The organism is Bradyrhizobium sp. CCBAU 45389 (assembly GCF_028128625.1).
Classification (GTDB): domain Bacteria; phylum Pseudomonadota; class Alphaproteobacteria; order Rhizobiales; family Xanthobacteraceae; genus Bradyrhizobium; species Bradyrhizobium liaoningense_B.
Map to the genome: position 1 here is coordinate 56213 of NZ_LBIY01000087.1, position 56098 is coordinate 112310.

The following is a 56098-nucleotide window of genomic DNA, read 5'->3' on the forward strand; positions in this document are numbered from 1 at the left end:
CCTGCGTCGGAGTGCGGACCGAGCAAGGCGACGCCGGCAGAGGCCCCCGCCGTCACGTTCTGGTCGCGGAAGACGAAGGACAATTCGTCGATCGCCTGCTCGAAGGTCGCGGCCTTCGCCTTGGCATCGGTCTCGTTGAGATTCCACAACAGCAGCGCGAACTCGTCGCCACCGAGCCGGCCGACCACGTCGGAGGCGCGGACCTGCCGCGTCAGCGTCGCGACAATCGCCTTGAGCACCTCGTCGCCGGCGGCGTGGCCGAAGGAATCGTTGATCGGCTTCAACCGATCGACATCAAGCACGATCAGCGCGCCGCTGGCGTGATACCGCTTCATGTAGGCAATGGCGCGCGTGAGCTCGCGCTCGAAGCCACGCCGGTTCGGAATCTCGAGCAGGAAGTCGGTGTCGGCGGCCGCCTCGAGTTCCGACACCCGCAGCAGGGCCGCCTTAAGCTTGCCCCTGAGGTCGCGGATGGTCGCCTTGCTGTCGGCGGCAGCCGGCGCTCTGCGCGAGGCCAGCCTGGCCGGGCGATTCGAGAGGGCTTTGGATCGGCCGGCGCTGGTCTTCCGGCCCTTTTTGGCCTTCGCAGCGCTCGCCCTTTTTGGTTTCTTCATGGGCATCCTGCTCAATGAAGGCTTGCGGGGATTCACCAAGACAGGATAGTGCATTCCCTTCTCCTTGCCACCGCCTTGCGAGCCGCCGGCCGGAACCGTTAATCTGGCCTATGTTTCTGTTTTCCCGAGCACAATTGACGTCATGACCGCGCCGATCGCCATCATCATGGGAAGCCAGTCGGATTGGGACACGATGCGGCATGCCGCCGAGACGCTCGATGCGCTCGGCGTCGCCGCCGAGACCCGCATCGTTTCGGCCCACCGTACCCCCGACCGGCTGTTTGCCTTCGCCAAGGGCGCCAAGGCGGCGGGTTACAAGGTCATCATCGCCGGCGCCGGCGGCGCTGCGCATCTGCCGGGCATGGCGGCCGCGCTGACGGAACTCCCGGTGTTCGGCGTTCCCGTCGAGTCGAAGACACTCAAGGGGCTCGATTCGCTCTATTCGATCGTGCAGATGCCCGCGGGCATCCCGGTCGGCACCCTCGCCATCGGCAAGGCCGGTGCGATCAACGCGGCGCTGCTCGCGGCTGCCGTGCTCGCCTTGTCTGACCCCGCCCTGTCCGATCGCCTCGCCGCCTGGCGCAAGGCACAGACCGACGCGGTTGCCGAGCGTCCGGAGGACAAGGCGTGACTGACGCAAAGCAGGTGAAGCTGAAGCCCGGCGACACCATCGGAATCCTCGGCGGCGGACAATTGGGGCGGATGCTGGCGATGGCTGCGGCGCGGCTCGGCCTGCGCTGCCAGGTGTTCTCGCCCGATCCGGACTCGCCGGCCTTCGACGTCGTGCTCAACGCGACCTGCGCCGAATATGCCGACGTCGAAGCGCTGGAGCTGTTCGCGAGCGACGTCGACGTCATCACCTACGAATTCGAGAACGTTCCGGCGGCCGCCGCGATGGTGCTGGATGCGCGCCGCCCGGTGCTGCCCAATCGCAAGATTCTCGAGACCACCCAGGACCGGCTCGCCGAGAAGGACTTTGTGACGAAGCTCGGCATCGGCACGGCGGCCTATGCCGACGTCACCTCCGTCTCCTCGCTGCGCGAGGCGATCCTGAGGATCGGCCTCCCTGCGGTGCTGAAGACCCGCCGCTTCGGCTATGACGGCAAGGGCCAGGCCATCATCCGCGAGGGCGACGACATCGCCAAGGTGTGGACCAGCCTCGCCACCAAATCGGCGATCCTGGAAGCCTTCATCCCGTACGAGCGCGAGATCTCCGTGATCGCCGCGCGCTCGGCCGCAGGTGAGGTCGAGTGTTTCGACGTGACCGAGAACGAGCACCGCGACCACATCCTGAAAGTGTCGCGCGCGCCCGCGCCGATTCCGGACGCGCTCGCGGATGAGGCGCGCAATGTCGCGAGCAAGATCGCGACTGCGCTCGATTATGTCGGCGTGCTGGCGGTGGAGATGTTCGTGCTTGCCAACGGCACCGGACCGAAGGTGCTGGTCAACGAGATCGCCCCGCGCGTGCACAATTCCGGGCACTGGACGCTGGACGGCGCCTCCGTCTCGCAGTTCGAGCAGCACATCCGCGCCATTGCCGGCTGGCCGCTCGGCAAGCCGGTGCGCCACGGCGAGGTCGTCACGATGACCAATCTGATCGGCGACGAGATCAACGACTACGACAAGTGGCTGACCGTCCCGGGCGCGACCGTGCACATCTATGGCAAGGGCGCGCCGCGCCCCGGCCGCAAGATGGGCCACGTGACCGAGGTCAGGCCGCCCCGGGACAAGTGACGGGATCGCAGCAGAGGCTGCAATCCCGCCTGGCGATCACGCCGTCTTCACGCCCGCAACGACGCCCGTGGGCTCCTCGCTGAGCCAGCGATAGATCACCCCGCCGAGCGCACCGCCGATCAGCGGCGCAAGCCAGAACAGCCAGAGCTGCGCCAGCGCCCAGCCGCCGACGAACAGTGCGGGGCCCGTGCTGCGCGCCGGGTTCACCGACGTGTTGGTGACGGGAATGCTGACGAGATGGATCATCACCAGCGCGAGCCCGATCGCGAGCGGTGCGAAGCCCGCGGGGGCGCGGCCGTGGGTAGCGCCCATGATGATGAACAGGAACATCATGGTCATCACCACCTCGGTGAGGAAGCAGACCATCATGCTGTATTGACCGGGCGAATGCGCGTCGTATCCGTTCGACGCGAAGCCCTTGGTGACGTCGAAGCCCGGCGCGCCGCTGGCGATGACGTAGAGCAGACCGGCGGCGACGATCGCGCCGGCCACCTGCGCGATCACGTAAGGCAGGATCTGGCCGGTCGGAAAGCGCCCGCCGGCGGCAAGGCCGACCGTGACGGCCGGATTGAGATGGCAGCCCGAGATGTGGCCGATCGCGTAGGCCATCGTGACGACGCTCAAGCCGAAAGCCAGGGACACGCCGACCAGACCGATTCCGACCTGCGGGAAGCCGGCCGCGATCACCGCGCTGCCACAACCTGCGAATGTGAGCCAGAAGGTGCCGATAGCCTCGGCAGCATATTTTTTCATATCCATTGTCGTCCCCTCATTTCAAAGATTCCGGAACAAAGCTCCGGTCGCGCCCCGCCCAAGGCGTCAAACCGCCCAAATCGGGGCCGCACAAAGGTATTTTCGCCGCATTTAATGGCCGAACTTGGCCCGAAAACCCGCTTGGCCGGTGGACATTCCAGGTTTTGTCTGATACATCCGCGCGCTCAAGGTTAAGGGCGTCGGGCTTTTTGCCATCCCCTTTGACTTACCAGAATTCAAATCCGATCCACTGAAGAGGATGCCGCGTGCAGGTTCTCGTTCGCGATAACAATGTCGATCAAGCCCTCAAGGCGCTGAAGAAGAAGATGCAGCGCGAGGGGATTTTCCGCGAGATGAAGCTCCGCGGACACTACGAAAAGCCCTCCGAGAAGAAGGCTCGCGAAAAGGCCGAGGCCGTGCGCCGCGCGCGCAAGCTGGCCCGCAAGAAGCTGCAGCGTGAAGGCCTGCTGCCGATGAAGCCGAAGCCGGTGTTCGGCGCCGGCGCCGGTGGCGAGCGTGGTGGTCGTGGCGGCCCGGGTGCCGGTCCGCGCGGTCCGCGCTGATTTGCCGAAGCTTTAAGACCTCAGTTTTCGATGACGCGGGCCCTTGGCCCGCGTTATTGTTTGTGAGCGGTGCCTTTTCTGGGACGGGGCACTCCCATGCGGAACCAGCGCGAGCGAACCGTAGATGGCCTCCCCTCTCCCCGAGCGCGGCTTGGCGCGCCGACGCCTGATCTGGCGCCAGCCGCTCGCGCTGACTTTGATCGGAATTGCGCTGTGCGGCTGCTCCTTCGATCTGGGATCCTTGATGCCGGAGAAGGAGAAGCCGCAGGAGGCACCGAAGGCGGCGGCGACTGCGGAGAGCGCGGTCAGCGCCGGCAACGTCACCGAAGCCCAGGCCCACACGGCAAAGGCCCAGTCCCTCGCCAAGTCGGGCGAGACCGCGGCAGCGCTGGACGAGTTCAATCGCGCCGTCGGGCTCGATCCCTACAATGCGCAGGCGCTCTATGGCCGCGCGCTGATCTACCAGGGCAATAACCAGCACGATTTCGCCGTCGCCGATTTCAGCGCGGCGAGCGGGCTCAATCCGCAAAAGGCCGAGCCGCTGCTCGGCCGCGCCACCAGCTATCTCGCGCTCGGCAAGATCAAGGAAGCCGCGGCCGACCTGGATGAAGCCTCCGAGGCCGATCCGCACAATGCCCAGATCTGGACCGCGCGCGGACAGGCCTATGAGCGGCTCGGCGACAGGGCCAAGGCGGCGGCGTCCTACAACAAGGCGGTTGCCCTGCGTCCACGCGACGATGCCGCCCGCAGCGGCCTCGCCCGCGTCGGCGGCTGACAGGGCTGCTCGAGCTTCGGTTCTGATTAGATCAGAACCGAAGTTCTAGATTCTTGTTTTGACGCGTATTCTTCACGCGAACCGGTGTCCACCTCGCTCGAAAACGCTTTAAGGCGCCGTCTTAATCGGGCGTAGCGCTCTTCGGCAGAACGGCGTGGAACATCGACTTCATGCCGGACAACATCTCGTCGGCGACATTGGTCTTTTTCTGCGCCGGCATGGACGCGCCGACGTCGGCACGCAGGTCGAGCGGCGGTGCGATCACCGGAACGGGAATGTCAGCCGGCGGCGAGATTCGATTCGGGTCGTCATTGCCGACCGAGGCCGTGTAGGGCGGCGACGAGGTGCCATTGCCAAGAGCCTCGGTTGACGGCGTGGATACCGTGATCGGCGGCGGCAGCGGACGGACCGTGGACGGCTCCGTCGGGACGACACGCGGGGCCTCGGGGGCGCGGGCGGCTTCGCGCTCGGGGGTCCGCTCGACCGGCTTGGTCTCGGCAGCTTTGGCTTCGGCAGCCTTGCCCTCAGGCGACTTGCGAAGACGCTCGATGGCGGCACGCGCCAGATCGTTGGCGTCGGGCGTCGCAGCGGCGGGCGCGGAATTAGCCTCCACCACCGGAGCGGTGGCTGCCGGGGTCGATTTCGCGGCTGCCTTCTCGCGCGCCGGAGGGCGGCCGTGCGAGGTGTCGGCGGGAGCGACGTCGGCGGCCTTGGTCTCAGGCTTGTCGGCCGCAGCCTTGTCCGTCACACTCTTTTCGGAGACGCCCTTGGCCTTGACGCCGGACGCGGGAAGGCTGGCGGTATCGGTCGGCTTGGCGGACTTGCCGGCGTCGGCGGGCGCGACCACGGCCGCAGGGGTGTCGGCCGCCGGCTTGGCGTTGATGTAGTGGTTAACGATATACGCCCCGATGATCGTCGCGAGCACCGAGGGGAAAATATCCATCGAGATTTTAGCGAGGTATTTCAGCATTTCTCGGCCACTCCCCGCGCGACCAGATGCGGGAACTTTGGGGCAATTGTAAGGGATCAACTGCGACGGATCGATGGCAAAAGGGATAACCCTGCGCCTTACGGCTTCAGCTCGATCTCAAGGAACACGATCTCAGTTGAGGTTTCGTTAAGTACGTCGTGTTGGACGCCGGCCTTGCGGAAGTAGGATTTGCCGGCGGCAAGCTGCGCCTTGGACCGCTCGCCATTGGGCGCCACGATGGTCATTTCGCCGGCGACGACAGGAACAATCACGTAGTCCATCCCATGGGTGTGGTGCCCGGTCGCGCTGCCCGGGGCGAGCCGCCACTCGGTCACCCGGACCTGCTCGTTATCGATCTGAACTTCGGACTTGGCGGCAAGCATCGGGAACCTCTCCTGGGACATAGCGCTTCAGGGCACGAAAACCATGAACACGTAGACGGCAAATACCACCATATGGACCAGGCCGAACAGGACATTGGTCCTGCCCGTGCCGAAGGTCAGCATGCTCAGGAAGAAGGTCAGCAGCAAAAGGACGCTGCCCTGGGCACTGAGGCCGAGCTCGAGCTCCTTGTCGAGCGCGTAGGTGGCGACGCCGACGGCGGGAATGGTCAGCCCGATGGTCGCCAGCGAGGATCCGAGAGCGAGATTGATGCTCTTCTGGAGGTCGTTCTTGCGCGCCGCCGCGATGGCCGCGACGCCCTCCGGCATCAGGATCAGCAACGCGACCAGAAGGCCGGCAAAAGCCGGTGGCGCGCCGATCCTGGCGCCCACGGCATCGACCACCAGCGAGAATTTCTTGGCCAGCAGCACGACCGCCAGGAGCGAGACCAGGAGCAGCGCCACGGTGAGCGCGAGCGCTCCGACCGAAAGGTGCACCTCCCCGCCCTCGCCCTTCCCCCGTTCATGAACGAAGTAGTCCTTGTGCAGGACGGTCTGGGTGTAGAGGAACACTGCATAGAGCGCGAGCGTGACCACGTCGACGAAGCCGAGCTGAACCGCCGAATAGACCGGTCCCGGCGTGGTGGTCGTGTAGTTCGGCATGATCAGCGTGATGGTCGCGAGCGCGAACAGGACGCTGAGATAGACGTTGGCGCCGGAGAGCTGAAAGCCCTGCTCGCGATAGCGCAGGCCGCCGATGAAGATGCAGAGCCCGACGAGGCCGTTGCAGACGATCATGACCACGGCGAACACGGTGTCACGCGCCAGTTCCGGGGCAGGCTTTTCGCCCAGCATGATGGTGGTGATCAGCGCCACCTCGATAATGGTGACCGAGAGCGTCAGCACCAGCGTGCCATAGGGTTCACCGACCCGTTCGGCGATCACCTCGGCATGATGGACGGCGGCGAACACCGTGCCGAACAGGATGACCAGAAGCACGATGGCGAAGCCGAGCCCGGCCAGCGACAGCGTGAAGACGTAGTCCGTCACGCTGACGGCCACGAACAACAGCACGGCCAGCGCCGGGAAGATCCAGGCCGACCGGGGCATCGGACTATGCGCGCTCATCCACTGGCTCCAGTTGTGAAACCGAGCAGTAGCAAATCGGCCGTCAGATTCAATGCCAGTGCAGGATCGGCGCGATCGGCAGCCAGGTCAGCAGCAGGAACAGCGGGATCAGCACGGCGCCGGCGCGCAACAGATAGCCGAAGAAGCTCGGCATCTCGATGCCGTTCTCGCTGGCGATGCTGCTGACCATGAAGTTCGGCGCATTGCCGATATAGGTGAGCGCGCCCATGTAGACCGCGCCCATGGAGATGGAGGCGAGCGTGCCCGACAGGGAATGCATCAGCACTTGCGGATCCCCGCCGGCCAGCTCGAAGAACAGCAGATAGGTCGGCGCATTGTCGAGGAACGCCGACATCAGGCCGGTGCACCAGAAATAGGCGGCCTCGCGCGGCGCGCCGTCCGGCGCCGTCACCGCCGACAACAGCCAGGCGAAGGCGCCGTGATGGCCGGCATTGAGCATGGCGATGACCGGAATGATGGCGACGAAGATGCCCGCGAACAGTTTTGCGACCTCCCGGATCGGCTCCCAGGTGAAGCCGTTGGCCTGCCTGTGCTCGTCCGGCGTCAGCCACACCGACAGCGCCGCAATCGCCAGCAGCGCCACGTTGCGGGCGAGGTCTTCCAGCTCCAGCTTCGTTCCGAGAACGTCGAAGACGATGCCCGGCTTCCACATCGCCGAGGCCAGCAGGCTGGCGACGATGGCCGCGATCAGCACGAGGTTGACGAGGCCGCGGATCCGCACCGGCTTCCCAGGACCCGCATCGCCGAGCGGCGGCTCGCTCCTGAAACGCCAGACGTCGACGACGACGAAGATGACGAGCAGCAGCCCGGCGACGATCATCGTCTGCAGCCAGATGTTTCGCGTGGTCCAGAAGAAATCGACGCCGTGCAGGAAGCCGACGAACAGCGGGGGATCGCCGAGCGGGCTCAGCGCGCCGCCGACATTGGCGACCAGGATGATGAAGAAGATCACGACATGGGCATTGTGGCGCCGCGGCCGGTTGGCGCGGATCAAAGGGCGGATCAGGATCATCGCCGCCCCGGTGGTGCCGACGACGCTCGCCATCAGCGTGCCGAGCGCGAGGATGCCGGTATTGGCCGCCGGCGTGCCCTTGATGTCGCCCGTGACGAGAATGCCGCCGGCCACGACATAGAGCGAGAACAGCAGCACGATGAAGCCGAGATATTCGGCGAGCATGGCGTGGACCAGCGCCGCCAGCGTGGCCGTGCCCCCTGCGAACAGCGCGAGCGAGCCGAGCGCCAGCAGCGACCAGATCGCGGCGATCTTGCCGTAGTGATGGTGCCAGAATTTTGCGACCAGCAGCGGTCCGAGCGCGATCGACAGCAACAGGCCGGCAAACGGCAGCGCATAGGGCCAGCGCATCGCCGCACCGTCGATCCCCGCGGCCGCCCATGCGGGCTGCGGCAACAGCGCGAGCGGCGCGGCGATGACCACGCAGCCCCGCCAGGTCGCAAGCCGTCTAGGGAGCAATGAAGCGCCTCGCTGTCTCGATCGCGCCGAACGCATCGAGATTGTCGTGTCCGCCGCCCGCAAAGCGAACGAACTGCTTCGGTTCATGCGCGAGCGCGAACAGACGCTCTCCGAACACGATCGAAATGGCAAGGTCATTGGTGCCGTGCATCACCAAGAGCGGCACCGTGACGCGCGCGATGCGCCCGTCGGAACGAAACTGATCGCGCATCAGCAGGCGGACCGGGACGAAGCGGAACGCCGCGGCGGCGACGTCGACGGTCGACGTGTACGGCGCCTCCAGGATCAATTTTCCGACGGGATGCTCGGACGCGATGGCAACCGCGACGCCCGTCCCCAGCGAAAAGCCCCAGACGACGATCCGTCCCGCGGCATAGCGGGCGGTGGTGAAGGCGTAGGCGGCCGCGGCATCGCGCAGCAGCCCCTCTTCGCTCGGTGCTCCGCTCGAGCCGGCATAGCCGCGATAGGACAGCGCGACGAGGCCGGTGCCGTCAGCCGTCATCGCCTTGAAGCGATCGATGCGGCCGGCGAGGTAATCGCCATTACCCGGAAAGAACAGGATCACAGGACGGCCGGGCTTCGCCGGCACGTGCCATACGATGACCTTCTCGCCATCCGACGTGGTCAGGACATGCTCTTCCGCCTCGGGCAGACCTGCGGCATCGGGCGCGGTGCGGCCGACGGGCGGGATCGGAAACAGCATCTCGCGCTGGCGGACATACAGCACGACGAGACCGACGCAATAGACGGTCACGAGCAGGATGGCGATCCACTTGACGATGGTCATGATGAGGCGGCCGGTCTCCACCTCAGGGCTTGCGACGGCTCCGAAGCAATTTCATGACGTCGGGCCGGATGCTGGCGGGAACGTCGCGGCAACCGCACGCCGCCTTGTGGGCGGCGTGCCAGGCGATGCGCTGCTCGCGCGTCGCCTTGGGCGGCATGCGATGGGACCGGTGCCAATCCTTGTTGATGGCCACGGTCCCTCCCGCGTTACATCGCCTTGACGATGTTCTCGGTGACCTTCTTGGCGTCGCCGAGCAGCATCATGGTGTTGTCGCGGTAGAACAGCGGGTTGTCGATGCCCGCGTAACCCGACGCCAGCGAGCGCTTGATGAACATCACCGTTCCGGCCTTCCAGACCTGGAGCACCGGCATGCCGTAGATCGGCGAGGTCTTGTCCTCTTCGGCCGCCGGGTTGGTGACGTCGTTGGCGCCGATCACGAAGGCAATGTCGGCCTGCGCGAATTCGGAGTTGATGTCCTCGAGCTCGAACACCTCGTCATAGGGCACGTTGGCTTCGGCCAGCAGCACGTTCATGTGGCCGGGCATGCGGCCCGCGACCGGGTGAATGGCGTATTTCACCTCGACGCCTTCCTTCTTCAGCATGTCCGCCATCTCGCGCAGCGCGTGCTGGGCCTGCGCCACCGCCATGCCGTAGCCGGGCACGATGATGACCTTGGAGGCGTTCTTCATGATGAAGGCGGCATCGTCCGCCGAGCCGAGCTTGGCGGGCTTCTGCTCGCCGGTACCGCCGCCGGCCGCAGCGGTCTCACCGCCGAAGCCGCCGAGGATGACCGAGATGAAGGATCGGTTCATCGCATGGCACATGATGTAGGACAGGATCGCACCCGACGAGCCGACCAGCGCGCCGGTGATGATCAGCGCGGAATTGCCGAGCGTGAAGCCGATGCCGGCAGCGGCCCACCCCGAATAGGAGTTCAGCATCGAGATCACGACCGGCATGTCGGCGCCGCCGATCGGGATGATCATGAGCACGCCGAGAGCCAGCGCCAGGATGACGATCAGCCAGAAGTCGAGCGCACTGCCGGTCATCACCAGCCCGACGATGAAGACGACGAGCAGAACGGCGAGCACGATGTTGATGACGTGACGGAACGGCAGGATGATCGGCGCGCCGCTCATGCGCGCGGACAGCTTCAGGAACGCAATGACCGAGCCGGTGAAGGTCAGCGCGCCGATGGCGACGCCGAGCGACATCTCGACCAGGCTCTGCGGATGAATATTGCCAGGTGTTCCGATGTCGAAGGCCTCGGGCGCGTAGAACGCGCCGGCGGCGACCAGCACCGCGGCCATGCCGACCAGCGAGTGGAAGGCCGCGACGAGCTCCGGCATCGAGGTCATCGGCACGCGGCGGGCGATCACCGCGCCGATCGCAGCGCCGATCGCGATGCCGACGATCACCAGCACCCAGGCGAGGCCGTCGGCCGGCGGGTGGTTGGCAAGCGTCGTGGCGACCGCGATCGCCATGCCGATCATGCCGAACAGATTGCCCTGGCGCGACGAAGCCGGGCTCGACAACCCGCGCAGCGACAGGATGAACAGCACTCCCGCCACGAGATACAGAAATGCAGAGAGGTTGGCGCTCATCTCAGGTCCCCATTGATCCCATCAGCCCGAGGTGGCCGCTTACTTCGACTTCTTCTTGTACATCGCCAGCATGCGCTGGGTGACAAGGAAGCCGCCAAAGATGTTGATGCAGGCGAAGATCAGCGCAATGAAGCCGAAAGCGCGCGCCCAGCCCGAGCCGCTCGAAACATTGGCGACGCCGCCGGCAAGCAGAGCGCCGACCACGATCACCGAGGAGATCGCGTTGGTCACGCTCATCAGCGGCGTGTGCAGCGCGGGCGTCACCGACCACACCACGAAATAGCCGACGAAGACGGCGAGAACGAAGATCGACAGCCGGAAGATGAAGGGGTCGACGACCTGTGCGGCATGCTCCATGGCGGCTCTCCTTAAACCTTCGGCTGGAAATTCGGGTGGATGACGGCACCGTCTTTGGTCAGCGCGGTGGCCTTGACCAGTTCGTCGTCCCAGTTCACGGCGAGCTTCTTCTCCTTCTTGTCGACCATGGTCTCGATGAAGGAGAACAGATTGCGCGCATAAAGGCTGGAGGCCGAAGCCGCGACGCGGCCGGCGACGTTGGTGTAGCCGACGATCTTGATGCCATCGAGGTCGACGACCTCGCCGGCCTTGGCGCCCTCGACATTGCCGCCGCGCTCGACGGCGAGATCGACCAGCACCGAACCGGGCTTCATCGACTTGACCATCTCGCCCGAAACGAGTTTCGGCGCCGGCCGGCCTGGAATCAGAGCGGTGGTGATGACGATGTCCTGCTTTTTGATGTGCTCGGCGGTGAGCGCAGCCTGCTTGGCCTGATACTCCTTGGACATCTCCTTGGCGTAGCCGCCGGCGGTCTGCGCGTTCTTGAACTCCTCGTCCTCGACGGCGAGGAATTTCGCACCGAGCGATTCCACCTGCTCCTTCGTCGCGGGGCGGACGTCGGTCGCGGTGACGACGGCGCCGAGGCGGCGCGCGGTCGCGATCGCCTGCAGGCCGGCGACGCCGACGCCCATCACGAACACCTTGGCCGCGGGCACCGTGCCGGCGGCGGTCATCATCATCGGGAAGGCGCGGCCGAAGGCCTCGGCGCCCTCGATCACGGCACGGTAGCCGGCGAGGTTGGCCTGCGAGGACAGCACGTCCATCACCTGCGCGCGGGTGATGCGCGGCATCAGTTCCATCGCGAAAGCGGCGACGCCGGCATCGGCGATCGTCTTCAGCGCGGCCTCGTTGCCATAGGGGTCCATGATGGCGATGACGAGCGCGCCGCGCTTGTATTGCGCAAGCTCCGAGGCCTCGGGGCGCTTCACCTTGATGATGATGTCGGCGTCCTTGAGCGCATCGGCGCTGACGGTCGCGCCCACGGCGGTGAATTCGGAATCCGGCAGGCCCGACTTGAGGCCGGCACCCGGCTCGACGGCGATTTCGGCGCCAAGCGCCTTGAACTTCTTCACCGTATCAGGCGAAGCGGCGACACGCGGCTCCGACGGATCGATTTCCTTGGCAACGGCAATCTTCATAGGCCCTCCGGCGGCGCGGGAAAAAGCGCGCACGCAAACTTAGCGTCACTCCCGCAACGTTGGATACCGGTTTTGGCACCGGCTTGAATGCAAATTTTATGAGCACCGACGACGCTGGCGGTGCACCAGGCGATGGATCAGGTGAGGAAGATCGCCATCAGGATGACGATGAGCGCGACCGAGGCCGTGCCGTATTTCACCAGCTTGATGAAGCCCTCATAGGTCTGCTCGTGGGCAACGTAGTCGTTGCCGTCGGCAGTGGTGTACGCCACTTCGCTATGGTCAGCCATGGATTGTCCCCAGTCGAAAGTCGAATTCTCGGGCTGGGATACCTTAATCTTTCGGGCAGGGCAACGGCAGGCAGGCGCGGTTTTCCCGCAAATCGGCTCATTTGGAATTCCGATTGCCGGGAAAGCTCGGCGCGAGCGCCGCTCGGCCCTGATGGGGTCATCGTGGCGGTGACAGCGCGCTCCGTCGCCGGGGGATTCGGCATGACGGAGCGCCTTGCGTGCCCTCGTCGATCGGGCTCAGCCCATCGCCTCCAGCTCGTCGATCATCCCGGCGATGACCGAGAGGCCGCCGTCCCAGAATTTGGGATCCTTGGCATCTAACCCGAACGGCCGCAGCAGCTCGGAATAGTGCTTGGTTCCACCGGCGGCGAGCATGTCGAGATAGCGCTCGGCAAAGCCTTCGGCCGCGTTCTCATAGACGGCGTAGAGCGAGTTCACGAGACAATCGCCGAAGGCGTAGGCATAGACGTAGAACGGCGAATGGATGAAATGCGGGATATACATCCAGTAATTCTCGTAGCCCGCCTTGATCTCGATCGCGGGCCCCAGGCTCTCGCCCTGCACCGACAGCCAGATCTCGCCGAGCCGCGTCGCGGTGAGCTCGCCGTTCTTGCGCTCGGTGTGGACCGCGCGCTCGAAGGAATAGAACGCGATCTGCCGCACCACGGTGTTGATCATGTCCTCGACCTTGCCGGCGAGCAGCGCCTGGCGCTGCTTCGGGCTCTTGGTCTGCGCGAGTAGCCGCCGGAAGGTCAGCATCTCGCCGAACACGCTCGCGGTCTCCGCCAGCGTCAGCGGCGTCGGCGCCATCAGTGCGCCGTTCTTCGCCGCCAGCACCTGGTGCACGCCATGGCCGAGCTCATGGGCGAGCGTCATCACGTCGCGCGGCTTGCCCTGGTAATTCATCAGCACGTAGGGGTGCGCCGACGGCGTGGTCGGATGCGAGAACGCGCCCGGCACCTTGCCCGGCCGCACCGGCGCATCGATCCAGCGATCGGTGAAGAAGCGCTCGGCGATGTCGGCCATTTTGGGCGAGAAGCCGCGATAGGCCGTCAGCACCATGTTGCGCGCATCGGGCCAGCCGATGACGTCGGTCGCCGCAAACGGCAGCGGCGCATTGCGATCCCAATAGGCTAGCCGTTTCTTGCCGAACCACTTCGCCTTCAATGCGTAGTAGCGATGCGACAGTCTTGGATAGGCGGCGCGCACGGACGCGACCAGCGCATCCACCACCTCGCGCTCGACGCGGTTGTTCAGATGGCGGGAATCCGCGACGTCCTTGAAACCGCGCCAGCGGTCGGAGATGTCCTTGTCCTTGGCGAGCGTGTTGGTGATCAGCGCGAAGGTGCGCTCATTGGCCTTGAACGTCTTTGCCAGTGCTTCCGCCGCCGTCTTGCGCTTGGCGCCGTCGCGGTCCTGCAACAGGTTGAGCGTCGGCTCGATCGCAAGCTCCTTGGCTCCGACCTTGAAGCGCAGGCCGGAGATGGTCTGGTCGAACAGGCGGTTGAAGGCGGAATAACCGGTCTGCGCCTTCTCCAGGAAGAGCTGCTCGAGCTTGTCGTCGAGCTGGTACGGCTTCTCCTTGCGCAGGTCCTCGATCCACGGGCGGTAGTACGCCAGCTCCGGAGCCTGCATCGCGCGGGTCAAAATATCGTCATCGATCCGGTTGAGCTCCAGCGCGAAGAACAGAAGATGCGTGGACGCCGCGGTCAGGCGTTCGGACACATCGCCGTAAAACTTTGAAATCTTGGGATCAACGCTGTCGCCGGCATGGACGAGACCGGCATAGGAGCCGAGACGGCCGGCGAGATCGTCGATCGCCTCATAGCGCCGCACGGCCTCGGCGAGCCATTTTCCGCCATCTTCCTTTGCTGTCCCTGTCGCGAGCTTGCCCTTGTAGTCGGTCTCGAACGCGACGCAATCGGCATCCATCTTTTCGAGATCGTGCGCCACTTCCGGCGCATCGATCCCGGAATAGAGATCGGCGAGGTTCCACTCCGGAAGCTTGCTGGTCTTGCTCGCAGCTTTGGAGGACTTCGCCTTGGCGGCCGATTTCTTGACGACGGATGTCTTGGTGGCAGGCTTGCGGAGAGCGGGCTTTTTGAGAGCGGGCTTGGAACGCGAATTCATTGTGTGGGAAACCTGTGTTCAACAATCGCGACGGCGGGCGGGGGCATCAAGGTTTAAGAGTGCGTTAATCGGCTTCGGCCAGAGTGCCCCGATTCGAGACAGATAGTTGTAGCGTGCGGGGAACACCATGGCTGCCAGTATTTTGATCGCCGACGACGACGCTGTAGCCCGCCGGCTGGTCGAGAACATGGTGCAGAAATGCGGCTATGAAACGGTCGTCGTGGAGTCCGGCGACGCCGCGATCGCCGCCCTCACCGCCCCCGACGCGCCTGCCATCGACGGCGTCATCCTCGATCTCGTGATGCCCGGCCTCGACGGCATGGGCGTGCTGGCAAAAATCCGCGAAGCGGGCCTCTCCGTACCGGTCATCGTGCAGACCGCCCATGGCGGCATCGACAACGTGATCTCGGCGATGCGTGCAGGCGCCGCCGATTTCGTGGTCAAGCCGGTCGGCATGGAGCGGCTCCAGGTCAGCTTGCGCAACGCGCTCAACACCTCCGCGCTCAAAGGCGAATTGCAGCGCATCCGTCACAGCCGCGAAGGACGGCTGACCTTCTCCGACATCATCACCCGCGCCGAGGCGATGGCACCCGTCATGCGCGCCGCGCAGAAGGCGGCGAATTCCGCGATCCCCGTGCTGATCGAGGGCGAGTCCGGCGTCGGCAAGGAGATGTTCGCGCGCGCCATCCATGGCAGCGGCGAGCGCAAGGCAAAGCCCTTCGTCGCGGTCAATTGCGGCGCGATCCCCGACAATCTCGTCGAGTCGATCCTGTTCGGCCACGAGAAGGGTGCCTTCACCGGCGCCACCGAACGCCACACCGGCAAGTTCGTCGAGGCCCATGGCGGCACGCTGTTCCTGGACGAGGTCAGCGAACTGCCGCTGACCGCGCAGGTCAAGCTGCTGCGCGCGCTGCAGGAAGGCGCGGTCGAGGCGGTCGGCGGCCGCAAGCCCGTCAAGGTCGACGTCCGCATTGTCTCCGCGACCAACCGCAAGCTGCTGGAGCGGGTGAAGCAGGGCCACTTCCGCGAAGACCTGTTCTATCGTCTCCACGTGCTGCCGCTGACGATCCCCTCGCTGCGCGCCCGCCGCGAGGACATCCCGCATCTGCTGCGGCACTTCCTCGCGCGCTTTGCCGCCGAGGAGAACCGCCCCATCGCCGGCATCAGCGGCGAGGCCATGGCGCACCTCGCCCAGCTCGACTGGCCCGGCAACATCCGCCAGCTCGAGAACGCGGTCTACCGCGCCGTGGTGATGAGCGACGGCGACCAGCTTGGCCTCGCTGACTTCCCCCTGCTCGCCGCCCAGCCGCATCCGGCGACCGACATTCCGACCGCACCGTTGATGCTGGAGCCGATCGCGGCGCCTTCTTTGGTGTCGGGTAGCGAAATACCAATCGCACCGCTTCCCCTGGCGGGAAACCTGTCGATGCTGACGCCGACCGGCGACGTCCGCCCGCTAGAGGACATGGAGAACGAGATCATCCGTTTCGCGATCTCGCACTATCGCGGACAGATGTCGGAAGTCGCCCGCCGCCTCAAAATCGGCCGGTCCACACTCTACCGGAAACTCGACGAAGCCGGGGTTCCCGGCCATGGCGGGAAAAGCGGCGAGGAGACGCACTGAGCCTGATGCGAACGCAGGTTCGCGCGAGGCTGGGAAGCGGCCGTAAGCCGTTCGCATGACGACAAAATTCGGCTGCGACTTGAACCGTGACTTGGAAGTGACAGACAGAGGGAAAAGCGCGTGCGGCAAGCGCACAATCCGTTGCCAAGAGGCTCCCATGAAGTCAGTTTGTCGTGAGTTGTCCCGGGTAGCGCTGGCTGCAAAATCGGGGCCTGTATATCGTCTGGCGTAGGGAATCGTTGCGTGCAGGCGTGCGACTTTCGAGAGGCCGGCGCGATTAGCCGAAGCTCAATTAGGCGATAACGAAGCTGTTCCATCAGGGGCAGTTCACCCGAGGGGTGTGACACAATGCGTGACTGTTTGAACCACCGTGCAGGCTTTGACCGTGTCTTGATGACGGTCGCGGCAACCTTCCTCACGGTGTCGGCCGGCTCGGCGCTGGCGCAGGATCAGACGCGCAGCAGCGCTGCCGACCTCGCGATCGAAGCCGCGATCCCGCGCCCCGAGCCCGCCAACGTCCCGCCCCCGACCGCTTCCGACATCAAGCTCGACACCACCGCCACGGTGCAGGATCCGGCGAAGGAAACCGCCAAGGAAACTGTCAAGGAGCCCGTCAAGGCCGACGCCGCGCCCGCGCCGGACAAGGTCGAGACCAAGCCGTCCGACGTCGCCACCACGCCCGCGCCCGAGGCGCCGAAGAGCGAGACCGCGAAGACCGAACCTGCGAAGACCGAGCCCGCGACGACAGAGCCTGCCAAGGCTGACACTGCGAAGTCTGACACCGCGACCGCCCCGCCGGCCGCGCCCGCGGCGCCTGCCGCTGCGGCGGCTCCGGCCGCCGAGCCGGTCAAGGCCGCCAGCACCGTTCCCGCCGCCGACCAGCCGGTCGCGGACAAGCTCAAGGACATCATCGGCGCCAAGACCTCGCGCCATTTCGACCGCAAGAACGAGCGTGCGGCGATCGAGAAGTTCTACGGCGCGCGCGACTTCGCGCCGGTGTGGACGCAAGGCGGCAGCCTGACCGCTGCGGCCAAGGGCGTGATCGCGCGGCTCAAGGATGCCGCCTCCGACGGTCTCAATGCCGCCGACTATCCGGTGCCGGATTTCGCCGCCGCCACGACGCCCGACGCACTCGCCGACGCCGAGTTGAAGCTGACCGCCAGCATGTTCGACTATGCGCGCCAGGCGCAGAGCGGCCGCATGCACTGGTCGCAGGTCAGCGGCGATATCCTCTATCCCGAGCATCCGGTCGATCCGGGCGAGGTGCTCGCCAAGGTCACGACCGCGACGGACGCCTCCGCCGCGCTCGACAGCTACAACCCGCCGCACAAGCTCTACAAGGAGCTGAAGGCCAAGCTCGCGGAGCTGCGCGGCCAGGGCAGCGGCCCGGTGATCGAGATCGCCGACGGTCCGGCGCTGAAATACACCCCGGCCGGCAAGAAGCAGGCTGAGATCGTCGTGGACGATCCGCGCGTGCCGCAGCTCCGCGCCAAGCTCGGCATCACCGAGAACGCCAGCGACACCCGCTATGACGCTGCGGTCGCCGAAGCCGTGCGCAAATTCCAGAGCGGCGTCGAGATGAAGCCGACCGGCATCCTCGACGACAAGACGGTCAAGGCGCTCAACACGCCCAAGCGCGACAAGCAGATCGACACCGTGCTGGTGAACATGGAGCGCTGGCGCTGGCTGCCGCGCGACCTCGGCGTCCCCGCGCTGGGCGATGCCTATGTCATCCTGAACATTCCCGACTACACGCTGAAGGTGATGCAGCGCGGCCAGCAGGTCTGGACCACCCGCGTCGTCACCGGCAAGCCGGGCCAGCACGCCACCCCGCTGCTGACCGAGACGATGAAGTACATCACGGTCAACCCGACCTGGAACGTGCCGCCGTCGATCGTCTACAACGAGTATCTGCCGGCGCTTCAGCAGGACCCGACTGTGCTCCAGCGCATGGGCCTCAAGCTCGAGCAGAACCGCGACGGCTCGGTGCACATCTCGCAGCCGCCGGGTGAAGCCAACGCGCTCGGCCGCATCCGCTTCAACTTCCCGAACAAGTTCCTGGTCTATCAGCACGATACGCCGGACAAGAATCTGTTCGCCAGGGATGATCGCGCCTTCAGCCATGGCTGCATGCGCGTGCAGTATCCGGATCAGTACGCCTCCGTGCTGCTCAACATCGCCATGCCGAACGAGAAGTACACGCCCGAGCGCGTGCGCAGCATGTACGGCAAGAGCGAGATCGACCTGAAATTCCCCACCCCGATCCCGGTCAACATCACCTACCAGACCGCGTTCGTGGACGACGCCGGCAAGCTGCAATTCCGCAAGGACGTCTATGGCCGCGACGCGACCATGCTCAACATCCTGAAGAACGGCCGCGGCAAGGACCTCGAGAACGTCGTGGCGCACTCGCAGCCGAGCTATTCGCGCCCGGCGACCACCCTGCCCTCGGGCGTGGCGGTGGCCAACAATGGCGGCGGCTTCGGCTCATCGGGTCCGAACTTCTTCGAGCGGCTGTTCGGGGCCCCGACCCCGCCGCCGGCTCCGGTCGGTCGCCGGCCGCAGCGGGTGTTCACTCGCTGAGGCCCGCCCGGCACCTCATTTCCTGAAATTCTGCAACGAAATCAGCGCTCCCATCCCCAGGATGGGGGCGCTTAACGTTAACCATCCTCCGACCTGCCCTCAGGCAGCGGGCGTTTTTTTGCCACAGTCAACCGTTTAGGTCCGTACACTGACTTGGTTTGGGGGCGGGAAGGTCAACCTCGAATTAACCTTCTTGCTTTAAGAAAGCGTTCACCCTCTTTCGCGCGCTAACGGGGTTGGCGGGAGAGTCCATTTGAACGCTCGTCGACTGGGTGGGCTCATACGTGCTGACTGGTCTTGCACGCCAATACGCTGTGCTGTCGTTGTCCCATGCGGGAGTGAAGGCCGGATCCCGGATCGGCCTCGCTGCCGCGCTGCTGCTTGCCGCCGCAGGTTCGGTGCATAACGCGGCCGCGCTGAACGAGACCAAGACCCTCTCCTTCCACCACACCCATTCCGGCGAGGACCTCACCGTCACCTTCAAGCGCGACGGGCGCTACGACGAAGCCGCGCTGAAGCAGCTCAACCATTTCCTGCGCGACTGGCGCACCCAGGACGAGACGGTCATGGACCGTCGCCTCTTCGACATCCTCTGGGAAGTCTATCGCGACGTCGACGGCAAGCAGCCGATCCAGATCATCTCCTCCTACCGCTCCCCCGCCACCAACGCCATGCTCCGCCGCCGCTCCTCCGGCGTGGCGCGCTTCAGCCAGCACATGCTGGGGCATGCGATGGACTTCTACATTCCGGGCGTGGCGCTGGAGCAGATCCGCTTCGCCGGCCTGCGCCTGCAGCGCGGCGGCGTCGGCTTCTACCCGACCTCCGGCTCGCCCTTCGTGCATCTGGACACCGGCAGCATCCGGCACTGGCCACGCATGACGCATGACCAGCTCGCCCGCGTCTTCCCGGACGGAAAGACGGTGCATCTGCCGACCGACGGCACGCCGCTGAAGGGCTATGAGCTCGCCAAGGCCGAGATCGAGCGCCGCGGCAACGGTGACGATTCCGGCAGCAAGCCGAACTTCTTCGCCGCCCTGTTCAAGAGCAAGTCGGCGCCGGCCGCCGCCAGCAACGACGAGGATGACGAGGGCGCGCCGGCCCCGGCCGCCAAGCCCTCCGCCGCGACGGTGGTCGCCGCCGCAGCCAAGCCGGCTGATCCGGTGCCTACGCCGCGCGCCAAGCCGCAGGTCGCCGCCACCCTCCAGCTCGCCTCGGCCGATGCGCAGCTCGTCGCGTCGCCCAAGCCGAAGCCCGCGCCCGTGGCTGACAAGCCCGCCGCCAAATCTACCGAGGCCAAGCCGGAGACCCCGGCCGACATCATCAATGCCCGCGGCTTCTGGGATACTCCCGCCACGCCGCAGCAGGCGACGCCGGCGCAGGTCGCGGCGCTGAAGGCCCGTCAGGCGCTTGCCTCGGCGAGCGATCCGCAGCCAACCGCGAGCGTGTCCAGCGCAACTCTTCAGGCGCTGGCCTACGCACCTGCCGCCTCTCCGGTCGACCGCAGCAACGTGGTCGCCGCCTCCGCGCCGATCCCGCGCTCTGCCCGTCCCGGCGCGCGCGGCGCGGCACCCGCCACCGAGATCAACAGTGTGGTCGGCAAGAGCGTCGACGGCATGGTCGCGACCGCGACCCGCCTGTCCGCGGCCAAGAACGAGAGCATCTGGCTCAAGATCGTGATGCTGTCGCCGAGCGCCAGCCGTGCGATGTCGGTCACGCTGATGGGCGAGCTCGATACGGCGGCGCTGCGCGGCTATTTCGTCAAGCCGCAGACGGTGATCGCGATGGGCTTCACCGACGATCCGATGCCGGGCCTGTCCTGCGACAGCTTCTCGGGCAGCGCGACCGCGAAGCTCGATACGACGTCGTTCGTGATGCGGACGGCAGCGCTACGCTGATAAGCCCTTACTATTTCCAAGAAATCAGTCTCGTAGCCCGGATGGAGCGAAGCGTAATCCGGGAAAGCGGCGCGTGCTGCGCGAGACCCCGGATTTCGCTGCGCTCCATCCGGGCTACAAGTGCAGCCTATCTCGCTTTCCTGCCCCGCCGATCCAGATGATAGGTCAGCGCCAGCGACAGGCAGACGGCGAGCTCCCGCTTCGGCAGTTTGCCCTCCACCGGCAGCAGCAATGCCCTGGTCTGCCGATACTCGAACTGATCTGGAAAGCGCTCGCGAAAGGTGTCGACCAGCGTCGTCTTGCAGTTGAACAGAATGGCGGCGTGATCGGAATCCTTCAGGCGGCCGAGCCTGATCGTTGAGCCGCTGCCCGTCTCTTCGGTCAGATAGGCGGGCTCGCCCCATTTCAGGGTCTCGCTGAGTCGGCCGACCTCCTGATGCGCCGCGGCGGTCGCAAAGATCAGATCGCGCACCTGAAGGAGCCGCTTGCGCATCGGCGCCGGAAAGGCGTCGAAGGCCCGGCTCACTTCGCGCGGCAATATCGGCTCGGTCACAGTCTCACTCTCGAAGGATCGGCGATCGGCCTCCGCCGTGCGCCGGATCAGGCCGGCAGGCCTGCCCGGAGAAGGCCCGCCTCATAGCGCTGACGATCGACCTCGCGCTTATAATGCTGGGTGGAAAGATGATTGGCCACGGAAAATGCCGGCTCACGCTTGAGCACTTCGGCCGCGTGCGCGCCGGCGGCCACTGCATTGCCCATCTGCGCGAAGATCCCGGCAAGGAACGCATGATGGGTGTGATCGGGGCGTGAGATCCTCGAGAACGCTTCGGCCGCTTCGGCGTATTTCTCGGCACAATAATAGGCGCGCCCGAGATGACTCCAGAAGCGTTCCGGATGATACGGGTTGAGCCGCATCGCCTTCTTGATCCAGTCGATGCCCTCCTCCGGCCTTCCCAGCCAGGTCAGAAGCTCGCCCTGCTGCACCACCACGAGGTCATAGTTCGGGTTGAGCGCAAGCGCACGCTCCTGGTGGTAAGTGGCTTTATCATGGTCGTCGCGATTCAGATTGAGTGCCGCGAGGATGCGGTGCACGTCGCTGTCGTTGTCGTCGAGGCCCAGCGCGGTTTCCAGCTCTGAAGCCACCTGCTGGAAGGTGGCATCGCGATCCGCACACCAGTTATAGACCCAGGTCTGGCCCAGGACGCACGCCTTCCACGCATGCGCGTGAGCATAGTTCGCGTCGAGTTCGAGCGCCCGCTCCAGCAGAAGCTGCGCCCGCGCATTGTCTTCGCGATTGGAGCGATGGTGCAAGGTCTTCGCAGCCAGCACGCATTCGTAGGCGGCCATGTTGTCCGTCGGCTTGCGGTTCGCCCGATCGTGCGTCGCCGCCTCGACACGGCCGGGCAACGTGGCGACGATCGCCCGGGTCATCTCGTCCTGGATCGCGAAGATGTCCTTGAGCTCGCCGTCATAGCGCTCGGCCCAAATATGTCGATCCGTCTCCGCATCGATCAGCTGCACGGTGACGCGGACGCGCCCCCCGGCCTTTCGCACGCTTCCCTCGATGACGTAGTCGACACCGAATTCGCGGCCGACATCCTGCACCTTGACCGACTTTCCCTTGTACACGAAGGTCGAGTTGCGCGAGATCACCAGCAGGTCGTGGAAGCGTGAAAGCTCCGTAATGATGTCCTCGGTCAAACCGTCCGCGAAGAACTCCTGTTCCGGATCGCCGCTCATGTTGGCGAAGGGCAGCACCGCGATTGACGGCTTCTTCGACTTGCCAGTCGCCTTTGCAGCGGCCGTCGTGCCGACCGGCGCACTTGCCGGCCCGTCCTCCAATCGAATCCGGTAGACGCGGATGGCGCGCACGATGTTCTTGACGTTCTGCTCGCCGATGTCCTCGAATGCGACACCATCGAGGCGCTCGCCCAGTTGGTCGCGCACCGCGCTGGAGATGCAGATGCCTCCAGGCTCGGCCAGGGCCTCCAACCGTGCCGCGACGTTGACGCCGTCGCCGAAAATGTCGTTCTGATCGACGATCACGTCGCCCAGATTGATACCGATGCGGAATTGTATCCATCGCGGCGGCGGGACATCGGCGTTGCGGCGCCCCATCCGGCTCTGAATTTCAGCAGCGCACAACACTGCGTCGACGACGCTATGGAATTCGACGAGCAGGCCGTCGCCCGTCGTCTTGATGATGCGGCCGTGATTTTTTGCAATCGCCGGATCGATGAGCTCGATCCGGTGGGTCTTGAGGCGCGCGAGGGTGCCACCCTCGTCGACCTCCATCAGCCGACTAAAGCCGACCATGTCAGCCGCGAGGACCGCGGCGAGCCTGCGCTCTGGTCCAGGCACATCCATTGCTCGGTCCCTTCACCGAGCATTCTAGCAGACCAGCGGATTTTGCCCAAGCGCGGGCCGTCCGCAAATTGCGGCCCGGCGAGGTATCTTACGGGTGAGGCGCGGTCCTGCCGCCTTCAGAGCATCCCGAGCGCCTGCATGTAGGTCTCGAGGATGGTCTCGGCCTCGGCGCGCTCGTTGGGGTCCTGCTTGCGCAGGCGCACAATGGTGCGCAGCGCCTTGACGTCGTAGCCGTTGCCCTTGCTCTCGGCATAGACGTCGCGGATGTCGTCGGAGATCGCCTTCTTCTCTTCCTCCAGCCGCTCGATGCGTTCGATGATGGACTTGAGCTGGTCCTTGGCAAATTTCGTCGCGGGCTCGTCGTCGCGGACGGCGGCGGAGGTGGCCATCTTGGTACTCCCAATGGAACTGGCAAAACGAGGTGACGCCGGCATCCTCACCGCGCGTGCTGGGAAGACCCTTAGGGTCGGTGCTCCCAGCGTTCAAGCAAGCATCGCGCTCGTCCACAGCGCGCCCACACCTTCCTGCGGGGGTGCAAAGAAAGCTGTTGTGTGATGCGACTCAGGCGATGCGTGGCGGGGCCGTTCAGTGCCCGTGGGGATGGACCTTCTTCATCGCCTCGAGCTGCTCGGGCGTGGCCGTGCCCTGGTACTTCGCCTTCCAGGTCTCGTAGGGCATGCCGTAGACGGCCTCCCGGCTCTCGTCCTTGCTCAAGGCGACGCCCTGGGCGTCCGCAGCGTCCTTGAGCCAGTTGGACAGGCAGTTGCGGCAGAAGCCGGCCAGATTCATCAGATCGATGTTCTGGACGTCGGTCCGGCTCCGCAAATGATCGACCAGGCGCCGGAAAGCGGCCGCCTCGAGCTCCGTTCTGGTTTTGTCGTCGATTGCCATAGCTGGATCCCTCGGCTGGCCCTTGGACATCGTCACCCTTACGGGATCAGGTGGGGTCCTGTCACAGATTTTGCCATATCGCGGGGCAAACGGGCCATGGCCCGGCTTTGGGGCGGTTCCCCGGCCCTACGCCAAATCGTCAATGATCTGGTATAGCTTCCGCAACAATGATTGCCGAATCTCCCCGCTCCCCGCTTCGCCTGCTCGCCCGGTTGGTCCCGGTGCTGGCGGTCGCCCTGCTGTGCCTCTGGACCAGCCCGGCTTCCGCCGACTTCCGCCTCTGCAACAACACCTCGAGCCGGGTCGGCATCGCGCTCGGCTACAAGGACGCCGAGGGCTGGACCACGGAGGGCTGGTGGAACATCTCGTCCCGCTCCTGCGAGACGCTGCTGCGGGGCACGCTGGTCGCCCGCTACTACTACATCTACGCCATCGACTATGACCGCGGCGGCGAATGGTCGGGCCAGGCCTTCATGTGCTCGCGCGACAAGGAATTCACCATCCGCGGCACCGAGGATTGCCTGGCACGCGGCTATGACCGCACGGGCTATTTCGAGGTCGATACCGGCGAGCAACGCGCCTGGACGGTGCAGCTCACCGATGCCAACGAACAGCCGGCGCAGCAGCGCGTGCCTGGCCTGCCCGGACCGGTTGGCCCGGGCGGCGTTCCGGGTTTGCCCAATAGCCCGCCCGGTGCTACGCCCCCGGGCTCGCCCGGCCTGCCACCCCCGCCTGGAAATAAGCCATGAGGCGTCTTCGCCGTATCAAGATTCTCGCGACCCTGGGACCCGCCTCTTCAGACCTCGCGATGATCCGCCGCCTGTTCGAGGCCGGCGCCGATCTGTTCCGCATCAACATGAGCCACACCCCGCATGATAAGATGCGGGAGCTGGTGGCGACGATCCGCAATGTCGAGTCGAGCTACGGCCGCCCGATCGGCATCCTGGTCGATCTTCAGGGCCCCAAGCTCCGGCTCGGCGCCTTCGCCGAGGGCGCGGTGCAGCTCCAGAACGGGCAGACCTTCACCCTCGATTCGGACAAGACGCCCGGCGATGCCACGCGCGTCCACCTCCCGCATCCGGAGATCCTGGCTGCGCTCAGGCCCGGCCATGCGCTGCTGCTCGACGACGGCAAGGTGCGGCTGATCGCGGAGGAGACCTCCAAGGAGCACGCGGTGACGCGTGTCGTGGTCGGCGGCAAGATGAGCGACCGCAAGGGCGTCAGCCTGCCCGACACCGACCTGCCGGTCTCGGCCATGACGCCGAAGGACCGCGCCGACCTCGAGGCGGCCCTCGTCACCGGCGTCGACTGGATCGCGCTGTCCTTCGTGCAGCGCGCCGACGACGTGATCGAGGCCAAGAAGATGATCCGCGGCCGCGCCGCTGTGATGGCCAAGATCGAGAAGCCGCAGGCGATCGACCGCCTCGCCGACATCATCGAGGCCTCCGATGCGCTGATGGTGGCGCGTGGCGACCTCGGCGTCGAGCTGCCGCTGGAGCGCGTGCCGAGCCTGCAGAAGCAGATGACGCGGATGGCGCGCCGCGCCGGCAAGCCGGTCGTGATCGCGACCCAGATGCTGGAATCGATGATCCAGTCGCCGGTGCCGACCCGCGCCGAAGTCTCCGACGTCGCCACCGCCGTTTATGAAGGCGCCGATGCCATCATGCTGTCGGCGGAATCGGCGGCCGGCAAATTCCCGGTCGAGGCGGTCTCGACCATGAACCGCATCGGCGAGGAGGTCGAGCGCGACCCGACCTATCGCACCGTGGTCGCGGCCCAGCGCCCGGCGCCGGAATCCACCGCGGGCGACGCCATCGCCGACGCCGCGCGGCAGATCGCCGAGACGCTGGACCTGCCGGCCCTGATCTGCTGGACCAGCTCGGGCTCGACCGCCGTGCGCGTGGCGCGCGAGCGGCCGAAGCCGCCGGTCGTGGCGATCACACCCAACATCACCGCCGGCCGCCGGCTCGCCGTCGTCTGGGGCGTGCATTGCGTGGTGGCGGAAGACGCGCGCGATCAAGATGACATGGTCAGCCGCGCCGGCCAGATCGCGTTCCGGGACGGCTTCGTCCGCGCCGGCCAGCGCGTGATCATCGTCGCCGGCGTGCCGCTCGGCATCCCCGGCACCACCAACATGGTACGCATCGCCTCGGTCGGCCCAGAGGGCGACGCCAACATCTAGGCCCCGCCAGCGCGGCCAAACAAAAAAGTCGGAAAACAACCCCATGCACAGTAGCCGGGCGGCCCGGCTGATATGCCGGGGTTTCGCGAAAAGGCGCGCTCAGGCAATGACCTGAGCGCGCTCAGGTCGCCACCTCGGTCGCGGCGCGATTTTACGCCCCGACCAGCGCCTTCGTCGTCGGGAGCAGCGTCTGCTGGACCACGAGGCCGCGGGCGCGGGCGTCCATGACGCCGACGGCGCGCAGCGCCAGCAGCGTCACGGTCTGCACCGCATCGCGCATCTTGACGGGATCTTCGAGATTGTCGGGCGCGAGCGGCCCGACGAGAGCCTCGTGCAGCGCGCCCAGCAGCGCGGTGGCGGCAAGCGCGGTATCCTGCGCCGGCAGATGACCGGCACGCACGGCCGCATCGATCCGGGCAGCGATCTCGCCGGCGATCTCGCGCCGGCTGGCAAGCCGGGAGGCGCTGACGTCGACATCGACCGGCTCGGCCAGGATGCCCCAGGCCAGCCGCCGCTGCGACAGGGTATGGACCGCCACCGTGGTGACCGCGGCTGCCAGCGCCGAGGACGGGCCCGGCGCGGCATCGGCCGCCCGGCGGATTGCCGCGAGCTCGTCACGCGAGACCTCGGCGATCAATTCGGAGATCAGCTCGGCCTTGGAGGGGAAGTAGCGGTAGACCGTTCCGGCCGCGACATTGGCCCGGACCGCGACCGGCGCAATCTGCACCGCCGCCATGCCGCCTTCCGCCGCCGCCTCCCGCGCTGCCGCCAGTATCGCACTGCGCCGGGCCGCAAGGCGCTTAACCACTTGATGCGTCCGCCGATAAACCATGGCGCGCTTCCTGTCCCACACACGCCGTCCGCACGCCCCGCGGCCGAACGCTTCGTCACGCAATTCGCTGCAAATCGCCCCGCAAGGACTGAACAACTATTCAGGGGGGATGACAAGATGCATTTGCGTGACGCGTCACGCCAAAGACGCAAGCGACAAATGCGCAAAGTGCGAGAGCCGGTTGATAGACGGCTAACCACGATTGTTACCGCCATCTTAAAGCAGGTCCGCGACCTTACCGCCGACTGCGATCCTAGCTCGGTGCAGCATGCTCGATTCGGACGCCCGAACCGCCTGGCGGCTCTTCAATCTGAACTGGCTTCCCATCGTGGCCATGGGCAGCCTGCTGGCGTTCGGGTTGCCCGCAACCGGTCTGAGCCTCGAGCCCGTCGCCTACAGCATCACCGTGGCGATCGCGGCCATCCTGGTCGGCGTCGCCTGTGGCCACCGGCTGACGAAGGGCGAGCTTGCCGATCCAAAACTGGTGTTCTCGCTCGGCACGATCGGACAGGTCATTTTCACCTGCGCCATCGTCGGACCTTTGAGCTACGTCGCGGGCAAGATGAATTGGCCGCTCCAGGACGAGGCGCTGCTTGCGATCGACCGCGCGCTCGGCCTCGATCCCGAGCCGATCGCGCGTTACATCAACGACCATCCCTGGCTGGCAGACGTCCTCGCGCGCGGCTACGGACTGATCAAATGGCCGCTGCTCGGCGTTCCCGTCGTGCTGACGCTGACGGCACGCTATGTGCGGCTGCAGGTGTTCATGCTCGCGATGAGCCTTGCGCTCGCGGTCACCATCGCGATCTCCGCAATGGTGCCGGCGATCGGCACCTATTACGGGCTGCAATTGCCGGCCGCGCACTTCCCCGAGATCAACACCGCGGTCTATGCCGGTCAGCTGCGCGACATCCTCGCGCTGCGCGACGGCAGCCTGCACGAGCTGCGGCTGTTCTTCCTCTCCGGCATCGTCTCGTTCCCGAGCTTTCACGCCGCGTCCGCCGTACTCTACATGTGGGCGCTGTGGCCGGTGCGGGGCATCGGCGGCATCGCAGCGGCGCTCAACCTGTTGATGATCGCGGCGACGCCGGCGATCGGCGCGCATTACCTCATCGACGTCGCCGGCGGCGTCGCCGGCGCCGCAGCCTCGATCTGGGTGACGAAGTTTTGGGTTGAACGGCTTGGCCGCACGGCGCCTGCATCCGCCACACCCGCGCTACCGCCGGTCTGGCAGCCCAGCCTCGCAGAATAGCCGGGCACTCGCCGTCACAACCACGCTGCCGTAGGGTGGGCAAAGGCGCACAGCGCCGTGCCCACCATTTTTCCGCAACTGAGATCGAAGTGGAGCGCTCGCAATGATGTTGTGGGCGCGATGTGCCCCATCATCTGCGGTTGGTGGGCACGACGCCGCCTTCGCTCTTCGAGCTACGGCGGACAAGTCGCTTTGCCCACCCTACAAGCGTCAATCCCGTCATCCTGAGGTGCTCGCGTAGCGAGCCTCGAAGGATAGACGGCCCCGATGCAGCCGGGCCGTCGCCCTTCGAGGGCCGCTTCGCGGCCACCTCAGGGTGACGGTGATGAATGCGCGGGCTCGGAAATGATGGCGTGCGCCCAAAAGAAAAGAGCCTCGTCGAAGACGAGGCTCTCAGAATTCCCAGGTCGTTCGGCCTTACTTGAGGCTGGACGAGATCGAGCCGAACTTGGTGTTCAGCGTGCTGCCGAGGTTGTTGACGACGGTGATGATCGCGAGCGCGATGCCGGCAGCGATCAGGCCGTATTCAATCGCGGTGGCGCCGGATTCATCCTTCACGAAACGCGAAACGAGGTTCTTCATAGAGTGCTCCCAAAAAGTACACAAGGCTACAACTGGTCTGGTCTCTTCGGCTTCCCAGCGCCGCCCGACCATGGAACCGAACCTAGAGACAAAGAATTGCGCCGCAGTTAATTCGACTGCGGAAACAAACAGCGGTTTGCGAGTATTCGCCGATGGTAAATCGAATTTGAAAACAATCCGTTAAATTGTAACGACATCACACGATCGTCGCGGTTTACCCGAAGTTATGATCGCCGTGGTCCAATGCCATCAGCCAATCCGACAAGAACAAGCAGGACGACGAGGCGGCATGTCGCTTTCCTTTGCCAGCAGCATCGCAGTACAGAGCCGCGCGCGAGCGCTGGTGCCGCTCTGCGTCGGAGCGGGCGCCTATCTCTTCTTTCTCTGTGTCGGCGATACGCTGCTGCAGGACTCCGACTCGTTCTGGCAGATCAAGATCGGGCAATGGATTCTCGATCACCACGCCCTGCCCTACACCGACTTCTATTCCTTCACGCGGCCCGGAGCGCCCTGGGTTTCGACGTCATGGTTGTCGCAGGTCGCGTTCGCGCTCTCCTATACGCAATGGGGCTGGGGCGGCCCGGTGATCCTCACCGCGGTCGCGGTCGCATTGTCGGCGGCGATCCTCGTCTATCTGCTCGAGGCGCATCTGGAGATGCCGCGCTCGGTGCTGTTCGCGATGCTGGCAGTCGTGCTGTCGCTGCATCACATCCTGGCGCGGCCGCACATGCTGGCGCTGCCCGTGATGATCGCATGGGTCGGCATGCTGATGGCGGCAGCCGATCGCAAAGGCACGCCGTCATGGCGCTGCCTGCCGCTGATGTCGCTGTGGGCGAACCTGCATGGCGGCTTCGTGCTGGGCCTCGCGCTGATCGGCCCGATGGCGTTCGTGGCGCTCTGGGGCCTTGAGTCCAATAAGCAGATCCGGCTGCTGCTGCGCTGGTTCCTGTTCGGCGTTGCCGCCCTGGCCGCGAGCTGCGTCACGCCCTATGGCTGGCGCACGCTGCTGGGTGCGACCAACATCCTCAATCTCGGCGAGCTGCTGACGGTCATTTCCGAATGGTCGCCGGCGAACTTCGCATCCTTCACCGCGTTCGAAGGCGCTCTGCTCGGCCTGATCGCGCTCGGGCTCTATCGCGACCTGACGCTGTCGCCGCCGCGCATTCTGCTGATCCTGCTGCTGACCTGGATGGCGCTCAGCCATGTCAGGAGCATCGAGGCCTTTGCCTTCCTGGTGCCGCTGGTGCTGGCCAAGCCGCTCGGCGAGAAATCGTCCCAGCAGCAAGCCGATGCGCAAACAAGCGAGAGCTGGCCTGCCCGGTACGTGACTGCAGCGGGCGCATTGATGATCGTGGCCGCAAGCTGGACCTCGACCTCGATCTTCATGTCGCATCACCGCTTCAAATTCACGATGGACCAGACGCCTGTTGCGGCGACCGACCTGCTCGAAAAGCGCGGGGCGCAGCGCATCTTCAACGCCTACAGGTTCGGCGGCTATCTGATCGCGCGCGATATCCCGGTCTTCGTCGACGGCCGCGCCGAGCTCTATGGCGAGAAATTCGTGATGGACTTCTTCAAGGCGACCGAGGGGAAGAAGCCCGAGCTGCTGCCCCGCCTGCTCGAGGAGTACAAGATCGACGCGACGCTGCTGGCCGCCGATGCGCCAGGCCCGCAGATCCTCGACCACCTCAAGGGCTGGAAGCGGATCTATGCGGACGATATCGCGGTGATCCATGTGCGCGAGGACGCCACGGCTCCGTGACGATCCCAAGCACGGACTGCGCGTCCGGCGATCGTTGAGCGCCGCGCCGGATCGCGCGACGCTCGGCTGATTAACCGGACGATTCACCTATCGCCGACGAAGCGTCCTTCCGCGCAGCCGGCTCGCTTCCGCCAGCGGAAAATACGCAGAGCCGTTTCGTTCGATAGAGCGCGCCGCTCTGCGCTTCCGGGCTCTGGCAGATATCGATGACATAGCCGACGCCATTGCGCGACGCATAGGCGAGGCGCTCATCCAGCGACTTCAGGCCGTCGACATCCGTCAACCTGCTTCGCCACGTCTGGTAATAGGACGGCATCCACATCGCGGTTCCGCCGCGCTTGTGATCGATCCAGACGCGACGGTGCGAGACGTATTCAAATACGCTGGCGCGATCGAGCGCCATGTCGGCGGTGCTCACCTCCGAGCGACCATCAAGCCCCGGCCGGCTTGGGGTGAGGAACATGGCGTTCAACGGCGTGTTGTTGCGCGCCCATGCGCCGACGGCGCCCCACTCCTCGATGGCCTCGTTGCAGATCCGGTTGAAGTTGAGACTGGAACGGATCGCGAGCGGGTAAGCGAGGAATACGGTCGTGGCGAGCACCAGATGGCCCATGGTGCGCTGATAGGATGGGAGCGGTCCCGATCCTGTCGCTCGAAGCACATACATCAAGGCGGCGATGACGAAGGCGAGGCCGGCCCAGCCGTCGAAGCTCAGGAACAGCACGATGAGACACGCGGGAAGGAAGGTCGCCTCCTTGTCCCGCCGCAGCCACTTCGTCGCCAAAGCCGCGATCGCGAGGGCGGCCAGGAGATGAATGACCGTGCTCGATCGCAGGAAATGAAGGTTGAGGATGAACGGCGATCCCGTGGCGAAGGGAACGACGATGCCGATCAGATAGACCAGGATTGCGCCCGCATAGGCCGCCCGCAATTCCGCGGCAGCCTGCCTCAGCAGGAAAAACGCGAGCGCTCCGATGACGGCGACGCCGAGGAGCCCCGCAAGATCGCCTGGCGAGGTCGAGTCGATCAGCACGTGACCGGGGAAGTACTGACGGAGGAACTCGGCATAATCGAAACCGAACGGACGACCGAACTCCGGATTTGCCAGAAAGCCGTGAAGCACTGCAAACGCAAGCGGCAGGCACAGGACGAGACCGATCAGCGCGCGCGAGGAGATCTCGCCGAATGTCGCCTTGCGCTGCGACAGGAAGTGTAGCCCGATCAGCGCCAGCGGCAGCACCAGCCACACCGCAAAGAAGGCATTGATGAAGAACGTGATCCCAAGCGCAATCGCCGCCGCAGTGAAGCGGCCCCGGGCGGCAAAGTAGATCGCCAGCAGGGCCACGCCATTCGCCATCTCGGAATGGGTGAAGGTGTTGATGAAGAGGCCACCGGAGCCGGCGTAGCTGTAGCCGTCGAGAAAGGCGACGAAGCAGAGGATCAGGCTGAAGACGATCCTGTCGCGTTGTTCCGTTATCCCCAGCAACGAAGCACAGCACAGAAATCCGACGAAGCTGAGCAGGCGGGACAAGAAGAACAGAATGAGGAACAGCAACGGAACGTTGTCGAAGTATCGTTCGGCGCCGCTCAGGATCAGCCAGACACCGGACGCAAAATAGCGCAGCGACTGGATGAACCGGTCATCCGCATATTGCGGCTCATTGTAGAGACCGGCAACGATCGGCAGATGGTAGAGGTTGTTGGTGAGGCCGAAGACGAATCCCGTCCGCAACACCGACACCGCCGACGCGAACACGGCGACCGAAAATATCTCGACCCAGAAATTCGAGGTTCCGACCGCGCGATCGCGGCCGATCATGTCAGAGGTGACGTCGACGTCTGCCATTCGAGTGCCGGTGAAAGCGACCGCTGCGGATCAGCCTCGGTTGAGCGCCGTGCCGGCTATCCGTCCTGAAGCGCCCGTCCGCTCGCCCGCGCGGAGCGATGAAGACGGACAGCAGCAGAGCTAACCCACAAACGCTAATGGCGGATGAATCGGCGTTCCAGGAATGGCACACTGGCCGATGGTAAATGCCGGGCTAAGGAACCATGCCATGAGATCGCAGCAAACTCCGATCATTATCGGGCAGCGTTCGCAGGGCCGGCAAAGCGCGAGCGTGGTCACCATTTCGGTCGCGACTGCCGAGAGATGGCGGGCACGGCGCAAGGGCGCCTTTGCCCACCCTACGCCGATGATCCAACAGGAAGGCACATGATGTTTCGCAATCTCTTCGCCGCGCTCCTCGTCGCGGTCTCGATCAATGCCGCGCATGCAGCGCCGCGGTGGCTGAACCTGCCGCCGACGCCGACCTTGCCCAGGGCGGCACAGAGCGGCCTTGCGCCGGTCAACGGCATCAAGGTCTGGTACGCCGTGTACGGCCGCGGTGAGCCCGTGCTGTTGCTGCATGGCGGCCTCGCCAACGCCAATTACTGGGGCCACCAGGTCCGCGCGCTGCAACGGCACCATCAGGTCATCGTCATGGAGAGCCGCGGACACGGGCGCAGCAGCCGCAACCAGGAACCCTATGGCTACGATCTGATGGCCTCGGACGTGGTCGGACTGCTCGACCACCTCAAGATCAGGAAGGCGGCGATCGTCGGCTGGAGCGACGGCGCGATCATCGGCCTCGACATCGCCATGAAGCATCCGGAGCGGGTGCGCAAGCTGTTCGCGTTTGCGGCGAACTCGGATCCGTCGGGCGTTGCCGACATCGCCTCGAGCGAGGTCTTCAACTCCTACATCGCGCGGGCGGGCGAGGAGTACAAGCGCCTCTCGCCGACCCCGACGCAGTACAAGAGCTTCGTCGACGAGATCACCAAGATGTGGGAGAGCCAGCCGAAATGGACGGCCTCGGACCTCGCGGCGATCAAGGTGCCGACCTGGATCGTGGACGGCGACCACGACGAGGCGATCAAGCGCGAGAACACCGAGTTCATGGCGGCGAACATTCCGGGCGCCGGCCTCCTGATCCAGCCGCAGGTCAGCCACTTCTCGTTCCTGCAGGATCCCGAGCAGTTCAACGACGACGTGTTGCGTTTCCTGGGGCGCGGCGGAGCTGCGGCGAAGTGAGATATCGTAGGGTGGGCAAAGCGAAGCGTGCCCACCACGTCCGTCGTGATTGCGAGAGAGCGTGGGCACGGCGCAAGGGCGCCTTTGCCCACCCTGGCTCGCAATGACGGAGTTTGCGGCGATGGCGCGCCCCACTCTCGTGTCCCGGACGCGCTGCAACGCGTTAGCGTTGCTGCGCAGAGCCGGGACCCAGGAGGCGACACGGGAGACGCCGAGACGTGGGCCCCGGCTCTGCAACGCACCACGTCGCAAGGGCGACGCGCTGCGCTGCGTCCGGGGCACGCGAGCTGAGGTTCAAGCCAACAAAAAAACGCGGCGTTGCCGCCGCGTTTTTCGATTTCATCTGCCGCTTCCCGATCAGGCCTGCGGCTGCGGCTCCAGGCCGGGATCCGGATCGGGCCGTGGGCGCGACTTGCCGGCCGGGGGCACAGCGGAGGCACGCGGGGTGGTGGGCTCGAGCACGGACTCGCGGTTCGGCTTCTTGCCCTTGAGCAGGTCGACGATCTCGTCGCCGGAGAGCGTTTCGAACTCCAGGAGACCCTTTGCCAGGGCTTCGAGGTCGGCGTGCTTCTCGGTGAGGATGCGGGTCGCTTCCTTGTAGCCTTCCTCGACCAGTCGACGGATCTCGGAGTCGATCTTCTGCACGGTCGCTTCAGACGCGTTCTGCGTACGCGAGACCGACATGCCGAGGAACACCTCGTCCTGGTTCTCGCCATACGAGACCGTGCCGAGCTCTTCCGACAGGCCCCAGCGCGTCACCATCATGCGGGCAAGGCGCGTGGCCTGCTCGATGTCGGACGCCGCACCCGAGGTCACCTTCTCGCGGCCGAAGATCAGCTCTTCGGCGACGCGGCCGCCCATCATGATGGCGAGGCGCGAGGTCATCTGCTCCAGCGACATCGACAGCTTGTCGCGCTCCGGCAGCTGCATGACCATGCCCAGCGCACGGCCGCGCGGGATGATGGTCGCCTTGTGGATCGGATCGGTCGCGGGCACGTTGAGGCCGACGATGGCGTGGCCGCCCTCGTGATAGGCCGTCAGGAGCTTCTCTTCCTCGGTCATGACGAGCGACTTGCGCTCGGCGCCCATCATCACCTTGTCCTTGGCTTCCTCGAACTCGGCCTGCGTCACCATCCGCTTGTTGCGGCGGGCGGCGGTGAGCGCAGCCTCGTTGACGAGGTTCATCAGGTCGGCGCCGGAGAAGCCCGGGGTGCCGCGCGCGATGGTCTTGAGGTTGATATCGGGCGCCAGCGGAACTTTACGGACATGCACCTTGAGGATCTGCTCGCGGCCGACGACGTCCGGATTGGGCACGACGACCTGGCGGTCGAAGCGGCCCGGACGCAGCAGCGCGGGATCGAGCACGTCGGGACGGTTGGTGGCGGCGATCAGGATCACGCCCTCGTTGGCCTCGAAGCCGTCCATCTCGACCAGCAGCTGGTTCAGCGTCTGCTCGCGCTCGTCATTGCCACCGCCGAGACCGGCGCCACGGTGACGACCGACGGCATCGATTTCGTCGATGAAGATGATGCAGGGCGCGTTCTTCTTGGCCTGCTCGAACATGTCGCGGACGCGGGATGCGCCGACGCCGACGAACATCTCGACGAAGTCCGAACCGGAGATGGTGAAGAACGGCACGTTGGCTTCGCCCGCGACCGCACGCGCGATCAGGGTCTTACCGGTGCCGGGGGGGCCGACCAGCAGCACGCCGCGCGGAATGCGGCCGCCGAGGCGCTGGAATTTGCCGGGGTCGCGGAGGAATTCGACGATCTCCTGCAGGTCCTGCTTGGCCTCGTCCACGCCGGCGACGTCCTCGAAGGTGACGCGGCCATGCGCTTCGGTCAGCATTTTTGCGCGCGACTTGCCAAAACCCATGGCCTTGCCCGCACCGCCCTGCATCTGGCGCGACAGGAAGATCCAGACGCCGATCAGCGCGATGAAGGGCAGCCAGGAGACCAGCAGCGAGACGAACCAGGGCACGTTGTCGCCCGGCGGCTTCGCGGTGATCTGGACCTTGCTGTCATAGAGGCGCTTCACCAGCGTCGGGTCGTTCGGCGCATAGGTCTGGAAGCTGGAGCCGTTGGTGAAGGTGCCGTGGATATCCGGGCCCTGGATCACGACGTCGCGCACATTGCCGCGGTCAACTTCGCTCAGGAGCTGGGAGAAGGCGATGTCCTGCGAGGAGGCGCGCTGACCCGGATTCTGGAAGAGCGTGAACAACGCCAACAGCAACAAGACAATGATGACCCAGAGGGCGAAGTTGCGCAGATTGGCGTTCATCGATCTTCCTTCGTGGTCGCGCGGATCGCGGCCCTGATCCTTCAGGAGTTACTCGACCCAGTTACTTCGGGCAATTCGAGGAAATCCCCAAGGAATCCTCATCGTTAGACGCATACAATTTAGGTGCCGACCCGGTCGCTGCCAAGGGAACGAGATGGGACTATTTAGCCCATCTTAGAGCGATTCCCGCTGAAATAATGGCGTCCGAAGCGGGGTTTTTCCTGCCTGGTTAAGGTGTCCTGACGGCGTGCAGCGGAGGCGGCCGGTGTCATGATCCGCCCTCTCCGCCCTTCAAGTCCCCTTTTGGGACCGCCGCGCCGGCGCAGGCGCGATGTGAATACGCCCGCCGGCAACGCTGATCAAGGCTCCCGCAAGGGTCTGCTTCAGGACCGGCCGGCCATTTGCGGCTGCGCGGCGGCCCATAGCCAGGGCCTGATCGAGCACGGACAACAAAGTTTCGACCTTGCCGAGTTCCGCCGGCCCTTCATGCCCGAGCGCATTGATCGCCCGCAGCAGGAGCCGCAGCCGGACCTCCTCCGGCAGGAGGGCAAATGCTTCGGCCTCGAAGCTGCGACCGCCTGCCTGCGGCGCATCGCCGCGCGCCCGCAACTGGAGGAAGCGCTCGGCGCCATCAACCAGCACCTCTACTGCCGCATTGGCGCGCGCCAGCCGGCCTGCGAGCCGCGCCAGGTTTCTGGCGTCACCGCCCTCGGCCGCGAGCTGCGGCAGCAGCGCGCGCAGCCGCGACCGGGTGAAGGCGGTGTCGCGGTTGGTGGGATCGTCGGCGAAGTCGATCTTGGCCCGTTTCAAGGTCGCCACGAGCTGCGACTTCGGGATGTCGAGCAGCGGACGCGCCAGCACGATGCCGTCGCGTTCCGTCAGCTGTGCCATCGCCGACAGTCCCGCAAGCCCGCTGCCGCGAAGCATACGCATCAACAGCGTCTCGGCCTGGTCGTCGCGGGTATGGGCGGTCAGGACATGGCTTGCCCCCGCCTTGCGCGCGGCCTGCGCGAGCAGACGGTAACGCGCCTCGCGCGCGGCCGCAGGCAGTCCTGTCTTCGGCTTGGCGCCGCGCCAGCGCAGGGTCCGGTGCGGCAGGCCGAGCTCGGCCGCGAGCCGCTTGACCGCGCGCGCCTCGCGCGCCGCCTCCGGCCGCAAGCCATGATCGACGGTGACGACGGTGAGACGCGGGCCGCGCGAAAGGCTGCGCTGCCAGCGGGCCGCGAGCCACATCAGCGCGACGGAATCGGGCCCGCCGGAGACCGCGAGCACCAGGGCCGGCGCGTGCTTCAGGTCAGCGAAGAGCTGCTTCGCCGCGCGCGCCGAGATCGGTGAATTGTCGTCGTCTGACATGACGCTGCAATCGTCCGCGGATGGATCGACTGTTTAGCGCAATGCCATCCGCTTTGTCAGCGATCGCTCTTGTTTGAGCATGATCTTTTCGGAAAACCGCTGCACACTTTGCGCTAACGCGGCCCTTCGGGTCCGGATCATGCTCTAGCACTTCACCCGCTTCTGCTCGCGGTCGACAGCGGCTTTGACGCCGGCGGAAGCGCGCGGATATTTGCGGCCGATCTCGCCGAAGGCGGCGCAGGCGGCCTCCTTCTCCTTCAGCGCGGCGAGCGACTGGCCGAGCCGCAGCAGCGCATCCGGCGCCTTGGCCGACTTGTCGTATTTGGTGGTGACGGCGAGAAAGGCTTCGGCGGAATCGCGATATTGCTGGCGCTGGAAATAGCTCTCGCCGAGCCAGTATTGCGCGTCGCCGAGCAGCGGGTCGTTCGGATATTTCTGCGCGAAGTTCTTCATGGTCTGCTCGGCCAGCGCATAGTCCTTGCGCTGCATGTAGCCGATGCCGAGGTCGAACTCGTCGCGCGGCGTCGCCGAGGGCGGCAGCGTCGCAAGGCCCGTTCCGCCACCCTGCGCCGGATTGCCCTGCTGGGCCGGCGGATAGCCGGGCTGGGCCGCGGGCGGCACGCCTTGCTGATAGCGCGGGCTGGTGTTGGCGAGATCGAGCGGCTCGCCGGCGTTGCGGCCGCCGGGCGCGCCGGCTCCCGCCGGCATCGGCTGCTGTCCGCCGCCGAGGGCGCGCGGCGCCCCGGGCGCGTTCGGATTCTGGTTCGGATCGAAGGCATCGCCGCGGCGGCGCGTCCCGGGGGCGCCGGGCGCCGGCTGCTCCTGAACGATCGGCGGGGGAGAAGCGATCTGCGGCTGCTCGTAATTCGGCTGCACGGCCTGCTGCTGCTGGCGATAGGCCGGCGCGGCTTGCGCGGGCGGCATGGCAGTGACATTCGGCTGCACCGGCACCTGACCGGGCGCGGCTTGCGCGCCGCCCTCGAGCGCCCGCAGGCGCTCCTCGAGCTGCCGGTTGCGGTATTGCAGTTCCTCGTTCTGGCCGGTCAGCTGGCGCAGCTGGTTCTCCAGCCGCTCGATCCGCATCTCGGGATCATCATCCGTCTGGGCCAAGATCGATTGAGCCAGGACGGGCGCGCACAGGGAGAGCAGCGCGGCGGTCGCCACGGTGCCGGTAAGAACCTTAAATCTAGATGACATCTTGCCCTGACGACGAAAGCGAAATGGCCTGCGACGGAACATGCGACGCGCCACACATTGAAGTGGAGTACGCCAAAAATGTGACTGCTACAAACCGGTTTCTGTCACAGATCGCTGAAACGAAACCGGCGCCCGTGAGGGGCGCCGGCATGATCGTTTTCTGAAGATGAACGGCGCCTGACTGAAAGCGTCAGGAGCTCGCGTTCAGCACGGTGACGGCGCGACGGTTCTGCGACCAGCAGGAGATGTCGTTACAGACGGCCACCGGCCGCTCCTTGCCGTAGGAGATCGTGCGCATGCGGTTCGGATCGATGCCGCGCGAGGCGAGGAACGAACGCACCGACTGGGCGCGGCGCGCGCCGAGCGCGATGTTGTATTCGCGGGTGCCGCGCTCGTCGGCATGACCTTCGATGGTGAAGGAGTAGCGCGGATAGCTCTGCAGCCACTGCGCCTGCTTCTCGAGGGTGACGATCGCCTGCGGGGTCAGATCGGTCTGGTCGCTTTCGAAGAACACGCGGTCGCCCACGTTCACGACGAAGTCCTGCTGGCTGCCGGGCGTTGCCGCATTGGCCATCGCATCCGTCGCAGCATTCTTGTTGGCGCAGGCGCCCATCGACAGCGCGACGGCAAGCACCGCGGCCAGCTTCAATCCCTGGAGGATACGCATAGGATGTTTCATTCCGGAGCCTCCACGCTCACGTTAGTCCACTGCTGTCCGGTCTACAGGGGGTTGGTTAAGCGAACGTTCCGTCAACCTTGACGGAACCTTGCGTCAGCCGGTCAAATGCCCCCAACCAGCGAAAAGCAACCGTCATGGTTAATGGGTTGTAAATGTGGCGCGAGGGTGAAGGCAAGCCGCGTTAACCGGCAAAATCACTGGCTTTGCTTGAATTTTGGGCCTGAGGCCCGGAGTTTGCCGGCGTGCCTTCAGTCAGGCGTGCTGGCGGTGTCAGGCGTGAACGGCGTCCGCCACCAGCACCCGCCGCTGCGGGACCTGGCGCTGGCCGCCGCGCCCGAACAGCATCCGCCGCTCGAAGGCGGTGGAGCGCATGATCGGATAGCGCTCGAACACCTTCTTGCGGAAGGTCGGGAAGTCCGCCGCCATCAGTCCGAACGGCTTGGTGAGGCCGGGGACCAGCCTCGGCTCGGCGATGGTCTCGTGCAGGAACACCCGCCGGTAGAAGGCCTGGTGCTCCGGGCGCACGATCGCAAGGCCGAGATCGGCATGGAAATGCTCGCAGGCCATGTAGGCGAGCCGGGTCGTCAGATAGGGCAATTCCGGGACGCGCTTGACCTGATCAGGATCGGCAACGAAGCGGGTCGGGTCGATCATGATCTCGCCGCGATCGAGCCGCGGCAGCAGGATATCGGGAAAGACATCGGCCGAGGTCGACTGGCGCCATTCCGAGTTCAGCACGCTGATGCGCACCGAGCTGCAGAGCTTGCCCCGGAGATAGACGCCGAAGGTCCACGCGTTCGGCAATTCGTCATACTGGTCGGTGACGCGCGCGTCCGGAGATTCCTTGACGGCGCCTTCGCGTAAGTAGGCGCGATAGCGGAGATTGTAGATCTCCTCCTTCTCCGCGGCCGTTTCCGCAAGATGATAGTCGACGTCGGTCAGGAGCTCGGCACCCCGTCCAACAGCCGAAATGATCGCTCTGGCTGAGGACTGCATTCGAACTCCTTACCCACCACCGCTCATCGCAATTCGCGCGGGACAACTTCCACGCGCGTGATGATTTATTAACAGCTTCTTAACAACGAAGCAAAGCAATCGAAGTGTTAGGGTTAACCCCCCGTAGCACTACGGTACCTGGCAACAGTCTGAAACGACGGGAGATTTCGGGAAGCGGGAATCAGGCGAAGGAGCGCGAGCCCACGACCTGGAGTAGGCTCTCGCCACGCCGCCCATGCGAGGCGTTGAGGAGCTGGCGCATCCGCACGGCGGGCACCGGACGGCTGAACAGATAGCCTTGCGCCTCGGACACGGTGCCGTCGGCGCTGATCAGCTCGAGCTGCTCGTTGGTCTCGATGCCCTCGACCACGACCGCCATGCCGAGGTCGGCCGACAGGCGTGCCACGCCGCGGAGCAGCGTCAGCGGCCGGTCGGTGTCGATGCCTTCCAGGAAGGAGCGGTCGATCTTCACCTTCTGCATCGGGAAATTGTGCAGGTAGCTGAGGCTCGAATAGCCGGTGCCGAAATCGTCGAGCGAGATGCGCACGCCGAGCGCATGCAGCTGCGACAGGATATCGTGGGTCAGCTGGGTGTTGCGCAGCAGCGAGGACTCGGTGATCTCGATCTCGAGGCGATGCGCCGGAAGCCCCGAGACTTCCAGCGCGTAGCGGATCTCGCTCAGCACGTCGCGCTGGTGGAATTGCTGCGGCGAGAAGTTGACGGCGACGCTGACGCCCTCCGGCCACTTCATGCATTCCATGCAGGCGCGGCGCAGGATCCAGCGGCCGAGATCGACGATCAGGCCCATGTCCTCGGCGACCGGAATGATGTCGACCGGCGAAACCGTGCCGCGCACCGGATGATTCCAGCGCAGCAGCGCCTCGCAGGTCGTGATCTTGCCGGACTTCAGATTGACCAGCGGCTGGTAGAACAGCTCGAACTCCTCGTTGGCGAGCGCCTTGCGCAGATCGAGCTCGAGGATGCGGCGCGCCTCGACGGTCGCCGCCATCTCGTCGCGGAAGAAGCAGAAGGTGCCGCGGCCGTCGGCCTTGGCGCGGTACAGCGCCATGTCGGCGTTCTTGAGCAGGGTGTCGGCGCTGACCTTGCCGTCGGGCGAGGTCAGCGCGATGCCGACGCTGGCGCCGATCTCGACCAGGTGATTGTCGATGCGGTAGCGCTCGCTGAGCCGCTCGACGATGCGGCGGGCGAGGCTCGCGGCGTCCTCGGCCGAGGAGATGTTCTGCTGGAACACGACGAACTCGTCGCCGCCGAAGCGGGCGACGAAATCTTCCGGGCGCAGCATCTCGCGCAGGCGGTTGGCAACCGCGCACAGGAGCTGGTCGCCGCAGGGGTGGCCGAGCGTGTCGTTGACCTGCTTGAACTGGTCGAGGTCGACGAACAACAGCGCCGAGAGCCGTTCGGCGTGGTGCGCGTTGGCCAGCAGGCGCTCGATCTCGTCGCGGAAGGAGACGCGGTTGGGCAGCGCGGTGAGCTCGTCATAGCGGGCGAGATGGCTGATGCGGGCTTCGGCGTTGGTGCGTTCGGTGATGTCTTCGAGCAGCAGCACGGTGCCGCCGCCGGTCATCGGCTGGAACGTCCAGGCCAGGGTGCGGCCGCGCGAGGGATCCGGATCGGCGGTGACGATCTCGCAGATCCGCGCATGCGCGATCTCAGCCAGGATCTGGTTGCCGCTCTCCGCCGAGATGGAGCCCGCGGCGATGCAGGCCGACACGATGTCGGCCGCGGTGGCGCCGCGCTTGACCAGGTCCTCCGGCAGGTCCATCAGCTGGCCGAAGCGATGGTTCATCACCGCAAGGCGCCCGTCGGCGCGAAACATGCACAGGCCGTGCGGCATGTTGTTGAGCGCGGTGTCGAACTGGCTCGCCAGCGCGGATTCGCGGAAGCTCGAGGTCAGCGCCTTGACGAAGATCGCATGCAGGCTGAGGTTGATGTTCTTCAAGCCGATGAAGAAGAACATCAGCAGGATCGCAAGGCCGACGTGGTAGGGGCCGCCGTGCAGCAGCAGCGCGAGCGACATCGGACCGCAGGCGAGCGCGACGTGCCACTGGATCACCCGGGGCTGGCCGTAATTGCGGGCGGCGCCGCCGGCGGTGTAGCCGATGCCGATGGCGACAGCGAGCATGTCGGCCACCGGATCCTCGTTGTTGTAGATGACGACGAAGGCCCAGATGCCGAGTACCGCCGCATAGCTGAGCGCGCCGATCCAGTAGCGCGGCTCCAGATGCTTGGCTTCCTCGAACGACAGTGGGTGCGCACGGTTCTCGTATCCGCGCATCTGGAACGCGCGCGCGGTACCGATGGCGATCAGCAGAAATGCGAGCGGCCACAGCAAGACGTCGCCGGTCTTCAGCGCAGTCATGACCGCGGCCACGGCGGCGGAGGCCGAGCCGAGGAAAATCGCCCAGAAATTCTGCACCATAGAGTTGATGAGAGCGGCGTAGAGTATCGGCTCCAGCTCGTCTCGATCGCTCTGCTTCTGGTCGGCCAGCTGCATTGGCTAATTACGCATCCTGTTTAGAGCGTACTTTTACCCAACCCAGGTGAAGCCTTTCTGAGGGAACATCGTTAAAGTCGAGTTGTTTTTCGGCAATTGCGAACCCGATTCTGCTGAAATATCAAGCAACTAGGCAAGCGTTGCCGGGCACAAGGTGAAGGAAAGCTTGCTTTCCCCACCGAACGCGAAAAAATCGGCGCGTTTTTTCGATAACATCGCGCGTCTGAACACGCGGTCTATTGACCGGCCGTCGAGGACAATAGCGGCGACCACGCCGGGTCGGAGGCGAAGCCCGGCGTCGGCACCTTCAGCTCGTTGCGGCCGGAGATGTCGACGGAGTACAGCGACGGTCCGCCATTGCCACCGGGATCGCGGAAGAACATCAGCACACGGCCGTTGGGCGAGAAGGTCGGGCCCTCGTTGTGGAAGCCGGAGGTGAGCAGACGCTCGCCGCTGCCATCAGGCTTCATCACGCCGATCGAGAACTGTCCGCCGCCTTGCCTGGTGAAGGCGATGTAATCGCCCTTCGGCGACCACACCGGTGTCGAATAGCTGGCGTTGGTGTCGTCCTTGGAGAAGGAGATGCGCTGCGCCTGTCCTCCGCCCGCCGCCATCACATAGATCTGCGACCGGCCACCGCGATCGGACTCGAAGCAGATGCGGGTGCCGTCAGGCGAGTAGGACGGAGACGTGTCGATCGCCGGCGTGTCGGTGAGGCGCGTGGTCGAGCGCGAGCGCAGATCCATCACGAACAGGTTGGAATTGCCGCCCTGCTGCAGGCTCATGATCACGCGCTGGCCGTCCGGCGAGAAGCGCGGCGCGAAGGTCATGCCCGGGAAGTTGCCGACGATCTCGCGCTGGCCGGTCTCGATGTTGAAGAGATAGACCTTCGGATCGCCCTGGCCGAACTCCATGTAGGTGATCTCTTGCGAGTTCGGCGAGAAGCGCGGCGTCAGCACGAGGTCGGAGCCGCGGGTCAGATAGCGCACATTGGCGCCGTCCTGGTCCATCATCGCGAGCCGCTTGACGCGGCGCTCCTTCGGCCCGGTCTCGTCGACGAACACGACGCGGCTGTCGAAATAGCCCTTTTCGCCGGTCATGCGCTCGTAGATCTGGTCGGAGATGATGTGGGCGATGCGGCGCCAATATTCCGGCGAGGTGAAATATTGCTGTCCCGCGAGCTGCTGGCCGGTGACGACGTCCCACAGGCGGAATTCGGCCTTGAGCCTGCCGTCCTGTTGCCGCGTCATGCGGCCGGTGACGACCGCCTGCGCGTTGATGGTCTTCCAGTTCTCGAATTGCGGCGCGGCGTCGATGTTGCTGATGCGCTCGATGAAGGCGGCCTGGTCGATCGGGGAAAACAGGCCCGAGCGCTTCAGATTGTTGGTGATGACCTGCGTGACGCCATTGCCGACGTCGCCGTCGGACGGCGAGCCCGGCACGAAGTTGGTGATCGCGATCGGAATAGGCCGAAATTCGGTGGGGTTGATTTCAAGCCGCTTTTGGGCCTGGGCGAAGGCGGGTCCGCCCCCAAGCATCGCCAGCGCCGATCCACCAATGGTCATGAAGCGGCGGCGGTTCATCGATCGGATGTCATTCATCGCAAAATTCTTTGGTTCGGATGTCACAGCATATCTTTCAGGCCGAAGCGCATCGGAATGGTTTTCCAAGTGTCATATTGTTGCTTTGGCAGGAACGAATAGGCCTGACATTGCACGATGGCGCGCTTGCCACTCTCCGCCACTGCCTGAGCGATCGACCGGGACGGTCCTTTCGCCGCAACGACAACCGGCTCGGATGCCAGCGTTCCATCGATCTTCATGTAGATATCGATGTCCGCTTCGTATTGATCGGCATCCTGTCCGTTATAGGTGGGCGTGAAGCAGCGTTTGACCGCCGACATGAACGCACCTTGCCAGGTCGCGACGTTGTTGGCGGCAGTCCCGGTCGTCGATCCCAGCGAAGCCGACGCATTCAAAGTCGAGCCGGCGAGCTCGTGTCGGGTCGTGGCACGCTTGTCGAGATCGCGCTGGATCTGCGCGGGATCGAAGGTGCGCTCCTTCGGCTTCGGCTGCTGCTGCGGCTGCACCGCCGCGACCTTCTGCTCGACCGGCTTCGGCGGCGGCTTCTTGGTGTCCAGCTTCTTCTGGAGTTCGGCGATCGGATCTTCCTTGGCCGGATCAGGCTTCTTTTCCTGCGGCTTCGGCTCTTCCTTCGGCTTGGCCTCGGCGACGGGCTTCGGCGGCTCGGGCTTCTTCTCGACCGGCTTCTCGACGGGCTTCGGCGGCGGCTCCGGCTGCGAGTTGGTCTTGATCAGCTCTTTCTTCTCGGTGACCTTGCCGACGGCGTCTTCCTCGGGCTTGGCCTCGGCGATCTTCTCGACCTTGGGCTTGGGCTGTTTCTTGTCGCCGGTCTTCTGCCCCGCCATCATCTGCGCGAGCTGATCGGTGGAGATGATGTCGACCGGAAGCGACTCCTCCGGCGCGATGTAGGCCTTGCTGCTAAAGGTGACGAGGCCCCATCCAAGCACGAGGACGTGGAGGGCAATCGACGCAACGAGTGTCTTGTCGACGTTCACCTTCACCGGCTTAGGACCCCTGATCCGCTTCCGTGACGAGGGCGAGCTTCTTGAATCCGGCGCCCGACAGCAGGCCCATCACCTTGGCCACCGTGCCGTAATCCGCCTTCTTGTCGGCGCGCAGATAGATGCGTTCCTCGAGCCCGCCGCGGGCATCCGTGATCGCTTTCAGCTTCGGCACCAGTTCGTTGATCGCGACCTCGGCGTCGTTGATGAAGACCTTGCCTTTGATGTCGACCGACATCTGCAGCGGCTTCTGGTCGTTGTTCTCGAGGCTCTTGGCCGCGGTCTGCGGCAGGTCGAGCGGCACGCCGACCGTCAGCATCGGCGCCGACACCATGAAGATGATGAGCAGCACCAGCATCACGTCGACCATCGGCGTGACGTTGATCTCGGCCACGACGGGCTTGCGCCGGCCACGGCGCCCGCCGCCTCCGGACGAACTCGCAACGTTCATGGCCATGATCGCGTGCCCAAATTGCCCTTCACACTATACATTCCGTCCGTCAGCCCCGCTCGTCGATCTGACGGGACAGAATGGCTGAAAATTCATCAGCGAAGCCCTCGAGCCGCTGGGCCTGCCGGTTCACCTCGGAGGTGAACTTATTGTAGAAAATAGTGGCAGGAATGGCGGCGATAAGGCCGACGGCGGTCGCAAACAACGCCTCGGCGATGCCGGGGGCGACCACCGCCAGGGAGGTATTTTTCGACGCCGCGATCGACTGGAAGCTCGACATGATGCCCCAGACCGTGCCGAACAGGCCGACGAAGGGGCCGGCGGAGCCGACGGTGGCGAGCACCAAAAGGCGGCGTTCCAGCCGCTCCACCTCGCGCGCGATCGAGACGTTCATGACCTTGTCGATGCGCATCTGCAGGCCCGCGACCGAGCGGGCGTGGCTTTCGAACGAGCGCTTCCACTCGCGCATCGCCGCCACGAAGCAGGCCGCCATGGAATGCGTCGGCTTGGCCGAAAGGGTGCGATAGAGCTCCTCGATCGACTCGCCGGACCAGAAGGCCTGCTCGAAACGGTCCATCGAGCGGCGGGTGCGGGCGAACAGGAAGATCTTGTCGATGGCGATCGCCCAGACCCAGACCGAGCAGGACAGAAGTCCCAGCATCACCGCTTTCACGATCCAGTGAGCCTGCCAGAACAGCGCAATCAGCGACACGTCCGCGGAAGCGGCAACCGGAAGGGCTGACTGAGCCACGTCGGCCGGATTCATAAGCAGTATCCTCTCAAGGCGATCTCTAAACCTCATGTCCCGGCCAGCAAATGACCGCCGGTTCCCCAACCGCCGCGCCAACCGCGCAGCCGGCAAGCCCGCTCAAAGCCTTGTCTTTCTTGGGGTGCAGGGCTCGTCCAAAGCCAGCCGCCTGCATTCCCTGCCAAGATGTCAAAACTAAGGGCCTTGACCCCAGCCTTGACCTTCGGGCTCCGGGCACGCCTGTCCACACTTACCAGAGCCCGCCGATGGTTAATGCGGGGTTACCGGCGGCGCAATTGGCTGCGGGAAAGGCAGGCGGCCCAGGGGGATGGCCGGCGCGCAGGTACGGGGCAGTCGGCCGCAGGGCCCGGGCTCCACCAACCATGCCCCCCGAGGAACCAGCCCTCGCCCCCAAAATTGTCCCGAAAATCACTTTCAGCGAGGCATTGCCATGAGCATCAACCCCAAGACGACGGCCGCCATTGGCGACCATCCGCTCCACCCCATGATCATCCCGTTCCCCGTGGCGTTTCTGGTCGGCGTGCCCATCGCCGATCTGGCCTTTATTGGAACCGGCGACGGTTTCTGGGCCAGGGCCGCCATGTGGCTGATCGGCGCCGGCATCGTCATGGCGCTGGTTGCCGCCACGGCCGGCTTTACCGATTTCCTGAGCGAGCCCCGGATCCGCCGTCTCAATGATGCCTGGTACCACATGGTCGGCAATCTTGCGGCCGTCGTGCTGGCGCTGGTCAATTTGTATCTGCGCTATGCGCAAGGCAGCGAGGCCGCGATCAAGCCCTGGGGCGTGGTGCTGTCGCTGATCGTCGTCGGCATCCTGCTGTTCACGGGATGGAAGGGCTGGGCGATGGTCTATCGCCATCACGTCGCAGTGCTGGACGCTCCGGGCCAGACCAGCTCGGAGCCGGTCACGCCTCAACATGGCGGCGAGAGCCACCGCCGCGCCGCCTGAAGGCGTGATGTCGCCCGCTGATCGGGCTCGGGGCAGCTGGTCAATTGCGCGGGCGTTGCCGGAGGTGGAAGCTGCCAGCTCCGAGCAAGGCCGGTTCCCTCCCCCTTCGCGAGCGAGGGTTGGCGAGAGCGATGCAACACGGGGGTTCGCCCCATAAGGCGCCTCAAAGCGCAACGACGGACGCACCATTCCCTGGGCCACCCCTCTCCCCCGCCCTCCTCGGGAGCGCAGTGTGGCCCGGGGCTGGCATCGCGCGTCGCCACATCCTCATGCTCCCTCGGCGGGCGCGAGCTGATAGGGTTCGTTCGCGGACAACAACGTGCCGATATCACCGGCCAGCCTGAGGACCCCCCCATGCCGAAACCCCAAACAAATGTGCGGTGGATGACCGCCGCGGTCGTATCGATCTGCCTCGTCATATTCGGCGCCGCACGCGCGGCATCGGTTGCGCCGGTCGCCGCGGAAAACGGCATGGTGGTGTCCGCGCAGCATCTGGCGACACAGGTGGGCGTGGAGGTGCTCAAGCGCGGCGGCAATGCCGTCGATGCTGCTGTGGCCGTCGGTTACGCCCTTGCCGTCGTCTATCCGGCGGCTGGCAATCTCGGCGGCGGCGGCTTCATGACGATTCAGCTCGCCGACGGCCGCAAGACCTTCCTCGATTTCCGCGAGACGGCCCCCAAGGGGGCGACGGCGAATATGTATCTCGACAAGGACGGCAACGTCATCAAGGGCATCTCGACCAAGGGGCATCTGGCCGTGGGCGTTCCGGGGTCCGTCTCGGGTATGGAATATGCGCGCGAAAAATACGGCACCATGAAGCGCGCCGACCTGCTCGCTCCCGCGATCCAGCTCGCCGAACAGGGATTTGTGCTCGACCAGGGCGACATCGACCTGCTGCGCACGGCGACCGACGATTTCAAGGACGATCCGGCATCCAGCGCCATCTTCCTGAGCAACGGCCAGCCATTCGGCGTGGGCGACAGGCTGGTGCAATCCGAGCTGGCGAAAACCCTGCGCGAGATCAGCAGCAAGGGCACCGACGGCTTCTACAAGGGCTGGGTCGGCGGCGCCATCGTGGCATCCAGCCAGGCCGGCAAAGGCCTGCTGACGCAGGACGACCTCGACGGCTACAAGACGCGCGAGCTCGCACCTGTCGAATGCGACTATCGCGGCTATCACGTGGTTTCCGCGCCGCCGCCGAGCTCGGGCGGCGTCATCATCTGCGAAATCCTGAATATCCTGGAAGGCTATCCGCTCAAGGAGCTGGGCTATCACTCCGCAGCTGCCATGCACGTGCAGATCGAAGCGATGCGGCACGCTTACGTGGACCGCAACAGCTATCTCGGCGATCCCGACTTCGTGAAGAATCCGCTCGACCGCCTGCTCGACAAGGCTTACGCGGCCAAGATTCGCGCCGTGATCGACCCGAACAAGGCCGGCGTCTCCAAGGACATCAAGCCGGGCGTCGCGCCGCACGAGGGCAGCAACACCACGCACTATTCAATCGCGGATAAGGATGGCAACGCCGTGTCCGTCACCTACACGCTGAACGACTGGTTCGGCGCCAAGGTCACGGCGGCAAAGACCGGCGTGCTGCTCAATGATGAAATGGATGACTTCACTGCCAAGGTTGGCGTTCCGAACCTGTATGGACTGGTGCAGGGCGAAGCCAACGCCATCGCGCCCGGCAAGCGGCCGCTCTCTTCGATGAGCCCGACCATCGTCAGCAAAGACGGCAAGCCGGTGATGGTGGTGGGCACGCCCGGCGGCAGCCGCATCATCACGGCCGTGCTGCAAACCATGATCAACGCCATCGACTACGGCATGAACGCGCAGGAAGCCGTCGACATGCCGCGCATCCACCAGCAGTGGCTGCCCGACCTGACCAATGTCGAGAACTACGCGCTGTCGCCGGACACGCAGAAGATTCTGGAGAGCATGGGCCACAAATTCGGCCCGCCGCAGCCGGCCAACCATCTGGCAGTCATCATCGTGGGCGCGCCGTCGCTTGGCGGCAAGCAGGTCGGCAACAACCGCTACTATGGCGCCAACGATCCCCGCCGCAACACGGGGCTAGCCGACGGGTATTGAGAGAACGCGTGGGTTGTCGGCAAAAGGAAGGCGAAGGCATCGACGATGCCTTCGCTGCTGATGAGGGCGGCACACAATGTCAGGGTTCCTGCCAGGCTGAATAAATCCCTATGCAGCCTGTGCCACCCGCGAGGGTTTGTTTCACCGGCCGATCGGCAACACACTCTATTGTCTTTGCCTGTAAGTCGGCGGACGATGCGGGAATGGGCCGCTGGTCAGACAACTGAAAATAGTTGCCGGCGAGTTGCCCGACGACCTTGTTCGGGAGATTCGCATGGAACAGATTCTGATCAACCTCGTCTCAGGCGCGCTTGGTGGAATTGGTGCGGGCAAGTCTTCGCCGACATTTGATCTCGGAATGGCCGGAAACGTCATTTCAGGCCTGGTCGGTGGCGGATTGCTCGGCCAGGTCATTACGTTGCTGCTTCCGTCCATCATGGCCGCAGCCCAATCTGGAAACTTGAGCGTTGGCGGCATCGTGTCACAAGTCGTCGCCGGCGGCGCCGGCGGGGCGATCCTCACTGCGATCGTCGGAGCCATCAAGAACAAGGCTGCCGCCTGATCGGTGAGGCAAGGGACAAGGCCTCACCACTTCTCCTTCGAGGTCCGCACGTCGAGCTCGAACGACCAGGCGCGTTCGGGCTGGCGGTAGAGAAAGGCGAAGGCATCGACGATGCCTTCGATGTCGATCAGGCTGTCCTCGCGGCCGGACGCGTCCGGAAAACGCGAGAAGATCTTGTCGCCGGCGATGGTGCCATCGACCACGACATGGCCGACATGGATGCCGTCACCCGCATATTCCTTGGCCATCGCCTGCGCCAGCGTGCGCAAGCCGGCCTTTGACGAGTTGAAGGCACCGTAGCCGGAGCGGCCGCGCAGCGAGGCGCTGGCGCCGGTGAAGAGCAGCGTGCCCATCTTCTTCGGCACCATGCGGCGGACCGCCTCGCGGCCGAACAGGAATCCGCCGAAGCACACGACGCGCCAGGCGTTTTCGAAATAGTCGGCGTCCATGTCGATGATCCTGCCGGGCGTGTTGTTGCCGGCATTGTAGATGGCGAGGTCGAGGTCTTCGCCGGCGACATCGAACAGGGCGACGATGTCGCGCTCGCTGGTCGCGTCCGCGACGATGGGCACCGCCGCGTCGCCCGCCTTGGTGATGCCGTCTGCAACGGCCTGCAGCGCGGAAAGCGTCCGGCCTGCGACGATCACCTTGAGCCCGTCGGCCGCAAAGCGCTTGCAGAGCCGGGCCCCGAGCCCGCGGTCCGGGCCGACGCCGATCACGATTGCCGTCTTCATGGGAGTCTCCGAAGAATGAAGGGATCAGGCCGCCGATGCCGGCTCGGGGCAGTTGGTCAATCGCGCGGGATTGCCGACCGCGGTGCAGCCGGCGGGAATGTCCGACGTCACCACCGTGTCGGCGCCGATCTTGGCGAAATCGCCGATGCTGATGTCGCCGAGAATGGTCGCACCGCCGCCGATGTAGACGCCGCGGCCGATGCGAGGTGAACGCGTCGGCAGCTCGCTGCGACGACCGATGCTGACGTTCTGCAGGATGGTGACCTCGTCGCCGATGACGACGTTGGCGCCGATCACGATACCCGTGGCATGGTCGAGATAGACCGCCGATCCGATGCTGGCGGCCGGATGAATGCTGACCTGCAAGACGTTCGAGGCCTCGTTCTGGAACAGCAGCGCCGCATCGATGCGGCCGCGATGCCAGAGCCAGTGCGAGACGCGCCAGGCCTGCAGCGCGACGTAGCCCTTGTAATGCAGCAAGGGCGGCAGCAGCTCGGCGATGGCGGGATCGCGAAGGGCGATGCCCTGCAAGTCGCGGCTTGCGGCTTCGATCAGGTCCGGCGACCCGCGAAAGGCCTCAAGGGAAAAGCTGGTGAAACGCGCCTGCTCCGCTGCCGAGCCGCCAAGCCTGCGTCCGATCAGACCGGCCAGCGCGGCCGCAAAATCGCCATGGATCAGGACCGTATCGGCAAGGGACTTGCCGAAGACCGGATCGGCCGCCATCGCACGCTGCGCTTCATCGCGTATGTTCTGCCAGAGATTGTCGCTCGTCGAGGTCGCAGCTGCCATCATCGCCGCCTCTTTCTTCTCACCTCGAATATAGGCCGTGGGCCGCCCGCGCGCCACGCCGCGTCGGCGGGCAGGCGTGACACCCCTCGCAACATGCCGCAGTTCCCCGTGAGGCTACGAGCTTGCGTGCCAGGCACCCGCAACCATATAGTCGATCGCGTTTCGGCCGACGCTGCTTCGGCCGGGGATGTACGCGCAAGGCATCCTTCTCAAGCCCCCGCGGTGGTCCGCCATCCGCGGGTTTTTCATACCCGGCGTCCTGCGCGGCCGATGCGAATACCCGATCCCCCTCACCCAAGGTCACTCCAAGACATGTCGCCCAACGCGCCTGCCGACGACCACCATGACGACGTCATGTACCCCTCCGCCATACCGTTCGTGCTGGTCCATCTCGGCTGCTTCGCCGCCATCTGGTCGGGCGTCACCTGGGAGGCCGTCGCGATCTGCGGTGCGCTCTATGTCGTGCGCATGTTCGCAATCGGAGCAGGCTACCACCGCTATTTCTCGCACAAGGCTTTTGCGACCGGCCGGGTGTTTCAGTTCATCCTGGCCTGCCTCGCGCAAAGCAGCGCACAGAAGAGCGTTCTGTGGTGGGCGGCCAAGCATCGGCACCATCATCTGCATTCCGATACCGAATTGGACGTGCACTCACCGCGCCAACGCGGCTTCCTGTACAGCCATGTCGGCTGGATCTTTTACCGGGAGCACGACGAGACCGATCTCGTGAAGGTCGGAGATCTCACGGTCTATCCGGAGCTGATGTGGCTGCATCGGCTGGAGCTCCTGCCGGCCGTTGTGCTTGCAGCGCTCTGCTTCGCAGCTGCGGGGTGGTCGGGTCTGATCGTCGGCTTCCTGTGGAGCACGGTGCTGGTCTATCACGCGACCTTCTGCATCAACTCCCTCGCCCATGTGCACGGACGCAAGCGCTACGTGACGGGCGACGATTCCCGCAACAACTGGCTGCTGGCGTTACTCACCCTGGGAGAGGGCTGGCATAACAATCACCACGCCTACCAGAGCAGCGTGCGACAAGGCTTTCGCTGGTGGGAAGTCGACGTGACCTATTACATCCTGAAGGTCCTGTCCTGGTTCGGAATCGTCTGGAACATGAAGGCGCCGCCCGAACTGGTGCTGCGCAACGAGCAGCCGCTCGGCGCACGGGTCATCAATCGGGCGGCCCGCCAGCTCGCCGGACGGTTCGACGCTCACGCTCTGGCGCACGCGATCTCGTCGGCGCTGCACAGGGCCGATCTGGCGCAGCTGCAACTGCCGGCGCTGCACGAGATCTTCAATCGCGCCCACGAAGGCGTCGATGCGCTGACGCATCTGCACCTGCCGAAGATTCCGACGCGCGACGAGTTTCTCACCGAGGCCAGGGCGATGTTCGCGCGAACGCGATCGCTCAACGAGATCGTGGACCACGCCTACGAGCACTTCTTGACGTCGGTCCGCGCGCAGCTCGTCACGGTGCGCTGAACTTTTCGGCGCCGCTGATGCCGCCGGGACGCGTACCCTCGCGCGCCCGGCCCGGCCGCGCGCGTCTGCGCAGGCGGAGCGCATAAAGCCAGCCGCCCGCCGCGACGAGAGCGGGAAGGACGAACAGCGCGAAATCGCGCAGCAGGATCATGGCTCAAAGTCCGCCGTCGCAAACGAGACCGCGCGCCTGAGCGCGAATGCGGCAAGCTGATAAAGGGCGAGGCTGAGAAGCACCTTCCAGGCGTTGCCGACCACGAGCTCCGGATAGAATTTGATCTCCGTCGGCCATCCGTTGAGGAACGCGATCGCGAACGGCACCGAGGCACCATGTCTGTCGAACAGCGCCGACGCGCGCTCGAGCAGCGCGATGCGGCGGCTGATCTGTTTGCTCTCGGCCTCGGTCATCGTCGTACCCATTGACGCCGCTACGGCGCCGTCAGGGCTTGGTCGGATCCGGCGTGAATTGGGTTCTAGCGGTCCTGCACATGTGCGTGATCGACGCCGCACAGCGAGCGCCCGCCGGCGCAGAGGCGAAAATGGCAATCGGGAGCGAGCGCGCAACTGCCGTAGACCAAGCTGACATAGCCCAGCACCGCGAAGGCGGTGATGCCGATCAGCAGGCGGGTGGTGAGGTCCATGCGCTTTGGTATCGGTGAACCCTGTGACGGTTCGGGGGCTCGATCTGCTCCTCTCCCCGTTCATACGGGGAGAGGTGAAAACCAAACCGCCCGCCTGCGGGTTGCGCAGACGGGCGGCTCGGGGCCATCAGGACTTTGGGGGCATGTGCCTGAAGGCTTTGAGAGGTGCCGGCCAGATCAGCCCTGCTGCTGATCGGTCGGCGGCGGGGTCGGACGCGTCTTGTGCTGCGCCATGAACTGGTCGAACTCTTCCTTGTCCTTGGCGTGGCGCAGACGGGTCAGGAAATCCTTGAACTCGCGCTGCTCTTCCTCGAGCCGCTGCAGCGTCTCGCTGCGATATTCGTCGAAGGCGCGGTTGCCGGAGGACGGCGGGCCGAAGCCAAAGCCGAAGCCGCGGCGCTCCATGCGGTCGCGCATGCGGTCCATCTTGTACTGCATCCGCTCCATCTTGTTCTGCCAGCGATCCTGGTTGCTCCAGCACGACATTCTTCTGCTCCCGAGTGTGAAAAAGAGAAGGGCAAGTCCGATCGGCCACCAGATGATGAAGCCGAGGATGGTCACGGCGATCCAGCCGGGATGCCAGGGCGTGTCGAGCATGCGGGGACGCTCGTACTGTTGGTATTGGTCCGAAGGGCCGCGCCATCGATTGACATCAGCGGTGTAGGCCATTTCCCATCTCCATCACGGCACCAGCGCCGTTGTGAATGTAAATAACATTTACATAGCTAGACCATCCCGCGATTTTGTCAAGCTGGCCGCCTGACACGGGGACGGAATTATTTGCGCAACTTTATTTCGGCTTGCCCCAAGGACCACCTGGGGTGCCGCCCGGCGGCACGCCCGAACCGGAGGAGGCCTCCGGCGGCACCGGCGGCGGCTCGGCGCCCTTGGCCGGCGGCCGGCGGTCGGTCGGGAAGCCGAGCCCGCGCAGATAGATCAGCACCTCCGCCTCGAGCAGCTCGTCCGGCGACATCGGCAGCTTCCGCCGCGCCGCATCGCCGCGCGAGAACAGCGAGGCCACGCCATGCGCCATCGACCAGATATGCAGCGCCATCATCATCGCCGGCGGCCGCGGCGTGCCCGGGGGTGCAAGTGCGGCAAGCCGCTCGGCCGCGGCGCGGATGATGTTGAAGGCGCGTTCGCTGGCGGCCTGCAGCGCCGGATTGGCATCGACCGGCAGGCCGGATTCGAACATCGCGTTGTAGAAGGCCGGCTCCTCGCGGGCGAAGGCGAGGTAGGCCTTGCCGACGCGCTCGAACGCCGTGACCGTATCGGGACGGCCGTCGTCCCAGGCCGCGGTGAGGCGCGCCTCGAACTGCTCGAAGCCGCGCTGGGCGATCGAGGACAAGAGCTCGTCGCGGTCGCGGAAATGCCGGTAGGGCGCCGCCGCACTGACGCCGGCCATACGCGCGGCATCGGCAAAGGTGAAGCCGGCCGCACCCTTCTCGGCGATCAGCCCGAGGGCGGCCTGCAACAGGGCTTCCTTCAGATTTCCGTGGTGATAGCCGCGCTCGGCGCGGCGCTGCTCCTTGCGCCAGCTCATGTGAACGGCTTTTACATGAGCCGGGCGTGAAGGTCACTAGCGGGAATCGCGCGTGATTAACCCGTACTTCCACGGTCCTGCCGGGCCGATGCGTCTGCATCGTGCCCGGAAACGACGTTGCCAGGGCTACATCTGCGGAATCGGCAGCACGGGCATGACCTCGATCGCCTCGCCCGGGAAGATCGCAAAATGCGGATGGTTCTCGAACAGCTTTGCGGCTTCCTCCTGCGAGGCGGCCCGCACCACCGTGAAGCCGGTCAGCGCGTTGCTGATCTCGGTGATGCCGCTTCCGTCGATCCTGCGGGTCTTGCCGAGCGGGCCGCCCATCTCGACGATGACGTCCTTGTGCTTCTCGACCCAGCCGTGCCAGGCGGCCATGCCCTCGCGCTCTTTTGCCTTGCGCTCGGCCTCGGGCATCGCGTGCCAGGCCTTCATTTTCGCCCCGCTCATGCTGCCGAGATAGACGGCGAGGAATTTGTGTTCGGCGCTCATGGATATCTCCTCTGGTTGATTGGCTGGCTGGAAAATCGGGTAGCGGCAGTCCCGTCTACGTCTTCAGGTCGTCGAAGCCGGCGGCGGCCGCCTGCACTTCCGGCGGAAAGTCGCTCATCTCCTGCACCTGGCGGATCTCGATGATTTCGTTCGGCGAGGCCGGGCACTTCTTGGCCCAAGCGATCGCCTCGGCGCGCGAGGCGACCTCGATCATCCAGTAGCCGCCCAGAACTTCCTTGGCTTC

Annotated in this window: 55 protein-coding genes (2 of these 55 cut by a window edge); 16 read left to right on the top strand and 39 right to left on the bottom strand. The window is 65.2% G+C overall.

What is annotated here, in order from left to right:
- On the bottom strand, positions 1-614 hold the 5' portion of the coding sequence (locus XH79_RS17150; protein ID WP_212345102.1) for a GGDEF domain-containing protein. The gene continues 94 nt to the left of window position 1, outside the view; 614 of the gene's 708 nt are visible here — the first part of the coding sequence; its start codon is at positions 612-614; the stop codon falls past the left edge of the window.
- Positions 615-756: 142 nt separating this feature from the next.
- Between XH79_RS17150 and purE the strand changes: the two genes are divergently transcribed.
- Positions 757-1245 (top strand): 5-(carboxyamino)imidazole ribonucleotide mutase, encoded by a 489-nt coding sequence (gene purE / locus XH79_RS17155; protein ID WP_212345100.1) that lies wholly within the window; start codon positions 757-759, stop codon positions 1243-1245.
- Complete coding sequence (locus XH79_RS17160; RefSeq protein WP_271582366.1) at positions 1242-2348, top strand: 5-(carboxyamino)imidazole ribonucleotide synthase; 1107 nt, start codon at positions 1242-1244, stop codon at positions 2346-2348. The genes purE and XH79_RS17160 overlap by 4 nt, the downstream gene beginning before the upstream one ends.
- Before the next feature lie 36 nt (positions 2349-2384).
- On the opposite strand, the gene aqpZ is transcribed toward XH79_RS17160, so the two are convergent.
- A complete protein-coding gene (aqpZ, locus tag XH79_RS17165; RefSeq protein ID WP_271582367.1) occupies positions 2385-3107 on the bottom strand; it encodes an aquaporin Z in 723 nt (240 codons plus the stop codon).
- A gap of 260 nt (positions 3108-3367) precedes the next feature.
- On the opposite strand from aqpZ, the gene rpsU reads away from it, so the two are divergent.
- Positions 3368-3664, top strand: a complete 297-nt coding sequence (gene rpsU / locus XH79_RS17170) for a 30S ribosomal protein S21 (RefSeq protein ID WP_011089854.1) — start codon at positions 3368-3370, stop codon at positions 3662-3664.
- Between the two features lie 124 nt (positions 3665-3788).
- Positions 3789-4439 (top strand): tetratricopeptide repeat protein, encoded by a 651-nt coding sequence (locus tag XH79_RS17175; RefSeq protein WP_271582368.1) that lies wholly within the window; start codon positions 3789-3791, stop codon positions 4437-4439.
- Between the two features lie 121 nt (positions 4440-4560).
- Here the strand turns inward: XH79_RS17175 and XH79_RS17180 are convergent, their stop codons facing one another.
- The 11 genes from XH79_RS17180 to XH79_RS17230 form a co-directional block, all read right to left on the bottom strand.
- The gene (locus XH79_RS17180; RefSeq protein ID WP_271582369.1) at positions 4561-5409 is read right to left on the bottom strand and encodes a hypothetical protein; all 849 of its coding nucleotides are present in this window, start codon (positions 5407-5409) and stop codon (positions 4561-4563) included.
- Positions 5410-5507: 98 nt separating this feature from the next.
- Positions 5508-5792: a cupin domain-containing protein gene (locus tag XH79_RS17185; RefSeq protein ID WP_212345087.1), complete on the bottom strand. Its 285-nt coding sequence runs from the start codon at positions 5790-5792 to the stop codon at positions 5508-5510.
- Positions 5793-5819: 27 nt separating this feature from the next.
- A complete protein-coding gene (locus XH79_RS17190; protein WP_212345086.1) occupies positions 5820-6917 on the bottom strand; it encodes a calcium:proton antiporter in 1098 nt (365 codons plus the stop codon).
- 49 nt (positions 6918-6966) lie between these two features.
- The gene (locus XH79_RS17195) at positions 6967-8445 is read right to left on the bottom strand and encodes a sodium:proton antiporter (protein ID WP_271582370.1); all 1479 of its coding nucleotides are present in this window, start codon (positions 8443-8445) and stop codon (positions 6967-6969) included.
- The gene (locus tag XH79_RS17200; RefSeq protein WP_271582371.1) at positions 8399-9196 is read right to left on the bottom strand and encodes an alpha/beta hydrolase; all 798 of its coding nucleotides are present in this window, start codon (positions 9194-9196) and stop codon (positions 8399-8401) included. Before XH79_RS17200 ends, XH79_RS17195 begins: the two co-directional genes overlap by 47 nt.
- Positions 9197-9218: 22 nt before the next feature.
- Positions 9219-9389, bottom strand: a complete 171-nt coding sequence (locus XH79_RS17205) for a hypothetical protein (protein WP_271582372.1) — start codon at positions 9387-9389, stop codon at positions 9219-9221.
- A 13-nt stretch (positions 9390-9402) separates the two neighbouring features.
- The gene (locus XH79_RS17210) at positions 9403-10800 is read right to left on the bottom strand and encodes an NAD(P)(+) transhydrogenase (Re/Si-specific) subunit beta (RefSeq protein WP_271582373.1); all 1398 of its coding nucleotides are present in this window, start codon (positions 10798-10800) and stop codon (positions 9403-9405) included.
- 39 nt (positions 10801-10839) lie between these two features.
- Positions 10840-11157, bottom strand: coding sequence for a proton-translocating transhydrogenase family protein (locus XH79_RS17215; RefSeq protein ID WP_212345079.1), 318 nt, complete (start codon positions 11155-11157; stop codon positions 10840-10842).
- A gap of 11 nt (positions 11158-11168) precedes the next feature.
- Positions 11169-12296: a Re/Si-specific NAD(P)(+) transhydrogenase subunit alpha gene (locus XH79_RS17220; RefSeq protein WP_212345076.1), complete on the bottom strand. Its 1128-nt coding sequence runs from the start codon at positions 12294-12296 to the stop codon at positions 11169-11171.
- 137 nt (positions 12297-12433) lie between these two features.
- Positions 12434-12586: an aa3-type cytochrome c oxidase subunit IV gene (locus XH79_RS17225; RefSeq protein ID WP_008136857.1), complete on the bottom strand. Its 153-nt coding sequence runs from the start codon at positions 12584-12586 to the stop codon at positions 12434-12436.
- A gap of 237 nt (positions 12587-12823) precedes the next feature.
- Positions 12824-14716 (bottom strand): M3 family oligoendopeptidase, encoded by a 1893-nt coding sequence (locus XH79_RS17230; RefSeq protein WP_271582374.1) that lies wholly within the window; start codon positions 14714-14716, stop codon positions 12824-12826.
- Between the two features lie 127 nt (positions 14717-14843).
- Between XH79_RS17230 and XH79_RS17235 the strand changes: the two genes are divergently transcribed.
- The 3 genes from XH79_RS17235 (at position 14844) to XH79_RS17245 (ending at position 20818) form a co-directional block, all read left to right on the top strand.
- Positions 14844-16340: a sigma-54-dependent transcriptional regulator gene (locus XH79_RS17235; protein WP_271582375.1), complete on the top strand. Its 1497-nt coding sequence runs from the start codon at positions 14844-14846 to the stop codon at positions 16338-16340.
- A gap of 348 nt (positions 16341-16688) precedes the next feature.
- Complete coding sequence (locus XH79_RS17240; RefSeq protein ID WP_271582376.1) at positions 16689-18923, top strand: L,D-transpeptidase family protein; 2235 nt, start codon at positions 16689-16691, stop codon at positions 18921-18923.
- A 272-nt stretch (positions 18924-19195) separates the two neighbouring features.
- Positions 19196-20818, top strand: a complete 1623-nt coding sequence (locus tag XH79_RS17245; RefSeq protein WP_271582377.1) for a DUF882 domain-containing protein — start codon at positions 19196-19198, stop codon at positions 20816-20818.
- Between the two features lie 127 nt (positions 20819-20945).
- On the opposite strand, the gene XH79_RS17250 is transcribed toward XH79_RS17245, so the two are convergent.
- From XH79_RS17250 to XH79_RS17265, 4 genes are all read right to left on the bottom strand, one after another.
- Positions 20946-21371: a DUF1801 domain-containing protein gene (locus tag XH79_RS17250; RefSeq protein WP_271582378.1), complete on the bottom strand. Its 426-nt coding sequence runs from the start codon at positions 21369-21371 to the stop codon at positions 20946-20948.
- 47 nt (positions 21372-21418) lie between these two features.
- Complete coding sequence (locus XH79_RS17255) at positions 21419-23185, bottom strand: adenylate/guanylate cyclase domain-containing protein (protein WP_271582379.1); 1767 nt, start codon at positions 23183-23185, stop codon at positions 21419-21421.
- A gap of 116 nt (positions 23186-23301) precedes the next feature.
- Positions 23302-23574: a DUF2312 domain-containing protein gene (locus tag XH79_RS17260; protein ID WP_018641571.1), complete on the bottom strand. Its 273-nt coding sequence runs from the start codon at positions 23572-23574 to the stop codon at positions 23302-23304.
- A 196-nt stretch (positions 23575-23770) separates the two neighbouring features.
- Positions 23771-24076, bottom strand: a complete 306-nt coding sequence (locus XH79_RS17265) for a DUF1244 domain-containing protein (RefSeq protein ID WP_183244176.1) — start codon at positions 24074-24076, stop codon at positions 23771-23773.
- Positions 24077-24243: 167 nt separating this feature from the next.
- Here XH79_RS17265 and XH79_RS17270 point away from each other — a divergent pair, with 167 nt between their 5' ends.
- Together XH79_RS17270 and pyk are read left to right on the top strand one after the other, a co-directional pair.
- Positions 24244-24825: a DUF1036 domain-containing protein gene (locus XH79_RS17270; RefSeq protein ID WP_212345059.1), complete on the top strand. Its 582-nt coding sequence runs from the start codon at positions 24244-24246 to the stop codon at positions 24823-24825.
- Entirely contained in the window at positions 24822-26258 is a 1437-nt protein-coding gene (gene pyk, locus XH79_RS17275) for a pyruvate kinase (RefSeq protein ID WP_271582380.1), read from the top strand. Before XH79_RS17270 ends, pyk begins: the two co-directional genes overlap by 4 nt.
- Before the next feature lie 151 nt (positions 26259-26409).
- Here the strand turns inward: pyk and XH79_RS17280 are convergent, their stop codons facing one another.
- Positions 26410-27090: a TetR/AcrR family transcriptional regulator gene (locus XH79_RS17280; protein ID WP_026311776.1), complete on the bottom strand. Its 681-nt coding sequence runs from the start codon at positions 27088-27090 to the stop codon at positions 26410-26412.
- 268 nt (positions 27091-27358) lie between these two features.
- Between XH79_RS17280 and XH79_RS17285 the strand changes: the two genes are divergently transcribed.
- A complete protein-coding gene (locus XH79_RS17285; protein ID WP_271582381.1) occupies positions 27359-28342 on the top strand; it encodes a phosphatase PAP2 family protein in 984 nt (327 codons plus the stop codon).
- A gap of 417 nt (positions 28343-28759) precedes the next feature.
- Here the strand turns inward: XH79_RS17285 and XH79_RS17290 are convergent, their stop codons facing one another.
- Entirely contained in the window at positions 28760-28924 is a 165-nt protein-coding gene (locus XH79_RS17290) for a Flp family type IVb pilin (protein ID WP_128949876.1), read from the bottom strand.
- A gap of 289 nt (positions 28925-29213) precedes the next feature.
- Between XH79_RS17290 and XH79_RS17295 the strand changes: the two genes are divergently transcribed.
- On the top strand, positions 29214-30686 hold the full coding sequence (locus XH79_RS17295; RefSeq protein ID WP_271582382.1) for a hypothetical protein: 1473 nt from the start codon (positions 29214-29216) through the stop codon (positions 30684-30686).
- A 70-nt stretch (positions 30687-30756) separates the two neighbouring features.
- Here XH79_RS17295 and XH79_RS17300 read toward each other — a convergent pair whose 3' ends face one another.
- Entirely contained in the window at positions 30757-32532 is a 1776-nt protein-coding gene (locus tag XH79_RS17300; protein WP_271582383.1) for a DUF6798 domain-containing protein, read from the bottom strand.
- Positions 32533-32898: 366 nt separating this feature from the next.
- Between XH79_RS17300 and XH79_RS17305 the strand changes: the two genes are divergently transcribed.
- On the top strand, positions 32899-33756 hold the full coding sequence (locus XH79_RS17305; RefSeq protein ID WP_271582384.1) for an alpha/beta fold hydrolase: 858 nt from the start codon (positions 32899-32901) through the stop codon (positions 33754-33756).
- A 357-nt stretch (positions 33757-34113) separates the two neighbouring features.
- Here XH79_RS17305 and ftsH read toward each other — a convergent pair whose 3' ends face one another.
- The 10 genes from ftsH to tolQ form a co-directional block, all read right to left on the bottom strand.
- Positions 34114-36036, bottom strand: a complete 1923-nt coding sequence (gene ftsH, locus XH79_RS17310; RefSeq protein WP_018641582.1) for an ATP-dependent zinc metalloprotease FtsH — start codon at positions 36034-36036, stop codon at positions 34114-34116.
- A 291-nt stretch (positions 36037-36327) separates the two neighbouring features.
- Positions 36328-37389 (bottom strand): tRNA lysidine(34) synthetase TilS, encoded by a 1062-nt coding sequence (gene tilS / locus XH79_RS17315; RefSeq protein ID WP_271582385.1) that lies wholly within the window; start codon positions 37387-37389, stop codon positions 36328-36330.
- A gap of 144 nt (positions 37390-37533) precedes the next feature.
- The gene (gene ybgF, locus XH79_RS17320; protein WP_271582386.1) at positions 37534-38586 is read right to left on the bottom strand and encodes a tol-pal system protein YbgF; all 1053 of its coding nucleotides are present in this window, start codon (positions 38584-38586) and stop codon (positions 37534-37536) included.
- Between the two features lie 190 nt (positions 38587-38776).
- Positions 38777-39265: a peptidoglycan-associated lipoprotein Pal gene (pal, locus tag XH79_RS17325; RefSeq protein WP_024337630.1), complete on the bottom strand. Its 489-nt coding sequence runs from the start codon at positions 39263-39265 to the stop codon at positions 38777-38779.
- 270 nt (positions 39266-39535) lie between these two features.
- Entirely contained in the window at positions 39536-40261 is a 726-nt protein-coding gene (locus tag XH79_RS17330; RefSeq protein ID WP_271582387.1) for an N-acyl amino acid synthase FeeM domain-containing protein, read from the bottom strand.
- Positions 40262-40442: 181 nt separating this feature from the next.
- Positions 40443-42776, bottom strand: coding sequence for a putative bifunctional diguanylate cyclase/phosphodiesterase (locus XH79_RS17335; RefSeq protein ID WP_271582388.1), 2334 nt, complete (start codon positions 42774-42776; stop codon positions 40443-40445).
- Positions 42777-43012: 236 nt separating this feature from the next.
- Positions 43013-44377 (bottom strand): Tol-Pal system beta propeller repeat protein TolB, encoded by a 1365-nt coding sequence (gene tolB, locus XH79_RS17340; RefSeq protein WP_271582389.1) that lies wholly within the window; start codon positions 44375-44377, stop codon positions 43013-43015.
- Positions 44378-44400: 23 nt separating this feature from the next.
- Positions 44401-45360: a protein TolA gene (locus XH79_RS17345; protein ID WP_271582390.1), complete on the bottom strand. Its 960-nt coding sequence runs from the start codon at positions 45358-45360 to the stop codon at positions 44401-44403.
- A 4-nt stretch (positions 45361-45364) separates the two neighbouring features.
- The gene (tolR, locus tag XH79_RS17350; protein WP_271582391.1) at positions 45365-45817 is read right to left on the bottom strand and encodes a protein TolR; all 453 of its coding nucleotides are present in this window, start codon (positions 45815-45817) and stop codon (positions 45365-45367) included.
- Between the two features lie 43 nt (positions 45818-45860).
- Positions 45861-46577, bottom strand: a complete 717-nt coding sequence (gene tolQ, locus XH79_RS17355) for a protein TolQ (RefSeq protein WP_018641591.1) — start codon at positions 46575-46577, stop codon at positions 45861-45863.
- Between the two features lie 433 nt (positions 46578-47010).
- Between tolQ and XH79_RS17360 the strand changes: the two genes are divergently transcribed.
- The 3 genes from XH79_RS17360 to XH79_RS17370 all read left to right on the top strand — a co-directional run bounded on the left by XH79_RS17360 (position 47011) and on the right by XH79_RS17370 (position 50182).
- Positions 47011-47529, top strand: coding sequence for a DUF2231 domain-containing protein (locus tag XH79_RS17360; RefSeq protein ID WP_271582392.1), 519 nt, complete (start codon positions 47011-47013; stop codon positions 47527-47529).
- Positions 47530-47883: 354 nt separating this feature from the next.
- Positions 47884-49620, top strand: coding sequence for a gamma-glutamyltransferase (gene ggt, locus XH79_RS17365; RefSeq protein WP_212345027.1), 1737 nt, complete (start codon positions 47884-47886; stop codon positions 49618-49620).
- Between the two features lie 244 nt (positions 49621-49864).
- Positions 49865-50182 carry a hypothetical protein gene (locus tag XH79_RS17370; RefSeq protein WP_271582393.1) on the top strand — a complete coding sequence of 106 codons (318 nt, stop codon included), beginning with the start codon at positions 49865-49867 and terminating at the stop codon, positions 50180-50182.
- Between the two features lie 23 nt (positions 50183-50205).
- Here the strand turns inward: XH79_RS17370 and XH79_RS17375 are convergent, their stop codons facing one another.
- Positions 50206-50916, bottom strand: a complete 711-nt coding sequence (locus XH79_RS17375; RefSeq protein ID WP_271582394.1) for an SDR family NAD(P)-dependent oxidoreductase — start codon at positions 50914-50916, stop codon at positions 50206-50208.
- A gap of 24 nt (positions 50917-50940) precedes the next feature.
- The gene (locus XH79_RS17380) at positions 50941-51708 is read right to left on the bottom strand and encodes a serine O-acetyltransferase (protein ID WP_271582395.1); all 768 of its coding nucleotides are present in this window, start codon (positions 51706-51708) and stop codon (positions 50941-50943) included.
- Positions 51709-52017: 309 nt separating this feature from the next.
- Between XH79_RS17380 and XH79_RS17385 the strand changes: the two genes are divergently transcribed.
- Positions 52018-53181, top strand: a complete 1164-nt coding sequence (locus tag XH79_RS17385; RefSeq protein WP_212345016.1) for an acyl-CoA desaturase — start codon at positions 52018-52020, stop codon at positions 53179-53181.
- Here the strand turns inward: XH79_RS17385 and XH79_RS17390 are convergent.
- The 7 genes from XH79_RS17390 to XH79_RS17420 all read right to left on the bottom strand — a co-directional run.
- Complete coding sequence (locus tag XH79_RS17390) at positions 53168-53332, bottom strand: hypothetical protein (protein ID WP_212345463.1); 165 nt, start codon at positions 53330-53332, stop codon at positions 53168-53170. The two genes, XH79_RS17385 and XH79_RS17390, sit on opposite strands and share 14 nt — an antisense overlap.
- Positions 53329-53598: a hypothetical protein gene (locus tag XH79_RS17395; protein WP_271582396.1), complete on the bottom strand. Its 270-nt coding sequence runs from the start codon at positions 53596-53598 to the stop codon at positions 53329-53331. The genes XH79_RS17390 and XH79_RS17395 overlap by 4 nt, the downstream gene beginning before the upstream one ends.
- A 53-nt stretch (positions 53599-53651) precedes the next feature.
- A complete protein-coding gene (locus tag XH79_RS17400; protein WP_271582397.1) occupies positions 53652-53819 on the bottom strand; it encodes a hypothetical protein in 168 nt (55 codons plus the stop codon).
- A 177-nt stretch (positions 53820-53996) separates the two neighbouring features.
- Positions 53997-54488: a DUF2852 domain-containing protein gene (locus tag XH79_RS17405; protein ID WP_212345013.1), complete on the bottom strand. Its 492-nt coding sequence runs from the start codon at positions 54486-54488 to the stop codon at positions 53997-53999.
- Between the two features lie 121 nt (positions 54489-54609).
- Positions 54610-55362 carry a TetR/AcrR family transcriptional regulator gene (locus XH79_RS17410; RefSeq protein WP_212345011.1) on the bottom strand — a complete coding sequence of 251 codons (753 nt, stop codon included), beginning with the start codon at positions 55360-55362 and terminating at the stop codon, positions 54610-54612.
- 126 nt (positions 55363-55488) lie between these two features.
- Entirely contained in the window at positions 55489-55854 is a 366-nt protein-coding gene (locus tag XH79_RS17415; protein ID WP_271582398.1) for a YciI family protein, read from the bottom strand.
- A gap of 55 nt (positions 55855-55909) precedes the next feature.
- On the bottom strand, positions 55910-56098 hold the 3' portion of the coding sequence (locus tag XH79_RS17420) for a YciI family protein (protein WP_271582399.1). Its footprint extends 216 nt past the window's final position; the window shows 189 of its 405 coding nt (coding positions 217-405); its start codon lies beyond the right edge, outside the window — the gene reads right to left on this strand; the stop codon is at positions 55910-55912.

What these genes read in the sequence shown, in the direction of transcription:
- purE (WP_212345100.1), top strand. Translation starts at nt 757, where the DNA reads ATGACCGCGCCGATCGCCATCATCATGGGAAGCCAGTCGGATTGGGAC.
- aqpZ (WP_271582367.1), bottom strand. Translation starts at nt 3,107, where the DNA reads ATGGATATGAAAAAATATGCTGCCGAGGCTATCGGCACCTTCTGGCTC.
- XH79_RS17175 (WP_271582368.1), top strand. Translation starts at nt 3,789, where the DNA reads ATGGCCTCCCCTCTCCCCGAGCGCGGCTTGGCGCGCCGACGCCTGATC.
- XH79_RS17180 (WP_271582369.1), bottom strand. Translation starts at nt 5,409, where the DNA reads ATGCTGAAATACCTCGCTAAAATCTCGATGGATATTTTCCCCTCGGTG.
- XH79_RS17185 (WP_212345087.1), bottom strand. Translation starts at nt 5,792, where the DNA reads ATGCTTGCCGCCAAGTCCGAAGTTCAGATCGATAACGAGCAGGTCCGG.
- XH79_RS17190 (WP_212345086.1), bottom strand. Translation starts at nt 6,917, where the DNA reads ATGAGCGCGCATAGTCCGATGCCCCGGTCGGCCTGGATCTTCCCGGCG.
- XH79_RS17195 (WP_271582370.1), bottom strand. Translation starts at nt 8,445, where the DNA reads ATGCGTTCGGCGCGATCGAGACAGCGAGGCGCTTCATTGCTCCCTAGA.
- XH79_RS17200 (WP_271582371.1), bottom strand. Translation starts at nt 9,196, where the DNA reads ATGACCATCGTCAAGTGGATCGCCATCCTGCTCGTGACCGTCTATTGC.
- XH79_RS17210 (WP_271582373.1), bottom strand. Translation starts at nt 10,800, where the DNA reads ATGAGCGCCAACCTCTCTGCATTTCTGTATCTCGTGGCGGGAGTGCTG.
- XH79_RS17215 (WP_212345079.1), bottom strand. Translation starts at nt 11,157, where the DNA reads ATGGAGCATGCCGCACAGGTCGTCGACCCCTTCATCTTCCGGCTGTCG.
- XH79_RS17220 (WP_212345076.1), bottom strand. Translation starts at nt 12,296, where the DNA reads ATGAAGATTGCCGTTGCCAAGGAAATCGATCCGTCGGAGCCGCGTGTC.
- XH79_RS17225 (WP_008136857.1), bottom strand. Translation starts at nt 12,586, where the DNA reads ATGGCTGACCATAGCGAAGTGGCGTACACCACTGCCGACGGCAACGAC.
- XH79_RS17230 (WP_271582374.1), bottom strand. Translation starts at nt 14,716, where the DNA reads ATGAATTCGCGTTCCAAGCCCGCTCTCAAAAAGCCCGCTCTCCGCAAG.
- XH79_RS17235 (WP_271582375.1), top strand. Translation starts at nt 14,844, where the DNA reads ATGGCTGCCAGTATTTTGATCGCCGACGACGACGCTGTAGCCCGCCGG.
- XH79_RS17240 (WP_271582376.1), top strand. Translation starts at nt 16,689, where the DNA reads ATGCGTGACTGTTTGAACCACCGTGCAGGCTTTGACCGTGTCTTGATG.
- XH79_RS17255 (WP_271582379.1), bottom strand. Translation starts at nt 23,185, where the DNA reads ATGGATGTGCCTGGACCAGAGCGCAGGCTCGCCGCGGTCCTCGCGGCT.
- XH79_RS17260 (WP_018641571.1), bottom strand. Translation starts at nt 23,574, where the DNA reads ATGGCCACCTCCGCCGCCGTCCGCGACGACGAGCCCGCGACGAAATTT.
- XH79_RS17265 (WP_183244176.1), bottom strand. Translation starts at nt 24,076, where the DNA reads ATGGCAATCGACGACAAAACCAGAACGGAGCTCGAGGCGGCCGCTTTC.
- XH79_RS17270 (WP_212345059.1), top strand. Translation starts at nt 24,244, where the DNA reads ATGATTGCCGAATCTCCCCGCTCCCCGCTTCGCCTGCTCGCCCGGTTG.
- pyk (WP_271582380.1), top strand. Translation starts at nt 24,822, where the DNA reads ATGAGGCGTCTTCGCCGTATCAAGATTCTCGCGACCCTGGGACCCGCC.
- XH79_RS17280 (WP_026311776.1), bottom strand. Translation starts at nt 27,090, where the DNA reads ATGGTTTATCGGCGGACGCATCAAGTGGTTAAGCGCCTTGCGGCCCGG.
- XH79_RS17285 (WP_271582381.1), top strand. Translation starts at nt 27,359, where the DNA reads ATGCTCGATTCGGACGCCCGAACCGCCTGGCGGCTCTTCAATCTGAAC.
- XH79_RS17290 (WP_128949876.1), bottom strand. Translation starts at nt 28,924, where the DNA reads ATGAAGAACCTCGTTTCGCGTTTCGTGAAGGATGAATCCGGCGCCACC.
- XH79_RS17295 (WP_271582382.1), top strand. Translation starts at nt 29,214, where the DNA reads ATGTCGCTTTCCTTTGCCAGCAGCATCGCAGTACAGAGCCGCGCGCGA.
- XH79_RS17300 (WP_271582383.1), bottom strand. Translation starts at nt 32,532, where the DNA reads ATGGCAGACGTCGACGTCACCTCTGACATGATCGGCCGCGATCGCGCG.
- XH79_RS17305 (WP_271582384.1), top strand. Translation starts at nt 32,899, where the DNA reads ATGATGTTTCGCAATCTCTTCGCCGCGCTCCTCGTCGCGGTCTCGATC.
- ftsH (WP_018641582.1), bottom strand. Translation starts at nt 36,036, where the DNA reads ATGAACGCCAATCTGCGCAACTTCGCCCTCTGGGTCATCATTGTCTTG.
- tilS (WP_271582385.1), bottom strand. Translation starts at nt 37,389, where the DNA reads ATGTCAGACGACGACAATTCACCGATCTCGGCGCGCGCGGCGAAGCAG.
- ybgF (WP_271582386.1), bottom strand. Translation starts at nt 38,586, where the DNA reads ATGTCATCTAGATTTAAGGTTCTTACCGGCACCGTGGCGACCGCCGCG.
- pal (WP_024337630.1), bottom strand. Translation starts at nt 39,265, where the DNA reads ATGAAACATCCTATGCGTATCCTCCAGGGATTGAAGCTGGCCGCGGTG.
- XH79_RS17330 (WP_271582387.1), bottom strand. Translation starts at nt 40,261, where the DNA reads ATGCAGTCCTCAGCCAGAGCGATCATTTCGGCTGTTGGACGGGGTGCC.
- XH79_RS17335 (WP_271582388.1), bottom strand. Translation starts at nt 42,776, where the DNA reads ATGCAGCTGGCCGACCAGAAGCAGAGCGATCGAGACGAGCTGGAGCCG.
- tolB (WP_271582389.1), bottom strand. Translation starts at nt 44,377, where the DNA reads ATGAATGACATCCGATCGATGAACCGCCGCCGCTTCATGACCATTGGT.
- tolR (WP_271582391.1), bottom strand. Translation starts at nt 45,817, where the DNA reads ATGGCCATGAACGTTGCGAGTTCGTCCGGAGGCGGCGGGCGCCGTGGC.
- tolQ (WP_018641591.1), bottom strand. Translation starts at nt 46,577, where the DNA reads ATGAATCCGGCCGACGTGGCTCAGTCAGCCCTTCCGGTTGCCGCTTCC.
- XH79_RS17360 (WP_271582392.1), top strand. Translation starts at nt 47,011, where the DNA reads ATGAGCATCAACCCCAAGACGACGGCCGCCATTGGCGACCATCCGCTC.
- ggt (WP_212345027.1), top strand. Translation starts at nt 47,884, where the DNA reads ATGCCGAAACCCCAAACAAATGTGCGGTGGATGACCGCCGCGGTCGTA.
- XH79_RS17375 (WP_271582394.1), bottom strand. Translation starts at nt 50,916, where the DNA reads ATGAAGACGGCAATCGTGATCGGCGTCGGCCCGGACCGCGGGCTCGGG.
- XH79_RS17380 (WP_271582395.1), bottom strand. Translation starts at nt 51,708, where the DNA reads ATGATGGCAGCTGCGACCTCGACGAGCGACAATCTCTGGCAGAACATA.
- XH79_RS17385 (WP_212345016.1), top strand. Translation starts at nt 52,018, where the DNA reads ATGTCGCCCAACGCGCCTGCCGACGACCACCATGACGACGTCATGTAC.
- XH79_RS17390 (WP_212345463.1), bottom strand. Translation starts at nt 53,332, where the DNA reads ATGATCCTGCTGCGCGATTTCGCGCTGTTCGTCCTTCCCGCTCTCGTC.
- XH79_RS17395 (WP_271582396.1), bottom strand. Translation starts at nt 53,598, where the DNA reads ATGGGTACGACGATGACCGAGGCCGAGAGCAAACAGATCAGCCGCCGC.
- XH79_RS17400 (WP_271582397.1), bottom strand. Translation starts at nt 53,819, where the DNA reads ATGGACCTCACCACCCGCCTGCTGATCGGCATCACCGCCTTCGCGGTG.
- XH79_RS17405 (WP_212345013.1), bottom strand. Translation starts at nt 54,488, where the DNA reads ATGGCCTACACCGCTGATGTCAATCGATGGCGCGGCCCTTCGGACCAA.
- XH79_RS17410 (WP_212345011.1), bottom strand. Translation starts at nt 55,362, where the DNA reads ATGAGCTGGCGCAAGGAGCAGCGCCGCGCCGAGCGCGGCTATCACCAC.
- XH79_RS17415 (WP_271582398.1), bottom strand. Translation starts at nt 55,854, where the DNA reads ATGAGCGCCGAACACAAATTCCTCGCCGTCTATCTCGGCAGCATGAGC.